This window comes from Nocardioides carbamazepini (genome assembly GCF_024614185.1).
In the GTDB taxonomy this organism is placed as follows: Bacteria; Actinomycetota; Actinomycetes; order Propionibacteriales; family Nocardioidaceae; genus Nocardioides; species Nocardioides carbamazepini.
Genome location: NZ_JAHTLF010000016.1, coordinates 1 through 55,899 on the forward strand (window position 1 = coordinate 1; position 55,899 = coordinate 55,899).

Here is a 55,899-nt window from a genome sequence, read left to right on the forward strand (position 1 = left end):
CCCCGCGCCCCCCCTCACCCCCGCCCCGTCACAAACTCAAGCGGAAAACCCCCCGCCCCGGCCAAACCGAACCCCCGCACCCCGCCCCCCCGGCGCATATTGAACTCACGCGGCTTTCAAGCGGCGCCGGGTCGAGGGCATTTCAGAGTCAGTTTGAGCCGGGTCGGCGTAGATCCAGATTCAATCTGCGCCGGGTCGGCGTAGATCCAGATTCAGATTGAGCCGGGTCAGGGGGTGAGGGCGGACAGGAGGCGCTGCCAGTCGGCGACGGGGAGCGCCTGGTCCTTCCAGCCGGCCTCCCGGTCGAGGACCTGGAGGCAGACGTGGTCGGCGCCGGCGGCGACGTGCTCGTGCAGCCGTACGGCGACCCGCTCGGGCTCCCCCCACGCGACCAGGCTGTCGACGAGGCGGTCCGAGCCGCCGTGGCTCGCGTCCTCCTCGGTGAAGCCGAGCCGCTCCCAGCTGGAGCGATAGTTGGGCTGAGCGAGGTACATCGCGAGGTGGCGTCGCGCCGCGGCCCGGGCGAGGTCGGCGTCCGCCTCGAGCACCACCATCTGCGTGGGGGCGAGGAACGCGGCCGGGCCGAGGGCGTCGCGGGCGACGGCCGTGTGCTCGGGCGTCGTCAGGTAGGGGTGCGCCCCGGCGGCGCGGGTGGCGGCGAGCTCGAGCATCCGCGGGCCGAGGGCCGCGAGGACCCGGCGGGCGGCGCCGGGGCCGCCGGCCGCGTCGAGCTCGTCGAGGTAGTCGCGCATCCGGCTCAGCGGCCGCTGGTAGCGACCGGGGTCGGCGTGGTCGACCAGCTGGGCGTGACTGACCCCGAGCCCGAGCAGGAACCGGTCGGGGTCCGGCAGCGCGCGGGCCGCGCCGGCGACCTCCTCGGCGGACATGGTCCAGATGCTCAGGATCCCGGTGGCGACGACCGCGCGGGACGTGGCGGCGAGCAGCTCCGCCACCCGTGGGAAGGGATCGGCGAGACCGCCGGTCATCCACAGCGCCGAGCACCCCGCCTCCTCCAGCGCGGCGGCCGCGTCCTGGGCGGCAGGGGCGTCGCGCAGCCGGAGCGCGCTCGACCAGGCGCCCCACCGCCCCCCGGGGAGGCTCACCGCTCGTCCTCCGCGGGCGGGGTCAGCACGGAGCCGTGCGCGAGGTCGGCGACCCAGGAGGCGAACCGCCATCCCTCGTCGGTGCGCACGAACCGGCCGACGTACGACCCGACGACGACGTGGCTGCCCCCGTCGCGGCGGTAGTAGGCGATGCCCTTGAAGGTGCCGTTCGCCCGGTCCCCGTCGACCTCGATCTCGCTGTTGGTGAAGGTGTGCAGGATCCACGGCATGGACGAGCGCAGCCGGACGAACTGCTCGCGGATCTCCGCCCGGCCGCGACAGGGCGGGCGGGCCGCGTTGATGCTGTAGACGCCGTCGGGCAGCCACAGGTCGGCGAGCGCGTCGACATCGGGGTGACTCGGTCCGGCCCAGCCGCCGTCGCACAGCGAGTGGTAGCGGCTGGCGAGCGCCTCGATCGCGCGCACGCTCTCCAGCTCCGTGAGCCGTCGCTCCAGCCGGCCCAGCCGGTCGGTGGGGTCCTCGGTCGTGGTGGGGGTCGTCATGCCGGTCCTCCGTCTGTCAGGCGAGCGCGGTCTCGCCCTCGGGAAGGAACTTCACGAGGGCGGTGCGGACCGCGCTGCAGACCAGCACGCCGTCCTGGTTGAGGCCGCGGTGCTCGAGCGTGACGATGCCCTGGCCGGGCCGGGACGCGGAGGGCCGGCGGTCCTTGATCTCGGTCTCGCAGTAGAGCGTGTCGCCGATGAAGACCGGTGCCGGGAAGGCGATCTGCTGGAAGCCGAGGTTGGCGATGGTCGTCTTCTGCGTCAGGTCCGGTACGCCGATGCTGCACACGATGCCGAGGGTGAGGAGGCTGTTGACCAGCCGCTGCCCGAACTCCGACTCGGCCGACTTCACGGCGTCGAGGTGCAGGCTCTGGGTGTTGATGGTGATGCTGCAGAAGAAGACGTTGTCGGCCTCGGTGATGGTGCGTCCCGGCTCGTGCTTGAACACGTCGCCCGGGATCATCTCCTCGTAGTAGCGGCCGCGGCGGGTGTGGACGGTCATGGTGGCTCCTGGCTCCCTGTTAGGGCTCGGTGGGGGTGAGCAGGCCGTCCCGGTGGTCGGGGTGCGCGACGGCCACGAGGGCCTCGACGCGCTCGGCCTCGGTGCGGCCGCGGAGCCAGGCGACGCCGTACTCCGTGACCACAGCGTCGGGGGTGTGCCGCGCGAGCGAGACGACGTCCGCGCCGAGGCGCGGCACGATCCGGCTGTGCCGCCCGTCCGGGGTCGTCGACGGGAGCGCGATGACGGACAGCCCACCGTCGGAGCCGAAGCCGGCCTCGACGAAGTCGGCGCTGCCGCCGATCCCGGAGACCTGGCGGCTGCGGACCAGCTCGGAGCCGACCTGGCCGGCGAGGTCGACCTCGATCGCCGAGTTCACGGCGACCAGGCGCGGGATCCGCGCGAGCGTGCGGGGAGCGTGGGCGACGCGACTGTCGCGCAGCACGATCGCGGGGTTGCCGTCGGCGAACTCCATCAGCGTGCGGGTGCCCATCAGCTCGGCGGCGGAGATGGCGGGGACCTCGCCGGTGTCGGTCCAGCGCAGCAGCCCGCGCTCGAAGAGGTCGACCATGGCGTCGTTGCCCATGCCGACGATGCGCACCGGGCCGACGCCGCTCTCGGCGAGGAAGGCGGTGATCGCCTCGGGTACGGCGCCGATGCCCAGCTGGAGCGTCGGCTCGGGCGGCAGCAGCTCGAGCACGTGCGCCGCCACCCGGTCGCTGATCTCGTCGCGAACGGCGGCGGGGAACTCGCAGGCAGGCGTGTCGGCGTCCACCAGCACGCTGATCTGGGAGACGTGCAGCATCGAGTCGCCCGTGGTGCGCGGCGTGTGCGGGTCGACCTCGGCGATGACCAGCGCGGCGCGGGCGACCGCGTGGCACACATAGCTGGCCGACGGCCCGAGACTGCACCAGCCGTTGCGGTCGGGGGGAGAGACCCGCACCAGCGCGACCGAGGTCTCCCACTGGTCCAGCAGTCCCGGTACGGCGGAGCCGCGTGCCGGCACGTAGTCCACCCGGCCCGGGGCGAGTGCCGCCCGCGCGGGGCCGTAGGGGTGCCAGGTGCGGTAGCGGAGCAGCCCCGCGGCGGCAGCGTCGAGGAACGGGTAGCCGCCGAGCTGCAGGCCGGAGTAGAGGGTCGGCCGGCCGAGCAGGTCGGCCGCGCCGGCGAGGTGGGTGAGCAGGGTCTCGGGCGTCCCGCACCCGGGGGAGGCCACGATCGCGGCTCCGGGCGGAATCCGGCGCACGGCCTCGCTCGGCGTGCTGCGGGTGGGCAGCGGCAACGCGGCCACCTCCTCGGGTCGTCCGACGGTCCAGGGCATCCGCGAACGTAGTCCCGGAAAGGGATTTAAGCAAGTGCTTGATTCACGTCTTGACAGGGCCGTTGTGACGTGGCTTACTTGCACTTCAAGCGAGCGCTTGATTCAGCGACGGGACCGGACTCGGCGTCGCTCGCCAGAAGGAGGGACCGTTCCGTGCAACTGCTGATGCAACAGCTGCTCAACGGCATCGCACTCGGGTCGATCTACGCGCTCTTCGCGGTCGGGTTCTCGCTGATCCTGGCCAAGATGGGCATCCTCAACGTCGCCCACGGCACGTTCGCGACCTGGGGTGCCCTCTCGTCGTACTGGCTGGTGTTCGAGCACGGGCTCAGCTTCTGGCTCGCCCTCGTCCTCGGCGTCGTCTTCGCCGGCGCACTCGGCGTGGCCGCCGACCTGATCGCGTTCGAGCCGCTGCGCAAGCGCAATGCCGGCACCTTCGCCCCGATCATCGCCAGCATCGGCATCTGGATCGTGCTGCTCACCCTCGCCGAGGCCTTCAGTGGCCCGACGGCGACGAGCTACCCGACCGAGTCGGTGCCCACCGAGCCGATCCGGGTCGCCGGGCTGCTGCTCCTCCCGGCGCAGGTGATCAGCGTGATCGCGCTCGTGGTGATCGTGACGGCCGTCCACCTCCTGCTCACGCGCAGCCGCTTCGGCGCGGCGGTCCGGGCGGTCTCGGTGGACCCGCGCTCCGCGACCATCGTCGGCGTCAACGCCCGCAGCACCCTGATCGCGGTGGCCTTCCTCGCGGCCGCGATCGCCGGTCTGGCCGGCATCCTGGCCGCGCTGTCCGACAACAACGTGTCGTTCGGCATCGGGGAGGCCCTGCTGCTCAAGGGCTTCGCCGCCGTCGTGGTCGGCGGGTACGGCGACATTCGGGGCGCCGCCCTGCTCGGCGTCGCCATCGGAGTGCTCGAGGTGATGAGCGCGCAGTACATCTCGTCCGGCTTCCGGGACGCGATCACCTTCGGCGTGCTGCTGGTGGTCCTCGTGCTCCGGCCGCAGGGCATCTTCGGCGAACGACAGCTCGTCCGAGCCTGAGCAAGGAGAGAGACTCGTGAGCACAACAGCCTGGATGATCACCCTGCAGTTCGCCGGGGTCAACGCGCTCTTCGCGCTGGCGATCTACGCGTCCCTGTGGACGGGGGTGCTGAGCCTCGCACCGGTCTTCTTCGGCGCGGTCAGCGCGTTCACCTTCGGGTACGTCGCCGGCACGCTCGGCCTGTCGCCGTTCCTCGGCCTGCTCCTCGGTGCCGTCCTCGGCGCCGGCCTCGGCGCCCTGACCGCCGGCCTGCTGATCCGGCTCGACAGCCACTACCTCGCGATGGCCACCATCGCCATGGTGCTGATCGGGCGGGTCCTGATCCTCAACCTGCCGGCGGAGTACACCGGCGGCGCGACCGGCACGCTCGTGCCGGGCGATCTCGGCACCTGGGCCTGGCTGATCGGGACGCTGGTCGTCGCCGCCTACGTGATGGCGCGGCTCGCCGGGTCACGCTTCGGCCTCGCCGCCGACGCGGTCCGGGAGGACCCCGCGGTGGCGGAGACGCTCGCGATCTCGCCGCGGCGCATCCAGTTCATCGGCATGATCATCTCCGGCGCCCTCGGCGGCGTCGCCGGCATCCTGCAGTCCAGCTTCCTGCAGTACATCGGGCCGGACACCTTCTACACCCACCTGGGCTTCGTCACCCTGGCCGCGGTCGTCCTGGGCGGCGCGTTCCACTGGCTCGGCCCGATCGTCGGCGCGATCGTCTTCACGATCCTGCCGGAGCTCCTGCGCGAGCCGATGGGTGAGTACGACCGCGTCGTCACCGGCGTGCTGCTCGTGCTGATCATCATCTACATGCCGCGCGGCCTCGTCGACGTACGCCGGCTCCGCCTGGTGCGCTCGCGCTGGTGGCGGCCGAAGGGCGGCGGTCCCGAGCCGGGCGGACCGGACCCGCGTGACCCGCAGCCCGTCGTCCGCGCGGAGGTGGTCTCGTGACCGAGCTGGCTGTCGACATCGTCGGCCTCACCAAGGCGTTCGGTGGCCTCAAGGCCGTCGACGACGTGACGATCCAGGTGCCCCCGCGCCGGATCCACGGCATCCTCGGCCCGAACGGCGCCGGCAAGACCACCGTGCTCAATATGGTGAGCGGCTTCATCCAGGCCGACACCGGCCGGATCGACGTGTTCGGCGACGACGTCACCCGGTTGAAGCCGTTCCAGATCGCCCGCCGGGGCGTCGCGCGGACCTACCAGAACATCCGCCTGTTCCCGGGCCTGACGGTCCTGGAGACCGTCGTGGCGGGTGCCTACATGCAGCGCAGCTCGACGATCGCCGGCGCCATCTTGATGAGCCCGACCGAGCGCCGGGAGCGCCGGGAGATGCGCGAGCGCGCGGCCGACCTCCTCGACAAGGTCGGCTGCCGGGCGCCGCACTCGGCACTCGCCGAGACCCTGTCGTACGGCGACCAGCGCCGCGTCGAGATCGCCCGGGCGCTGGCGACCAGCCCCAAGGTCCTGCTCCTGGACGAGCCGACCGCGGGCATGAACGACGTCGAGTCCGAGGAGGTCGGCCGCCTGCTGGTCGAGCTCCGGGAGCTCGGCCTGACGCTGATCCTCATCGAACACAACATGCGGCTCGTCGAGGAGTTCTGCGAGACCGTCTCGGTCATGAACTCCGGTGCACTCCTCGCCGAGGGCGCGCCGACGTGGTGCCTGGAGCAGGACGAGGTCAAGGAGGCCTACTTTGGAAAGCGATCCGATGCTGCGCGTATCGCGACTCTCCGCCGCGCACGGCGCGGTCCCGGCGGTTCGTGAGGTCGACATCGAGGTCGCCCAGGGAACCCTGGTCGCCCTCATCGGCTCGAACGGCGCCGGCAAGACGACGACCCTGAACACGATCGCCGGCCTGCACAAGCCGTCCGGCGGGACGGTCACGGTCGGCGGCCGGGACATCACCGGCTGGGCCTGCCACAAGGTGGTCCGCTCCGGTGTGGCGCTGGTGGCCGAGGGCCGCCGGGTGGCGCCCCCGCTGACCGTGCTCGAGAACCTGGAGCTGTCGTCGTACAGCGGGCGCAGCACCAAGGCCCAGCAGAAGGAGCAGCTGGAGGAGGTCTTCGACCTCTTCCCGCGGCTCGCCGACCGGCGCGAGCAGCTGGCGGCGTCGATGAGCGGCGGCGAGCAGCAGATGCTCGCCTTCGGGCGCGCGCTGATGACCCGCCCCGAGGTGCTGCTGCTCGACGAGCCGTCGATGGGCCTGGCCCCGTCGATCGTCGACATCCTGTTCCAGACCATCGAGACCCTGCACAACAGCGGCGCGACGATCCTGCTCGTCGAGCAGAACGCCGAGCTCGCCCTGGCCGTCAGCGAACGCGTCTACGTGATGCAGCGCGGCCAGATCGTCACCACCGGAACCGCGGAGGCCGTGCGCGGCCGCGCGGAGGTCATGTCCGCCCTCTTCGGCTGAGCCGTCGGAAACCAGAAGGAGTCCCACCCACCATGAGCGAGATCAGGCTGGACGGTCGTGTCGCCATCGTCACCGGCGCCGGACGGGGCCTCGGCCGCGAGCACGCCCTGCTGCTCGGCGCGCGCGGCGCCGCGGTGATCGTGAACGACCGCGGCGGAGCGCTCGACGGCGGCGGGGGCGAGGCATCGCCCGCCGAGCAGGTGGTCGAGGAGATCCGGGCCGCCGGCGGGATCGCCGTGCCGGACACCAACGACGTCAGCACCCTCGAGGGCGCCTCCCGGATCGTCGCCACGGCGACCGAGACCTACGGCCGGCTCGACATCCTGGTCAACAACGCCGGCATCCTGCGCGACCGCTCGATGGCGAAGCTGACGCCCGAGGAGGTCGCGCCGGTCCTCGAGGTCCACCTCGGCGGCACCATCTGGATGAGCAAGGCCGCCTGGCCGGTCATGGCCGAGCAGGGCTATGGGCGCATCATCAACACCACGTCGGCCGCCGGCATCTTCGGCAACTTCGGCCAGACGAACTACGCCGCCGCGAAGGCCGGGATCTGGGGGGTCACGAAGACCCTCGCGATCGAGGGCGCCCGCAGCGGCATCCAGGTCAACGCGATCGAGCCCGGGGCGCGGACCCGGATGACGGAGAACCTGCTCGGCGACCTGGCCGACCGGCTCGACCCCAGCCTGGTGGCGCCGCTGGTGCTGTGGCTGGCCGCCGCCGAGTGCGAGACGACCGGCGAGGTCTACAACGTCGGTGGTGGTCGGGTGGCCCGGGTCGTGATCGCCCAGACGCCGGGCTTCTTCTCCCGCGAGGTCACGCCCGAGGCGCTGCGCGACAGCTGGGACACCGTGAACGACCCCGAGCTCGCCGAGGTGATGACCTCCTTCCAGCAGGAGCTCGGCGTCCTCGTGGAGCTGCTGTCCGACGAGGACCGCGCCGGCGCCGGGGCCTGATCCCATGCCCGAGCCCCTGGCGGCCGACCGCGGGTCCCTCGCCCCGGCGCTGCGCCTGATGGCGGCGCTGGACGCGAACGACGCGGAGGGCGTACGACGCTGCTTCGCGCCGGACGGGACGTGGTGGGTCGACACCGGGCTCGACCGCGCCGCGGGCGTCCTCGACGTCGACCCGGGCGACGATCGCCCGTGGCCGCTGCACGGACTGATGCCGGCGCAGGCGAAGTGCGACCTGCTCCGCTCGGTGCCGGAACGCTTCCCGGGCGGCGTACGTCAGCACGTGCGCCGCTCCTTCGCCGGCGGCGAGGTCGCCGTGCTGGAGGTCGAGGGCGACGGCCTGTTCCTGGGTGAGCGGCCCTACCGGAACCGGTACGCATTCGTGCTGACCGTGCGCGACGGCGCGGTGACCTCCCTGCGGGAGTACCTCGACACCGCGCACAGTGCCGCGGTCTTCGACGGTCGCGGCCTGGATCGGCGGTCGCTGGCTCCCGAGCCGGCGGTCGACGTGATCGCCGACGTGCTCGCCGAAGGGTCGGCCGGCCCGGGGGAGCGCCTCGCCGCCGACTTCCTGGACGCCCTGGAGGCCGCCGACGGCGACCGGCTGCTCGCCCTCTGCACGCCGACGGCGACGTGGTGGGCCGACGGCGGCCGGACGCGCACCGCGGGGCCCGAGGCTCCCGCGGACCCGGACGCCGCGCTGGTGGTCGTGGGCCGGGTGCCGGTGACCGTCCGGGCGCCCCGGATCGGCGGCCTGCGCACCACCTTCCCCGACGGCCTGCGTCTGCGGGCGCATCGCGTGGTCACCGACGACGACTTCGACCGCACCGGCCTGGTCGCGGTCGAGGTGCAGGGCCACGGCGTGCACCGGCGTGGCGGCACCTACCAGAACCGCTATGTCTTCGTGCTGCGCGCGGAGGACGGCCGGCTGGCCGAGATCCGCGAGTACTGCGACACCCGGCACGCCTTCGACGTGTACGGGATCGACCGATGACATCTGTGAAGCAAACGCTTGATTCTAATCAAGCGCATGCTCTACTGTGCGACGAGAGTCGCTCACCGAACACCCCACGAAGGACGACGATGAAGCTCACGTTCCGCCCCGCCGAGCAGTGGTCGGTGATCGCCGATGCGTGAGTTGCGCGACCCTGAGCACGAGCTGATCGCCAAGGCGATCCGAGAGCGCATCGCCGGGTTCGACGACGACTACTGGTCGGCGTGCGACCGCGAGCACCGGTTCCCCTGGGAGTTCTTCGACGCACTGGCGAAGGACGGCTGGGTGGGCCTCGCCATCCCCGAGGAGTACGGCGGCGGCGGCCGCGGCGTCACGGAGGCGGCGATCCTGCTCCGCGAGGTCGCGGCCTCCGGGGCGGCCATGAACGGGTGCACCGCCCTGCACATGAACGTCTTCGGGCTCCAGCCGGTGATCAAGTACGGCAACGACCGCCTCAAGGAGACCTTCCTCCCCGCCGCGGCCGCCGGTGACCTGCACGTCGCCTTCGCCGTGACCGAGCCGGACGCCGGCACCGACACCTCCCGGATCAAGACCCGTGCGGTCCGCGTCGGCGACGGCTGGCGGATCAGCGGGCAGAAGATCTGGACGAGCAAGGCGCTCGAGTCCTCGATGGCGCTGATGCTCGCGCGCACCGCGCCCGCCCCCGACAATGAGGCCGGCCGCTTCGACGGACTCAGCCTCTTCCTGATCGACCTCGACCCCGACCACGTCGACATCCGGCCCATCGCCAAGGCCGGCCGCAACGCGGTCGCCACCTGCGAGACCTTCTACGACGACCTCCCGGTCGAGGGCTGGCGGCTCGTCGGCGAGGAGGGCAAGGGCTTCAAGCACATCCTGGCCGGCCTCAACCCCGAGCGGATCCTGATCGCCGCGGAGGCCACTGGCATCGGCCACGCCGCGCTGCGCCGGGCGACGGAGTACGCCAAGGTGCGCCGCGTCTTCGACCGCCCGATCGGCAGCAACCAGGCGCTCAGCCACCCGCTGGCCGACTCCTATGCGCGGCTCGAGGCCGCCTGGGAGCTGACCATGGTCGCCGCCGGCCGGTACGACGCCGGGCTCTCCTGTGGCGCCGAGGCCAACATCGCCAAGTACCTCGCCGCGGATGCCGGCTACGACGCCGCCGACCGCGCGGTGCAGACCCACGGGGGGCTCGGCTACGCCGAGGAGTACCACGTGGAGCGCTACTGGCGTGAGGCCCGGATCATGCGGCTGGCGCCGATCAGCCAGGAGATGTCCCTCAACTTCATCGCCCAGCAGGTGCTGGGCCTCCCGCGGAGCTACTGATGGCCGCCGCGCGCCGCCTCGAAGGCCGGATCGCCTACGTCCTGGGCGGCGGGAGCGACGGCCCGGCCCGACCGGGCGAGGCCCTGCCGATGGGCAACGGGCGCGCCATCGCGCTGCGCCTGGCCGCCGAGGGGGCCACGGTCGTCGTCGGCGACAAGGTGCTCGCCCGCGCCGAGGCGACCGTCGCGCATCTGGACGGTCCGGGGCTCGCGGTCGAGGTCGACGCCGCCGACCCCGCCTCCTGCCGGGCCGCGGTCACGGCCGCGATCGAGCACGGGGCCGGCCGCCTCGACGTCGTCGTGTGCAACGTGGGGCTGTCCGGCCGGGAGCCGCTGAAGGTCCAGAGCCTCGAGGACTGGGACCTCGCCTCGGACGTCAACGTCCGCTCGCACTGGCTGACGGCGCAGGCCGCGCTCGGCCCGATGCTGGCCCAGCGCTCGGGGGCGTTCGCGTTCGTCGGGTCCACCGCCGGCGTCTACAGCAGCCGTCGCTCCCTGTCCTACGAGGCCACCAAGGCCGCGCAGCTCGCCGTCATGCGCCACGTCGCCGTCCGGTACGCCGACCGCGGCATCCGCTCCAACGCGGTCGTGCTCGGCAACATCGACTCGGCGCTGGTGCGTCGCGAGTTCGGTGACGCGCCCGGCGCGGCCCGCGCGGCCGTCGTACCGATGGGGCGCGAGGGCCGCCCCGAGGAGGCCGCGGGCGCGGTCGCCTTCCTGGTGAGCGACGACGCCGGCTATGTGACCGGCCAGAGCCTTCTCGTGGACGGCGGCGTGAGCGCCGCCTGGCCCGTCCCCCCAGTCGTGTCGTGAGCAGGAGGAGCAGCAGATGAGCAAGGTCGTCGTCAGCGGTGTCGGGATGAGCCCGTTCGGGAAGTTCCTGGACAAGTCGATGAAGGACCTCGGCAAGGTCGCGGTCGACGCGGCCCTCGCCGACGCCGGGATCGAGGTCAAGGACGTCCAGGCGATGTTCTTCTCCAACGCCCTCGCCGGGCTGATCACGGGCCAGGAGTGCATCCGCGGAGAGGTCGTCGGCTACCCGCTGGGCCTGGCCGGCATCCCGATCCACAACATCGAGAACGCCTGCGCGTCCGGCGGCAACGCCCTCCACCTCGCCTGGATGGCGGTCGCCTCGGGGATGTACGACACGGTGCTCGCCCTCGGTGTCGAGAAGGCCAACCACGAGGACCGACAGCGCACCTTCAGCGCGTACGCCGCGGGCATGGACGTCGAGCAGGGCTTCGCGACCGGCGACGGCGCCGGCCAGGAGCGCAGCCCGTTCGTGGACCGGCAGGCGCGGCTCGCCGCCACGCTCTTCGAGGAGCGGGGCGTGACGATGGAGGGCCTGGCCCGGGTGACCTCGCGCTCGCTGGAGAGTGCCCGGCTCAACCCCTTCGCGCACCGCCGCTTCGGCGGCTCGCCCGAGGACGTCCTCAACGCCCGCGTCGTGGTCGAGCCGCTCACCGTGCTGATGAGCTCGCCGGTCAGCGACGGTGCGGCCGCGGTGGTCGTCACCAGCCGCCCCGAGGCGTTGGCCTCGAGCCGGTCGGTCGACATCCTCGCGTCCCGGATGGCCACCCGGCCGCCCGCCGACCAGCCGGACGCGCCCAACGCGGTCGAGGCGTCCGCCCACGCGGCCTACGAGCAGGCGGGGCTCGGCCCGGGCGACATGGACTTCGCCGAGGTGCACGACGCCTCGGTCGCCTACGAGCTGATGGCCTGGACCGACATCGGGCTCTGCGCGCCCGGCGACGAGCAGCGCTGGGCGATGGAGGGCGTCACCGAGGCGGGTGGCGCGATGCCGGTCAACCGCTCCGGCGGCCTGGTGGGACGCGGTCACGCGCTCGGCGCCAGCGGGCTCGCCCAGGTGCACGACGTCGTCCGCCAGCTGCGCGGCGAGGCGGGCGAGCTCCAGCTGGCGGACCCGCGCCGTGCCGTGGTCCAGATCGGCGGCGGGGTCGTCGACTGGCTGACCGCGGCCTCGAGCGTGCACGTCCTGGCGAAGGGCTGAGCCGTGACCGAGCTCGTCATCGATGCCCACATGCACGTCTGGGACGCCACCTGGCTCCCGGAGGGGCTGCGGCGCGCCTGGGCCCGGCAGGGGGCCGGACGCCGGCTCCCGGAGCGGCACCCCGAGGAGATCCTCGCCCACGTGGCCGTCGGCCAGAGCGACCCGGACGCGCGGCTGACGATCGCCGCGTTCGACCGGGCCGGCGTCGCGGCGGGCCTGGTCCCGGTCGTCGACTGGACGATCGTCGGCGCCCCGGCCGGCGAGCACCTCCCCATCGGCGCGCTCAACGCGCGCTACGAGGAGGTCTGCTCCCGCAACGAGGGCCGGCTCTACTTCGCCGCCGGCCTCGACCCCCGGCATCCCGACGCCCGCGTCCTCTTCGAGGAGGCGGCCGCCCATCCGCACTGCCGCGGCTTCAAGCTCTACCCCGCCGCCGGCTGGGACCTGCGCGATCCCGCCCACGCCTGGCTGTTCGAGGCCCTGGTCGAGCGGGAGCTCCCCGCCGTCATCCACTGCAGCCCGCTCGGGGGGGACCCCCTCCAGGTGGTGCGCTGCCGGCCGGCCGAGGTCGGCGCCCTCCTGGCGTCGTACCCGACGCTGCGGGTGTCCTTCGCCCACGCCGGCATCGAGGCCTGGTGGAGCGAGGCGCTCGACTGCGCGACCGGGTGGCAGCACGCCTACCTCGAGCTCTCGCTGTGGCAGCGCCTGGCCGCCGTCGACTACCTGGAGTTCCGGCGCCGGGTGCGCACGATGCGCGCCCAGATCGGCGCCCACCGCCTGATCTTCGGGTCCGACATCATCCGTGGCCCGAAGGAGGACCCGGACGGCGCCGAGCTGGAGCGCTGGGTCAGCATGGTGAGAGACCTCGCCTCGCCGTACGACGGCGAGCCCGCGGTCCTCACCGACGACGAGCTCGGGCTCTTCCTCGCCGGCAACGCCATCCGGCTGTTCGACCTCAAGGAGCTGACATGAACCACCCCACTCGATTCTCCGCTCCCCCGCTTCGCTTGGCGACGGTCCATCGACCGGGGACCCCGGAATGAGCGACACCCTCGGAGCCCTGTTCGCCAATGCCGGGCGGCGCTTCCACGACAACGTGGCGGTCACGGTCGGCGCGCAGAGCCGCACCTTCGGCGAGGTGATCGACCGCGGCTGGCGGCTCGCCCATGCCCTGCGTGACCGCGGTGTGGCACCCGGGTCGTTCGTGGCCGCGATGCTCGGCGCCAACCGCGTCGAGTCGCTGGAGGTCTACGTCGGCCTCGCCCTCGGCGGCTACACGGCCGTCCACGTCAACGACCGGCTGACCGCGCCCGAGGTCGACTACGTGGTGTCCGACTCGGGCGCCGTGGCGCTCGTCCACACCGACGGCGCCGCCGGCGTCGCCGCGCAGATGGCGACGACCTCCGGCCTGACGGCCTGGTTCGCGATCGGGGGCGACGCGCCGGCCGGCGCCGAGTCCTTCGACGCCGCCCTCGCGGGCGCCTCGAACGAGCCCGCGCCGTCCCCGGTGACGCCGGACGACATCGCGCTCGTCGGCTACACCAGCGGCACCACCGGCTTCCCGAAGGGCGTGCTGGTCAGCCACCGCGCGGTGGTCAGCTGCGTCAAGCTGGTGCCCTACGCCTACCGCTTCCCGCTCCAGGGGCACGCCGCGTTCCCGGGCGGCTGGTCCTTCGTGTCCGGGCTGTGGGGCGTGATCTTCCCGCACTTCTACACCGGCGCGACGGTCGCCTTCATCGCCGGTGCCACCCCCGACGAGTGGGGACGCCACATGGTGGAGAACAAGGCGACCTTCACACTCGGCCTGACCCCGCTCATCCCGGGCCTGATGGAGGCGCTGCGCCTCCACCCGGGCGCCCTCGACACCTTGCAGTCGGTCCTCCACTCCGGCGGCCCGCTGCCGCCCGAGCTCGCCTCCGACCTGGTCGCCCTGATCGACGACCGCCTCGTGGAGACCTACGGCATGACCGAGGTGGTGGGCCCGATCACGATCACCAATCGCGCCGACTGGCGTGGCCTCGGCGGTGCGGACAGCATCTTCGAGACCGTCGGCCGGCCGCTGCCGACGTCCTCGATGCGGGTCGTCGACGCCGACGGCAACCCGCTCCCGGCCGGCGAGGTCGGTGAGCTGGTGATCGAGGCGGACACGATGTTCTCCGGCTACCACAACCAGCCGGAGAAGACGGCGGCCGCGCTGCGCGACGGCGCCTACTTCACCGGCGACCTCGGCTATCGCGACGAGGCCGGCTACTACTACCTCACCGGCCGGGCGCAGGAGCTGATCATCAGCGGGGGCGCCAACGTGTACCCGGCCGAGGTGGAGCGCGTGCTGATGCTGATGGACGACGTCACCGAGGCGGCGGTCTTCGGGTTGCCGGACGAGCGCTGGGGCGAGGCGGTCTCGGCGGCCGTCGTCCTGCGCGCCGGATCGACCGTGACCGTCGACGAGGTCCGCGACTTCGCCCGGTCGCAGCTGGCCGGGTACAAGAAGCCGGTCCATCTCTTCCTCCTCGACGCCCTGCCCCGCAACGCGGGCATGAAGGTCATGAAGCACGTCCTCAAGGAGCAGCTGGCCGGCTCACCCGACCCGGCCGGCACGACCGACCTGAACGAGACGACCGACACGACAGGAGGCCAGCCGTGAAGCTGGGCATCAGTGAGCTGTTCCCCGGGTCCGGGCCGCGCGACGGGCGCTGGTCGATGGACGCCGCGCAGCTGATCGAGGAGATCGGCTACAACTCGGTGTGGCTGCCGGAGCACGTCGTCTTCTTCCCGAGCTACAGCTCGCAGTACCCCTACGAGTCCGGCGGCGCCCAGGAGGTGCACCGGATGCTGGGCGTCCATGACCCCCTCGTGCTCGCCGGCTCGATCGCCGCCGCGACGACGACGCTGCGGATCGGCACCTACGTCTTCGTAGTGCCGCAGCGCAACCCGATCATCACCGCCCGCCAGGTCGCGAGCATCGACCAGCTGAGCGGAGGCCGGTTCCAGTTCGGCGTCGGCGTGGGCTGGTCGGAGGAGGAGTACGCCGCGCTGGACGTGCCCTTCGAGCGCCGCGGCGAGCGGATGAACGAGTACCTCGCCGCCATGCGCGCGCTCTGGGACGAGACCGAGGAGACCTCGTTCTCCGGGGAGTTCGTCGAGTTCGAGCCGCTCTACTGCTTCCCCAAGCCCGCCCAGAAGCGGCTGCCGGTCATCGTCGGCGGCAACAGCCGCGCGACCCTCGAGCGGATCGTGAAGTACGGCGACGGCTGGGCCGGCTACAGCCGGACCCACGAGGACATCAAGGTCTTCACCGAGAAGCTCGCGGTCCTGATGGAGGCCGCCGGACGCGACATGTCCGAGCTCTCCCTCAAGGTGGGCCGGCGCAGCAAGGGCACCACGGAGAAGGACTGGGAGGACGACCGCGCCTATATCGACGAGGCCTTCCGGATCGGCATCGACGAGGTCGTGGTGTCCCCGCGGATCGCGGACGCGAACTATGAGAAGGACATGCGGCGCTACGCCGAGATCGTCGGGCTGTGAGCGGACGGTGCCGTCGGGCGGCTGTCGGGTCGCTGATGTCAGGCGGCCGCGCGTAGCCGACCGACCCCGCCGCCAGGTCTGCGGGTGGAACGTGTTGCTTTTGGGCAGAGACCGCAGGGATTCCGGCCCGGATGCTGCGGTTTGGGACCAAACCGCAGCATCAGCGGCGGGTCAGATCGACCAGTGCATGCCACCGTCGACGCTGAACATGTCGCCCGTGACATAGGACGCCGGCCCGGAGGCCAGGAACGCGACCAGCGCCGCTGCCTCCTCGGGGGTGCCGAAGCGCCCGGCGGGGATCCGGCTGCGGATCAGGGCGGCGCGCGACTCCTCGGTCGGGTAGCTGCGCCGGACCTGCTCGCTCTCGATCCGGCCGGGGGCGATGCAGTTGACGGTGACGCCGTCCGCCGCGACGGACCGGGCCAGGGCCTTGGACCAGAGGATGCAGGCCGCGACCGCTGCCTGTGCCGCCGACACCACGCTCGGCTCCAGCAGCCCGACGAAGTTGACCACCCGCCCGCTCGTGCTGGAGCGCAGCATCGGCAACACGGCCTCGGTGAGGCGGCGCTTGGAGTGGAAGTTGAGCTCGAACTGCCGGTGCCAGAGCTCCTCGGTGAGGACGTCGCCCGGCTGCTCGGCCGCGCCCGCGACATTGGCGAGGACGTCGAGCCAGCCGCGCTCCCGGGTGACCGTGTCGGCGATCCGAGCGGCGGCCCGCGGGTCGGTGAGGTCGGCCTCGATGACGAGCGGGGACACCGTCCGCCCCGCGACGTCGGCCACCTCGGCGGCGAGCTCGTCGAGGAGCGCGCGCCGACGGGCGACCAGGACGACATCGGCTCCCTCCGCGGCCAGCGCGAGGGCCGTGGCGCGGCCGATCCCGGCACTCGCCCCGGTCACCAGGGCGACGCGTCCGTCCAGCTGCAGATCCATCAGTTCCTCCTGCGGTCCTCTAGAAAATCAAGCAAGTGCTTGATACATTACTGGACGTCGACCGACGACGGAAGAGGTATGCGATGAACGGATCCCTGGCTCCTGGCGGCTGCGGTGGGGCCGTCGTCGACGACGGGACCTACGAGAGGCTGATCGACGCGACCCGGGCCTTCCTCGACGCGCTCTCCGTCGCGGTGCCCGACGCGCCGACGGCCGACGACCTGGCCGCCGAGCTCCACGGCTGGACCGAGCGGCTGGACGAGCGCGCCGGGGCGGAGAGCGACCGGCTCTTCGGCCGGCGTACCGGCATCACGTCCCACGGGCAGGCGATGACGCCCGCCTATCGGGTGACGGAGGGGGACGACGCGGGCCTGTGCGGCGTCACCCGGTTCGGACGCTTCTTCCTCGGCGGCAACGAGGCCGCGCACGGTGGCGCCGTCCCGCTCCTGTTCGACGAGCTGTTCGGCCGGGTGATCAACGGGGAGGGCCGTGCGCCCGCCCGCACGGCGTACCTCCATGTCGACTTCCGGGCGGTCGTCCGGCTCGACCGCGACCTGACCTTCCAGGTCTGGCGCGACCGGGTCGAGGGGCGCAAGCAGTACGTCCGCGGGGAGATCCGCGACGGCGGCGCCCTCTGTGCCGAGGCCGAGGCCCTCTTCGTCGAGCTGCGACCCGGTCAGCCCTGAGCGCCGGAGTCCACCGGTGATCGCTCCGCTCGCCGGTGGGCGGCGATTCGTGTAATGTGCAGCAAGCGCTTGATTCTATAAGGAGATCCGACCATGACCATCCAGACCAACCGGCAGCCGACGCCTGGTCTCGACTACCTGATCATCGGCGCCGGCGTCTGCGGGCTCTACCAGCTGCACCAGCTGCTCGAGCTCGGGGTGTCGGTGCGGGTCGTCGATGCGAACGCCGGTCTCGGCGGGACCTGGTACAACAACCGCTACCCGGGCTGCCGGTTCGACTCGGAGTCCTACACCTACCAGTACTCCTTCTCCCAGGAGCTCCTCGACGAGTGGGACTGGAAGGAGCGCTTCGCTCCGCAGCCCGAGACCCTGTCCTACCTCGAGCACGTCGCGGACCGGTTCGACCTGCACCCCCACATCAGCCTCAACACCCGCGTCGAGCGCGCCGAATGGGTCGAGGACGACCTGCACTGGCTGGTGACGATGGCCGACGGCGAGCAGGTGCGCGCCCGGTTCGTGCTGTGCGCGATGGGGCTGCTGTCCGTGCCCACCTACCCGCGGGTGGCCGGGCTCGGCACCTTCGGCGGCGTGGAGACCCACACCTTCGACTGGCCCGAGGGGCTCGACGTCACCGGCAAGCGGGTGGCCGTGATCGGCACCGGGTCCAGCGGCGTGCAGGTCATCACCGACATCGCGGACAAGGTCGAGCAGCTGACGGTGCTGCAGCGGGACGCCAACTGGTGCGCGCCGCTCGGCAACGAGCCGATCACGCCGGAGGAGATGGCGCGGCTGCGGGCGTCGTACGACGAGATCTTCGCGTGGTGCCGGGAGACGCCGGCCGGCTTCGTGCACCGCCCCGACCGGGTCCTCTCGACCGAGGTCACCCGCGAGGAGCGGCTGCGGCACTGGAACGACCTCTACGACAACGGCCACGGGGCGGCGCTCTACATGGGCAACTACCGCGACACGATGATGGAGGCCGGGCCCAACCGTGAGCTCTCCGAGTTCGTCGCCGACCGCATCCGCCGGCGGGTCCACGACCCCGAGGTCGCCGAGCTGCTCATCCCGAAGGACCACGGCTTCGGCAACAAGCGGGTCGCGGGCGAGTCCGGCTTCTACGAGGTCTTCAACCAGGACAACGTCGAGCTGGTCGACCTGATGGCCAACCCCATCCGCGAGGTGACCGAGAGCGGCATCCGCCTCGACCTCGCCGACGGCGGCGTGCGCGACCTCGAGGTGGACGTCATCGTCTACGCGACCGGCTTCGACGCGGTCACCGGCCCGTTCGACAAGATCGACTTCCGTGGCGTCGACGGCGTACGGCTCAAGGAGCAGTGGCAGGACGGCCCGGAGACCTGTGTCGGGGTCCAGGTCACGAACTTCCCCAACCTCTTCATGCTGGTCGGCCCCCAGTCCGGCTCGGCGACGGCCAACTTCCCCCGCGGCATCGAGGACGTCGTCAACTGGATGACCGAGACCGTGCGTCACATCGAGGCGAACGACGTCGTGCGGGTCGAGGGCCGGCGCGAGGCGGAGATCGCCTGGGTCGAGCACGTGCGGGAGATCAACAGCCTGCTCCTGCTCGCCCACTCGAAGTCCTGGTTCAACGGGCACAACATGAACCTCGACCGCGACGACAAGCCGCGCGTCATGGTCTACCTCGGAGGCGCTCCTCGCTACCGGAGGCGGCTCCAGAAGGAGATCGACGAGGGCTACCCGAGCTTCGAGCTGCGCACCGCGCAGGAGCTGGAGGGACGCCGGCCGGGCGTCGCCGTCTGATCCGGTCGGTCCACGGCCCGGCGCAGGAACCGGGCCGTGGACCCAGGTTCAGACCCCGTAGCCGCCGTCGACGTCCAGCTTCTGTCCCGAGACGAAGCCGGCGCGGTCGCTGGCGAGGAAGCCGACCGCCTCGGCGATGTCCGCGGCGGTGCCGAACCGGCGCAGCGGGATGTTGTCGCGGGCGACGTCGAGGGCGTGCTCGTCGAGCTCACCGGAGCCGATCAGCCGCTCGGCCATCCCGTCGGTCAGCATGCCCGGTCCCACGCAGTTGACCCGGACGCCGAACCGGCCCTCCTCGGCGGCCAGGCCACGGGCCAGCGCCTCGACGGCTCCCTTCGGCCCGGCGGAGAGGCCGTCGCGCACCGGATAGCGCCGCGTCGCGGCGGTGGTGACGACCGTGAGGGAGCCCTGGGTCCGCCGCAGCGTCGGGAGGACGGCGTGGGCGAGGTTGAAGAACGCCACGACGTCCTGGTCGACCTGCTCGGCGAACTGCCGGGGGGTGACCCGGGACAGGTGGACCATCGGCACGTGCGGACCGGCCGCGTGGACGACGGTGCGCACGTCTCCGTGCTCGGCCACCAGCGACTCCACGACCGCCTCGGTCGCGTCGGGGTCGGTCAGGTCGCACGCCGCGCCGGCCCGGACCCGGTCGCCGAGCTCGGCCACCAGGGCGGCGGGCGCGGTCCGCCGGTGCAGCAGCACGAGCGACGCGCCGTCCTCGGCCAGCCGGCGCGCGACCGCCTGCCCGATGCCGCCGCTCGCGCCGGTGATGAGGGTGAGGCCGTAGCCGTCGGGGTTCGTCATGATGTGACCTCCGGGGGAGTGAGGCGGGCGCCCCGCGCCCAGGCGTCCAGGTGGCGGCGGAGCAGGGGCGGCAGGTCGACCGAGCCGAGCTCGGGGGAGACCGTGACGATCCGGATCCGGGCACGGGCGACGACCTCGTCGTCGGTCGTCCGCACCATCCGGTGGAGCATCTCGAAGGAGCGTCGCCCCACCGTGCCGAGCCGCAGCTCGAGCCGGATCTCGTCGAACAGGCCGACGGCCGCGACGTAGTCGCAGGCGGTGTGCGCGGTGACCGTCCAGAAGCCGTGCCGCTGCTTCAGCTCGTCCTGGCGCAGGTCGTTGAGCCAGAACCACTCGCTCTGCATGCGCTCCATCCACGGGAACCACGCGGCGTAGTAGAGGATCCCGGCCGGGTCGGTGTCGGCGTACCCGAGTCGGAGGGTGGTCGCGTGCAGCGCCGGACCGGTCCCACCGTCCGCGACACGGGTGTCCCTCTCCACGAAACTCAACCTAGCATTTGCTTGGTCGAGTCGGCGGCGCCGACCGTCAGGCGTCGGCGCGCAGGTCGGTCTTGAGCACCTTGCCGCTGGCGTTGCGGGGCAGCTCGGTCACGAGGACCACCTCCCGCGGCACCTTGAAGTTGGCCAGCCGCTCGCGGACCCAGGCGACCAGCTCGTCGGCCGTGGCGGTCGTGCCGGGTCGCAGGACGACATGGGCGCGGCCGACCGCGCCCATCCTCTCGTCCGGTACGCCGACGACGGCGCTCTCCATCACCGCCGGGTGCGTGGCCAGCGTGTTCTCGACCTCGGCCGGGTAGACGTTGAACCCGCCGACGATGAACATGTCCTTGATCCGGTCGGTGATCTTGAGGCAGCCGTGCTCGTCGAGCCGGCCGACGTCGCCGGTGTGGAGCCAGCCGTCGGGATCGATCGCCGCGGCGGTGGCCTCGGGGTCCTCGAAGTAGCCGAGCATCACGTTGGCGCCGCGCAGCCAGATCTCGCCGTCGGTGCCGGTCGCGACGTCGGCGCCGGAGTCGTCGACGACGCGGATCTCGATCCCGGGGACTCCGGGCCCGGTGGTCTCGGCGATGTGGCGCGGGTCCTCGCCGGCCCGCGACCGGGTGGCGACCACGCACTCGGTGAGGCCGTAGGCCTGGGCGACCTCGTCGAAGCCGAGCACGTCCTGCATCTGCTCGAAGAGCGTCTCCGGCACGCTCGCCGCGCCGGCGATGGAGAAGCGCAGCGAGGACAGGTCGAACTCGGCGCGTCGCGGATGGTTGATCAGCGTGATGAAGATCGTCGGCGCTCCGGGGAGCACGGTGATCCCGGCTTCCTGGACCAGCTGCATGAGTGCCTCGGGGTCGAACGTCAGGACCGGGTAGATGGTGGTCCCGGCGGCCAGGGAGGCGATCGCCCCGGCCTTGTAGCCGAAGGAGTGGAAGAACGGGTTCACGATCGCGTAGCGGTCGGCCTCGCTGAGACTCGCGCCGCGCGCCCACACCTCGGCCGTGCCGATGGTCTGGCGGTGCGCGCTCATCACGCCCTTGGGCAGACCGGTCGTGCCGGACGTGAAGAGGATGTCGGCCACCGTGTCGGGGGTGACCTCGGCGGCCAGCCGCTCGACGTCGGCCGCGGGCACCTGCTCGCCCGCCGCGAGGAAGTCGGCCCAGGCCACCGTGCCGGGCAGGCCGGCGGAGTTCATGTCGACCACGGCCCGCAGGTGGGGAAGCCCGGGGGCGACCGGCCCCGGCTCGCCGTCGGCCGTGTCGGTGAGCATGACGGAGTAGTCCGTGCCGAGGAAGCCGTCGCACACGACCAGTGCGACCGCGCGCGAGCGCTGCAGCACGACGCGCGCCTCGTGGCCGCGGTAGCGCGTGTTGAGGGGGACGACGGACGCGCCGATCTGCTGGGCGCCGAGCAGTGCGACGAGGTACTCCGCCCGGTTGGGCGCCCAGATCGCGACCCGGTCGCCCGGTTCGACCCCGAGGGCCCGGTAGCCGCGCGCGGCCGCGACGACGAGGTCCCGCAGGCCGGCGTACGTGATGATGGTGGTGCCGTCGACGATCGCCGGGTGGTCCCGGTGGGCCGCCGCTGCGTGCTCCAGCAGGGCGGGCATCGTGGTGGGTGTCATCGGCGGCCTTCCGCTCGTCGCTCCATAAACCAAGTGCTTGTTAGGTATCGTAGGCGCAACCGTGGGAGAGGATCGAGGCATGGCCACCACCAAGGGGGGCGCCGCCACCGCCCGCAAGAAGGGCGCCGGAGCCGGCGCCGGCTCCGCCCGGCGCACCCAGCTGCTCGCGATCGCCGCCGAGATGTTCGCCTCCCGCGGCTACACGCAGACCACCGTGCGCGACATCGCCGACGAGGCGGGCATCCTGTCCGGCAGTCTCTACCACCACTTCGCGTCCAAGGACGAGATGCTGACCGAGATCCTGCAGGACTTCATGGGCAGCCTGCTCCGGCAGTTCCGGACCATCGCGGAGGAGGCCGGGACTCCCCGCGCCGCGCTCGACGGCCTGGTGCGCAGCTCCTTCGAGATCATCCACCGCACCCCGCACGCGGTCGCGCTCTACCAGAACGAGGCCAACTTCCTCGGCAGCACGCCCGAGTTCTCCTTCGTGACCAAGGCCAGTCGCCAGGTCGAGAAGGTCTGGCTCGACGTGCTCCGCGCCGGCATCGCCTCCGGCGACTTCCGACCCGAGCTCGAGCCGACCACGACGTACCGCTTCATCCGCGACGGCGTCTGGTCGACCGTGCGCTGGTACGACCCGAGCGGCCGCCTCCAGCACGGCACCCTCGCCGACCAGTACCTCGCGATCCTCGACGGCGGGCTACTCGCGTCCTGATCAGGCCGAGAGCGCGTCGCGTCCGAGCGTCGTCCTCGTCGCGTCTGCCTGCTCGCTCGGGGAGGTCCGTCAGGAGCCGGGCCGCCCGGCGCCGTCGAGGAGCAGGTGCAGCAGCGCCAGCAGGCGGGTCGTCAGGTCGAAGGGGGCGGCCCCTTCGCCGATCCAGGCGCGGAGGACGGCGAAGTAGCCCGTCGCGAGGGTGAGGCCCATCAGGTCGGGGTCGACGTCGTCGCGGAGATCCTCGTGGTGGCGCCGGATGACAGCGATGAACTCGTGGCTGAGCGGATGGTTGTCCAGCAGGTCGAGCTCGCGCAGCGCGGCGCCGATGATCGCGGTCGTCGCGACGCGGGAGGCATCGCTGATCGCGGCGAGCTCCCGGGCGATCGAGGTCAGCTCGTCGCGCAGGGAGCCGGACTCGTCGCGGGGCGTCCCGTGGAAGGCGCGGGCACGGCGGCGGGCCGACCACTCGTCGAGGAACGCGGTCTTGCGCTCGAAGTAGTTGAAGACCGAGGTGCGCGCCACGTCGGCGCGCACGGCGATGTCGTCCATCGTCGTGGCGTCGTAGCCCTGCTCGACGAACAGCTCGATCGCGGCGTCGAAGACGCGGTCGCGCCGCTGGCCGACGCGCCGGGCGCGGGCGGTGACGGGCTCGGGTGCCATCGACATGCCTTTCGTGACAGGTGCGGCTTCCCCTGCGTAGACTGCCAGAAGGTGAACTCGGGTACAAATTTGTATGCCGATGTGAGGAGGACGTCGTGAGCCTGGACCTGCTGTCACCGCCGTCCTCCGCCCAGTACCTGCGCTGGCTGCTCGCGGCGAAGGACCCGACGCAGGCCCTGCAGCTCGCCGCCGACCACGTCGCCGTCCTCCTCGACTGCCCCGTGTCGTGGGCCGGACTCGTCGAGGGCGACTACCTCGTGATGGGGGCGCACCACGGCGTCGCGTCGACCGAGATGGCGGCGGCCTGGCGGCTCAAGATCGGCGAGGGGATCGGCGGCAGGGTGGCGCTCGAGCGGCGGCCCCAGATGAGCCGCGACTACCGCCACGACTCCCGCCGGGTGCCGCTCCTCAAGCGGCTCATCGACAACGAGGGGATCCAGGCCACCCTGATCGTGCCCATTCTCGTGGCCGACTCCCTGCTCGGCGTCCTGTACGCCGCCCACCGGCATCCGTACCCGTGGACGGACGCCGAGGTCGAGGTCCTCGAGGAGATCGCCCACGACCTCGGGGTCCGACTCCACCAGCTCGACGTCGACGGCCGCCGAGGGCTGCTCGCCGCGGCGGCCGAGCAGCGCGCCGAGCGCGCGACCCGGGAGCAGCGGGCCTGTGCGGAGCTGGCCAACGGCTTCGCGATCCACACCGATCCGGTGGGCTCGCTGGACCTGCTGGCCCGGGAGCTCGGCGGCCGCGTCGAGCTGCGGCAGGGCGACGGGACGCTGGTCCGCGCGGCCGGCGACCTGCGCCAGGGCAACGCGCGGGTGATCCGGCGCACCGAGCTCCCCGACTGCGGCGGGCTCACGGTCGTGGTCATCGACACCCGCGACCCCGACGAGCAGCGCCAGGCGTTCGTCGACCTGTGCATCGGCCTGTTCCGGCTGCAGGTGCTGCGGGTGGGGGAGCGGGAGCGGACGGCCGAACGGCTGAACGGCGAGCTCTTCGACGGGCTGCTCAGCGGCCGGCTCGGCGACCCGGACGAGTTCCGCGCGCGCATCTCGATGATGGGCATCGACCTCGGCGCCGGCTCCCTGGTCCTCGTCGCGGGCAGCCGCGACCACGACCCCGTGGGCCGCGCGGAGCTCGACTCGCTGCTGCGACCGGTCTTCCCCGGGGCGATCACGCTCGAGCGTGCCGGGCGCGCGGTCGCCGTGCTGCCGCCGACCGGCCGACCGGCCGCGCGGGTGCGGGCGCAGCTCGCCGACGCCCTCGCCCGGTCCCGGCGCGGCTGGACGATCGGGCTCGGACGGACCTGCGCCGACCTCCTCGACTTCTCGACCTCGTACGACGAGGCGCGGGCCGCCTGCGAGCTGGCGGTCCGCGGCCAGGCGGCGGGATCGGTGGTCACCGCGCACGAGCTGGGCATCCTCGGCATGGCCAGCCTGCCGGCGGCCCACCTGCGCACCACGGTGCGCGACGTGCTGGGCCCGCTGCTCGACCTCGACGAGCGTCGCGGGACCGACTTCCTGCCGACCCTGCGTGCCTATCTCGCCCACGACCGGCACCTGCCGGACACCGCGGCCTCGCTGCACGTGCACTACAACACCGTGCGCAACCGGATCGCGCGGATCGAGGAGGTCCTCGGGGTGGACATGCGCGACGTCGACCACCGGTTCCGGCTCGAGACGGCGCTGCGGATGCACGCCCTCAGCGCCGCGCTCACCCGCGCCTGAGTCCCCCGGCCACGGCTGGCACGCCGTGACATCCGAGCCCCCCGATTCTGTCGGGCGGTGCTCTAGGTGACGGCCGTCACTGCCGTGAGGGTGATCCCACCCCGATGGAAGGAACGGTCACCTTGAGGCTCATCACATTCACCACCACGGACGCGGAGACCCACGTCGGCGCGCTGGCCGGCGACACCGCGATCAGCCTGACCCGGGCGTCGGAGGGCGACCCGCGGTTCGCGTCGATGCTCGACCTCGTCCGGGCCGGGGAGCAGGGCCTCGAGGAAGCGCGGGAGCTCTGCGACTCCCACCCGGCGTACGCCGTCCACGGCCTCGACGACGTGACGCTCCGGGCGCCGCTCCCGAACCCGCCGCGCCTGCGCGACTGCTCGCTGTTCATCGCCCACCTCCAGCCGGCCTTCCGCGGCATGGCGCGGTCGATCGCGGTCGACGCCGCGGACCCGGAGGCGGAGTACGAGCGCCTGGTGGCGACCGGGAAGTTCGACACCCCGGAGGTGTTCTCCCGGGAGGTCATCTACTACAACGCCGACCACACGGCGGTCAGTGGACCGGGCGAGCTGATCGTCGCCCCGGCCGAGACCCGCCAGCTCGACTACGAGCTCGAGTTCGCCGCGGTCCTGGGCCGCACGGCGCGCGACGTCGCCGAGGCGGACGCCGCGGACGTCGTCTTCGGCTACACGATCTTCAACGACTGGAGCTGCCGCGACCTGCAGAGCGTCGTGATGGAGTCGCAGCTCGGACCCTCTCGGGGCAAGGACTTCGACGGCTCCAACACCCTGGGGCCCTGCATCGTCACGCCGGACGAGCTCGGCTCGCCGTACGACCTCGAGATGACCGCCCGGGTCAACGGCGAGGTCTGGTCCCACGGCTCGACCTCGACCATGCACCACTCCTTCGAGAAGGCCATCGCGCACTTCTCCCGCAACCGCACCGTCCACGCGGGCGACGTGCTCGGCACCGGCACGGTGATGTCGGGCAGCCCGGTCGAGATCGGCAAGCGCCTCAAGGACGGCGACGAGGTCGAGCTCGAGGTCCAGGGCATCGGCATCCTCCGCAACCGCGTCCAGCTCCCCTACTGATCCCTCGCATCCGAAAGGAACTCCGACATGACCACGATCGTCGACCTCTCCCGCACCCTCGACCCCGCCTACCGCGACATGGTGCCGCCGGCCTACGAGCCGCTCGCCGCCGTGCTCGCCCCGAAGATCCACTACCTCGCACCGGGCGGCGAGGGCCTGCAGCGCACGATGGACATCTTCGGCTGCCCGGCCGAGCACCTCCCGAACGGCGAGGGCTGGGGTGAGGACTGGCTGACCGAGATGAACACCCACTGCGGCACCCACGTCGACGCGCCGCTCCACAGCGGCAGCCTGATCGAGGGCAAGCCCGCCCGCACGATCAGCGACATCGACCTGTCCGAGCTCTACCGGCCGGGCATGGTGCTCGACGTCCGCCCCTGGGCCGCGCCCGGCGAGGCGATCAGCATCGAGGCGCTGGAGCAGGCGATCTCCGCCACCGGTCGCGAGGTGCGACAGGGCGACGCCCTCCTGCTCCGCACGGGACAGGAGCGCTACACGCCGGCGGACCCGGAGTTCTTCAACTACCCGGGGATGAACGGCGACGGCACCCGCTACCTCACCGGCCTCGGGGCCACGATCCTCGGCACCGACGCGATGGCGTGGGACCGCCCGTTCCCGGTCATGAAGGCGGCCTACGAGGCGACCGGCGATCCCAAGGAGCTGTGGGACGGCCACTTCGCGATCGCCGACAAGGAGGCCTTCATCATCCAGCAGCTCGACAACCTGCAGGCGCTCCCGCTGACGGGCTTCCACGTCGGCTTCTTCCCGATCAAGCTCCCGAAGACCAGCGCGTCACCGTGCCGGGTCGTCGGCTTCCTCGACAACTGACTGGAGACCACGATGTTCCACGCCCCGAGGCCCGCCGTGCGCGGGCTCGCCCTCAGCGCCGCCGCGGTGCTGCTGCTCACCGCCTGCGGCGGCGTCGTGAAGGACGACAAGTCGGCCGACGACCGGGTCGCCGAGATCCCCGATGCCGAGCTGGTCGCGCCGATCGCCGGGATGGAGTGCGCCGAGGGCGCGGCGCCCACCGGCGACCCGATCGTCGTCGGCGGCTCGCTCAGCCTCACCGGGCCGCTCGCGCCGACCGGCACCCTCCACGACGCGGTCGCCGAGCTGGTGGTCGACTGGGTCAACGAGTGCGGTGGGATCGACGGCCGTCCCCTCGAGTGGAAGGTCATCGACGACCAGTCGACGCCGGCCACGGTGACGTCCAACTACGAGCGCCTCATCGGCGACAAGGTCGACTTCGTGATGGGCCCCTACGGCGGCGCCGCGACGCTCGCCGGCGCCGGCCCGGTCACCCGCGCCGGCTACGCGTACCCGACCGCCACCAACGGCGCGCCCGACAAGCTGATCGGCGAGAACCACTTCCCGGCCTGGCAGATGGGCGGTGTCGACGACCCGACGCACATGTTCGACGCGCAGGCCCAGACGCTGCTCGACGCCCTGGAGTCCAGCGGCAACCCGCCCGAGTCGGCGTTCTTCGCGACGGCGAAATTCCCGACCACGCTGAGCTACCGCGGCTCGGTCGTCACGGCGCTCGAGGGCGCGGGCACCACGATCGAGGGCGATGTCGAGTACGACCTCGGCACCACGGACTTCAGCTCGATCGCGATCCGGATCCAGAACGCCGACCCCGACCTGGTCTACCTGGGCGGCATCGGCGCCGACGTCACGAACCTCTACCAGGCGTTCGACGCCATCGGCTACGAGCCGCGCTCGATCTACGTCTCCCTGCCGGCGCCGGCAGCCGTCGCCGCTCTGGGCGACAAGGCCGACGGCATGATGATCTCCTCGATCTACGAGGACAACCCGCCGCTGGGGGACACCCCGATCGCCCGGTACTTCACCAAGACCTACAGCGAGGTCGCGCAGAGGGACGACCTGTTCCCCTTCGTCGAGACGCAGGCGGCCGCCAGCCTCGCGGCGTGGCAGATCCTGCTGACCGGGATCACCGAGGGTGGCGTCGACAACGCGGCCGTCATCGCGTGGCTGAACGCCAACGAGGTCGACACCGTCGTCGGGAAGCTCAGCTTCGACGGGTTCAACAACTACGGCATCGACATCAACCGGGTGGCCCAGGTGCAGGACGGCAAGCGCGTCCTGGTCTGGCCCGAGGACGTCGCCGGCGCCGAGCTCGACTACAACCCCTGATCCCTCCGTGCCGTCGTGGTGGGCCCCCAGCCGGGGCCCACCACCGGACCGACCACCGGACCGACCGGAGACCTCCATGTCCGTTTCCTCGCTCGCGCTCGCCCAGACCCTCCTCAACGGAGCACTGCTCGGCTGCCTGTTCGGCAGCATCGCGCTCGGTCTCAGCGTCAAGTGGGGCCACCTCGGGGTGGCCGACTTCTTCCACCTCTCGTTGACCCTGCTCGGGGCCTACCTGACCTACAGCCTGGTCACCGAGCTGCTCTGGGACCCGTTCCTGACCCTCGCGGTCACCGTGCCGGCGTTCTTCGCGGTGGGCGTGGGCGTGCAGTGGCTCTTCCATCTGATCGATGCCCAGCCGTTCACGACCCTGCTCATCACCTTCGCCCTCTTCATCGTCACCGAGAGCGTGGTGTCGATGATCTGGAGCCCGGACCTGCTCAACCTCCGGCCGCTCCTGTCCGACGGCTTCACGACGAGCATCCGGCTCCCGGAGCCGCTGCCGCAGCTGGCCGTCCAGCCGATCGACCTGGTCGCCCTCGTCTGCGCGGCGCTCATGGTGGGCCTGGCGGCGTACACACTGCGGAGCACCCGTGCCGGACGCGCGGTGCAGGCGATGCGGCAGGATGCCGCGATCGCCGAGACCCTGGGTGTGCGGGTGCTTCCACTGACGCTGGCCGTCTCGGGCCTGGCCGCGGCCACCGCGGCGGTCGCGGGGATGGTGGTCAGCCTGCGGATGCCGCTGACTCCGACGCTGCCGCTGCAGTGGATCGGCATCGTCGTGGTCGCCACCATGCTCGGAGGCCTCGGCCGCCCGCTGGGTGCCCTCGTCGCGGCGGTCGTGCTGATGATGATCCAGAACGCCTGGTCGCTGTGGTTCCCGCCCCAGTGGGCACCGGCCGTCACCTTCGGCGTGCTCTTCCTCTTCCTCGCCCTCCAGCCGCTCACCCGCATCGCGCGGGAGCGCTTCACCTCAGGGAGGACCGCATGAACGCCCTGCGCGACCACGCTCTGTGGCGGCAGTTCGTCGCCGTCGTCGGCTGTGCCGTCGTCGCCGTCGTCGTCGTCCCCGCGTTCGGCTCCGACTTCGCCATCGCCTTCGGGTTCCAGTTCGTGACCTGGATCGTGCTCGCCCTGAGCTGGGGCCTGTTCTCGGGCAACACCGGCTATGCGAGCTTCGGCCACGGCGTCTTCTTCGGCATCGGGACGTACGCCGCGGCGGCCGTCTTCCGGCACAGCGACGCGCCCTTCGTCGTGGTCCTCCTGGCAGCAGGCCTGGCCGCCGGGGCACTGGCGCTGGTGGTCGGCCTGGCGGTCTTCGCGTCGTCCCGGTTCTCGGGGGACCTGTTCGGCCTGATCACCCTCGCCATGGCCTTCGTCGTGGTCACGGTGGTGTCCAATGTCGCCTTCCTCGACGGTGGCACCGGCGTCTTCGTCCGCGAGCACACGGTGGGCTCGTGGGCCGGATCGTCGACCAGCCACCTGTTCGTGATCGCCACCGGGCTCGCCGTCCTCGCCGCGGGTGTCGCGATCGCCACGTCGAGCACCCGGTGGGGCTCCGCGCTGCGATCGATCCGCGACGACGAGCAGGTCGCCGAGTCGCTCGGCGTGCCGACCTACCGCTACAAGGTGCTCACGTTCGTGGCCAGCGCGGTGCTCGCCGGCCTGGCCGGCGCGCCGCAGGCGATCTACCTCGGCTACGTCGAGGTCGGCGCGGTGTTCAGCCTGAACATCCCGCTGCTCGTCATCATGATGACCATCCTCGGCGGCATCACCCGGTGGTGGGGACCGCTCATCGGCGCCGCCACGGTCGTGGTCCTGCGCGAGGTGCTGCTCGACGTCGGCTCGCCGGAGCTCTCGCAGATCATCCTGGGGGCCGCGCTCGTCGTGGTCATCGCGCTGCTGCCCCACGGCCTGTCCGGCGCGATCCCGCGGCGGCGTGGGGCCCGGCGCGTGCCGGCACTGGAAGGAGGGGCGCGATGAGCCTGCTGCGCTGCCATGGCATCACCAAGCGCTTCGGCGGGGTGAAGGCCCTCAGCGAGGTCGACATCGAGGTCACGGCCGGCGAGATCGTCGGCCTGGTGGGGCCCAACGGCTCCGGCAAGACCACCCTGCTGAGCACGATCGCCGGCTCCCTGCCGGTGACCGCAGGGACCATCGAGTTCGACGGGAGGGACATCACCCGCGCGAGTGCGCACCGCCGGGCGCATGCCGGCATCGCCCGCACCTTCCAGGTCCCTCGCCCCCTCGGCTCCTTCACGGTCGAGGAGAACGTCGCCACCGCGTCCATGTTCGGGCGTCACGCCACCGGACGGACCGCGGCCCTCGAGCGGGCCCGGGGCGTCCTCGACGCGGTCGGCCTGGCGGCGCACGCCGCCCAGGAGGTCGGCTCGCTCACCCTGCACGAACGGAAGTTCCTCGAGATCGCCCGCGCCGTCGCGCTGGACCCGTCCCTCATCCTGCTGGACGAGGTGCTCGGCGGGCTCAACCCCAGCGAGGCCGCGCTCGGCATGGACCTGATCGCGAGCCTGCGCGAGCGGGGCATGGCCGTGATCTACATCGAGCACAACGTGCGCGCCGTCGCGACCCTCGCCGATCGGATGTACGTGCTCAACCAGGGACAGAACCTGGCGAACGGCACGCCGGCCGAGGTGCTCAACGACCCTCGAGTGATCGAGGCCTACCTGGGAGGACCGGTCGATGCTTGAGGTACGGGACCTGGTCGTCAACTACGGCGAGGCGGCGGCCCTGCGGGGCGTCAGCCTCCACGTGGCAGCCGGAACGACGGCGTCGCTCATCGGCTCGAACGGCGCCGGCAAGAGCACCCTCGTCAAGGCACTGCTGGGGATGCAGCCGATCGCGTCCGGGCAGGTCCTGCTCGACGGCGAGGACATCACCCGTCGCCCTGCCGCCGACCGTCCTGCCCTCGGCATGGCGATCGTCCCGGAGGGCCGGCGGCTGTTCAAGGAGATGACGGTCCGCGACAACCTCCGGCTCGGACTGCACCATCCGGCGGCGCGCGGGCGCTCCGACAACGGCATCGACCTGGCGCTCGACCTGTTCCCGATCCTGCGCAAGCGCTCCCGCCAGCTGTGCGGCACGATGTCCGGCGGTGAGCAGCAGATGGTCGCCCTGGGGCGGGCCCTGGTCTCACGCCCCCGACTGCTCGTCCTCGACGAGCCGTCGCTCGGGCTGGCCCCGATCGTCGTCGCGCAGGTCTTCGACGTCATCGAGACCATCGCGGCACAGGACGTCACCGTGCTGCTGGCCGAGCAGAACATGCACCGGGCGCTCGGCCTGTCGGAGCACGGCTACGTCCTCGCCGACGGTCAGATCGTGCTGGAGGGGACGGGCGAGGAGCTGCTCCGCTCCGACCGGGTCCGCTCCGCGTACCTGGGGGAGCAGTGAGCGGTACGCCAGCCGCCGGCGCCCTCCTCGGCCGCGCGCCGTGGACCACGGCCGGCCAGCTCACCGGGGACCAGCGGGCGTTCGTCGCGCTGGTCCGGGACCGCTGGTCCGGGGCCGGCCTGGGCATCGACCCCGTCGATGCCCAGGGCCGGCTGAGCGGGCCCTTCGACCTGATGGCGGCGAGCCCCCGGGTCGGGGAGGCGGTCCTCGACCTCGCGGGCCGGTTCCGGGAGGGCGAGCTGACCGCTGTCGAGAGGGAGCTGGTCATCCTCGTCGTGGCCGCGCTCGACGGCTGCGCCTACATGCAGGACGGGCACGAGCCGCTCGCCCTGCGCGCGGGTGCGTCCCCCGACCTGGTCACCGCGATCCGCGGTGGCCGGCCGCGCACGTCGGGGGACCACCTCGTCGTGCGCTCCGTCGCCGGTGACCTCTGCGAGCACGGCGACCTGGCGCCGCACGCGTTCGAGGATGCCCTCACCCAGCTCGGCTGGCCGCGGCTGCAGGAGGTCGTGTGGCTGGTCGGTCTCTACCGCGCCCTCGCCATGGCCATGCGGGTCGCGCAGGTCGGGCCCGCCCCGACGCTCTCGGAAGGATGACGCGGATGCCCACCGATCCCGTGCTGCGGGACTACCTCGTTCCCGCCCTCACCCGGCACGGCGACCGCCCCGCGGTCGTCACGGGCGGGCGCACCTGGACCTATCGCGAGCTCGACGACCACGCGCATCGGCTGGCGGGGACGATGCGGGCGTGGGGCGTCGGCCCCGGCTCCCCGGTGGCCCTCGCGCTGCCCAACGCCGTCGAGTACGTCGTCGCGGACCTCGCGCTGGCGCTGCTGGGCGCCGCGAAGGTCCCGATGAACATGATGCTGTCCGACGAGGAGCAGGCCTACGTCCTCGCCGACTGCGGCGCGGTGCTGTGTGTCGTCGACCATCGCCGGGCGGACGCGCTCCGGGCGAGCGCCGGCAGCGGGGACGCGTCGCGGCTGCTGGTCGTGGGCGGCGACGCGGATGCCTGGGCGGACGCGCTCGACCATCCGCCGCTCACCGACCTTCCCGACGTACCCGCGCCGGGGCGCGCGCTCCTCATGTACACCGGCGGCACCACCGGGCGCCCCAAGGGCGTGGTCCACACCCAGCGCGGGATCGCGATGAACCTGCTCTCCCACCTCGTCGAGATGGAGCTGGCCGCCGACGACGTGCTGATGCTCACCTCGCCGCTGCCGCACAGCGCGGGCTTCCTGCTGCAGGCGGCGCTCGCCAAGGGGGCGACGGTCCTGCTGGAGGAGGGCTTCGAGGTCGGTGCGGTCGTCGACCGGATCGAGCGGGACCGGGTCACCTACCTCTTCCTGGTCCCGACGATGATCTACCGGCTGCTCGACGAGGTGGTCGAGCGCGGCGATGTCGACACGTCCTCCCTGCGCACGATCCTGTACGGCGCCGCGCCGATCACCCCCGACCGGCTGGAGCAGGGTCTGCGGCTGTTCGGTCCGGTGTTCATGCAGCTCTACGCCCAGTCGGAGGCTCCCAACTTCCTGACCCGGCTGCGCCGCGACGACCACCGGCTCGATCCGGCGGGTGCGTCGCGGCTCACCAGCTGCGGCCAGGCGGTCGTCATGGCCGAGGTGCGCGTCGTGCGCGAGGACGGCACGTCGTGCCGGCCCGGTGAGGTCGGCGAGGTGATCGCCCGCTCGCCGTACACGATGGAGGGCTATCTGGCCCGTCCCGACGAGACGGCCGAGGCGTTGCGGGACGGCTGGCTCCACACGGGCGACCTCGGCCACCTGACCGAGGACGGCTACCTCCACCTGGTGGACCGCAAGAAGGACATGATCATCACGGGCGGCCTCAACGTGTACTCCAGCGAGGTCGAACAGGTGCTGGCGCGGGTCCCCGGCGTACGCGAGGTCGCGGTGGCCGGTGTGCCGCACCCCGACTGGGGCGAGGCCGTGGTCGCGTTCGTGGTCCCCGCGGACCCCCGGGAACCGGCCGGCCCCGACGATCCCGGGGCCACCGGCGTCACCGAGGAGGCGATCAGGGCCGCCGCCCGGCAGGGCCTGACGGCCTACAAGCGGCCGAAGGCGGTCGTGCTGGTGGAGACGCTCCCGACGACCGCCGTCGGGAAGATCGACAAGAAGCAGCTGCGAGGAGGCTGGCAGGGATGGTGAGCAGGGACGAGGCACTGGTGCTCGGCTGGAGCCACACGGCGTTCGGCAAGCACCCGGAGGCGACGCTGGAGTCGCTCGTCGTCGAGGCCGGCCGGGCGGCACTGCTCGACGCCGGGGTCGCGCCGGGCCAGGTGGACCTGGTCGTGCTCGGGCAGTTCAACTCCGGCCTGCAGCCGCTCGGGTTCCCGTCGTCGCTGGCGCTCCAGATCGACGATGCGCTCTTCGGCGTGCCCGCGCTGCGGGTCGAGAACGCGTGCGCGTCGGGCTCTGCGGCCGTGCACGTCGGCCTCGGCCACCTGCTGTCGGGACGGGCCGAGCACGTGCTGGTCGTCGGTGCGGAGAAGATGACCGGTCTGCCGCCGGAGACCGTGGGCGCGGCTCTGCTCGGTGCCGACTACGACGCGGCCGGCTCCACGTCGACGACGGGCTTCGCCGGTCTCTTCGCCGACGTGGCCCGCGCCTACGAGGAGCGGTACGGCCCGGTGGGAGAGACGCTCGCCGCGATCGCCGCCAAGAGCCACCGGCTCGCCGCGGCGAACCCCTTCGCGCACCTGCGCAAGGACCTGGGCGTGGAGTTCTGCTCGACGACCTCCGACCGCAACCCGATGGTCGCCGAGCCGCTGCGGCGCACCGACTGCTCTCCCGTCTCGGACGGTGCCGCGGCGCTGGTGCTCGGCCGGCGCCCCACGTCCTCCCGGCACGACGCCGTCCGTGTGGCCGGCTGGTCCTTCGCGAACGACCATCTGCCGGTGGCGCGGCGGGATCCGCTCGCGTTCGCGGCCACCGAGCTCGCCTGGCGACGCGCGCTCGGGGACGCCGGGATGAGCCGGTCGGACCTCGACCTCGTCGAGCTGCACGACTGCTTCACGATCGCCGAGCTCCAGCTCTACGAGGTGCTCGGCCTGGCGCCGCGCGGCGAGGGGCGCCGCGTTCTCGACGACGGCACCGTGCTCCCCGGGGGCGCGCTCCCGGTGAACCCCTCGGGCGGCCTCAAGTCCAAGGGTCACCCGGTCGGGGCGACGGGGGTGTCCCAGCACGTGTCGGTCGCGATGCAGCTGACCGGCACCTTCCCGGGCGTCCAGGTCGAGGGCGCTCGGGTCGGGGCCGTGCACAACATGGGTGGCCTCGCGGTGGCCAACCACGTGACGGTGCTCGCCGCCCGGTAGCGCTCAGACCAGCTGGTCGAGGGCGATCTCGAAGGCCGTCGCCGCTACCGAGGTCGGGTACGACGAGCGCGCGTGGCACCGCTCGAGCGCGCCGCGGATGGTCCGGGAGACGTCGCCGAAGACGGCCTCGTCGGAGACCTCGGGGATGCCCTCCATGAGGAGGGTGAAGGTCCGGGCCATGCCGCAGTTGGCGATGAAGTCCGGGATCACGGAGACGTGCTGGTCGGCGAACTCGTAGGTGGGCCCGTAGAAGATCTCCGGGTCGGCGAAGGGCACGTTGGCGCCGGCGGAGATCAGCTCGAGGCCGCCGGAGACCAGTCGCTTGACGTGCTCGGCGGAGACCAGGCGCGAGGCGGCGCAGGGCAGGAAGATCTCCGCCCCCAGGTCCCAGATCTCGTCGTCGAGCGAGTCGTTCGGGACGAGGTCGTCCGCGCGCAGGGCGTTGCCCTCCTTGGCCAGGAAGAGTGCGCGGACCTCGTCGGTGCTGAAGCCGTCGGGGTTCATCAGGCCGCCGTCGCGGTCGATGATGCCGACGACGCGGGCACCGGCCCGGGCGAGGTAGTAGGCGGCGGCGGAGCCGACGTTGCCCCAGCCCTGGACGATCACGCGCTTGCCGGCGAGCTGCTGGCCGCGGTCGGCGCCGTACGTCGCGTAGTAGTGGACGACCGACTCGGCGACGCCCCAGCCGGTGACCAGGTCGGCGACGGTGTACTTCCGGTCCCGCTCGGGCGTGTAGCGCGGGTCCTCGACGACCTTGGAGACGCCGAGCCGCAGCATGCCGACCCGCTGCACCAGCTCGCGCTCGTCGGCGGCGAAGTGGCCGTTGACGATGCCCTCCTGCGGGTGCCACAGGCCGTAGCGCTCGGTGAGCGGGATGACGTCGTGCAGCTCGTCGACGTTGAGGTCGCCGCCGGTGCCGTAGTAGGTCTTCAGCAGCGGCGTCACGGCCTTGAACCAGCGGGCCAGGACGCCCTCGCGACGCGGGTCGCCGGGGTCGAAGTCGATGCCCGACTTGGCGCCGCCGATGGCCGGTCCGGAGACGGTGAACTTCACCTCCATGGTCTTGGCCAGCGCCTCGACCTCGCTGCGGTCCAGGCCCGCGCGCATCCGAGTGCCGCCGCCCGCGGCGCCGCCGCGCAGCGAGTTGATGACCGCCCAGCCCTTCGCCTCGGTCTCGGCGTCGTGCCACTCGAAGACGATCTCGGGCGCCTTGGCCTCGAAGCGGCCGAGCAGCTCGAGCATGCCGGTCCCGGCCGTCGTGGGCGCGGTGTCGGTCGCCATCAGAAGTTCCCCCGTCGTTCCTGCTCGCGCTCGATCGCCTCGAACAGCGCCTTGAAGTTGCCCTTGCCGAAGCCCAGCGAGCCGTGCCTCTCGATGAGCTCGAAGAAGACCGTCGGCCGGTCGCCCAGGGGCTTGGTGAAGATCTGCAGCAGGTAGCCGTCCTCGTCGCGGTCGACCAGGATGCCGCGCTTCTGCAGCTCCTCCACCGGGACCCGGACCTCGCCGATGCGGGCGCGCAGCTCGGGGTCCTCGTAGTAGGAGTCGGGTGTGGCGAGGAACTCGATGCCCTCGGCGCGCAGGCGGTCCACGGTGTCGAGGATGTCGTTGGTCGCCAGCGCCAGGTGCTGGGCGCCGGGACCGTCGTAGAACTCGAGGTACTCGTCGATCTGCGACTTCTTCTTCGCGACCGCCGGCTCGTTGAGTGGGAACTTCACCCGGTGGTTGCCGTTGGCGACGACCTTGGACATGAGCGCGGAGTAGTCGGTGGCGATGTCGTCGCCGATGAACTCGGCCATGTTCGTGAAGCCCATGACCTTGCGATAGAACTCGACCCAGTCGTCCATCCGGCCGAGCTCGACGTTGCCGACGATGTGGTCGAGCGCCTGGAACAGCCGCACCCTGGGGGCTGCGCCCCCAGACCCCCGATCGGGGCGGACGTACGACGAGGTGCGCGCGACATAGCCGGGGAGGTACGGGCCGTCGTACCGGCTGCGGTCGACGAGCGTGTGCCGGGTGTCGCCGTACGTCGCGATGGCGGCGATCCGGACCGTGCCGTGCTCGTCGCTCAGGTCGTGCGGCTCCTCGACGACCGTGGCGCCCACGGAGCGGGCATGCGCGATGCACTTGTCGACGTCGGGCACCTCGAGCGCGATGTCGACGATGCCGTCGCCGTGCTTGCGGTGGTGGTCGTGCAGCGGGCTGCGTGGGTCGACGCCGCCCTTGAGCACGAACCGGACCGCGCCGCTCTTGAGCACGAACGCCACGTGGTCGCGGTTGCCCGTCTCGGGGCCGGAGTAGGCGACCAGCTCCATCCCGAACGCCGAGACGAAGAAGTGGGCGGACTGGGTGGCGTTGCCGACCACCCACACGGCGGCGTCCCAGCCGGTCACCGGGAACGGGTCCTCGCGGTCGTCGTACTCGACGAGGCCGACGAGCTGCTTGAGCGTGTCGAGGTCGAGCTCGGCGAGCCGCTCCTCACTGGTCAGGGTCTCCTGGAGGGACATGCGAGGAGCACACCAGGCCGGGCCTGGGACACACAACCTGTCCATCAGAAGGTAGGCAGAGTGGTCGCTACTGCCGGTCCTGGCCGACCTGAGGTATGCAGATTGACTAGAATGGGCGCATGCTCGCCCTGGACCGGATCGACCTCGCCCTGCTCGCCGCGCTCAGCGAGCACCCGCGTGCCGGCGACCTCGAGCTCTCCCGCCAGACCAAGGTCGCCCGCGCCACGGTCCAGAGCCGGTTGCGCCGGATGGCCGAGGCGGGCGTCATCGCCGACTGGGACCCGACGCTCGACGTCGCCGCGGCCGGCTTCGAGGTGCAGGCCTATGTCACCCTCGAGATCTCCCAGGGCGCGCTCGACGAGGTCTCCCGCGACCTCGAGGCGATCCCCCAGGTGCTCGAGGCCTACGTGACGACCGGCTCGTACGACGTCCTGTGCCGGGTCGCGACCCGCTCGCACCCTGAGCTCCAGGCGACCCTGGTGCGGATCGACCAGTCCTCGTCGGTCGTCCGCTCCACCAGCGTCATGGTGCTGTCGGTGCTGATCCCGCCGCGGGTGCTGCCGCTGCTGGCGAGCGCCGAGCCGATGCCGAGTCGCCGCGCACCCGCCTACCGCGACTGACGTCGCTGGGCTGGCACCAGCAGGAGCCGCCGGAACTGTAACTACCTGTCCTTGCTGCTACCTGACCCGTAGACCGGTACGGCAGAGGCAAGGACAGGTAGTTACAGCGCGCGACACCGCTCGACCCAGGCAGGGCGGCGAGGCGCCGTATGCGACACGCTCGGCCCCTAAAAAGCTGGAAGCCGCCGCAGGCGTCTCGGGTCACCTGCGGCGGCGAGAGCAGCATGGCAGATGACGCCACGCTTTGTCATCAGGTTGAAGGAAAAACTTCCTCGCCGCGTCGGGCGCCGGCCGATCGGCCCTCAGGACGTGAACAGGAGGGCGGACTTGAAGTCGGTGTTCATGTAGTTGACCAGCGACGTCAGCCTCTTCTCGGCCACTCCGGCCTTCGCCGTACCGATGGTGACGGCGACGATGTTGCCGTAGACACCGGAGTTCCACTTGCCCGCCGCGAAGGAGGGGAGGGTGCTGTCGGCGGGCAGGTCGAAGTCCTTGTCCTTCATCGTGCCCTGCGCGGCCTTGGCGTGTCGCTCGGTGTCGAACACCAGGAACAGGTGGGTGAGCCGGACCTTGCCGCCGAGGGCGTCGAAGACCCACTGGACGGCGTACTGACAGCGTTGGCGGGTCAGCACGTTGCCCTCCTCGACCGGAGCGCAGCTCGGCTGGTCGACCGAGCGGACCAGTGTCGCGTGATGCTCGACGTCGCCGAGCTTGAAGTCCCAGTCGCCCGGGAAGTCGGCGGCCTTCACGTCGTTGTGGATGTCGTCATCGGTGTCGTCGGAGGGTGTGTACGGCGCGGACGGCACCGAGGTCGGGACCTCGGTGGGGGTCGCGGAGGTGTTCGGGGAGGTGGGTTCGGAGGTGGGCTCGGTGGTCTCGGAGGTGGCCTCGGAGGAGGCGTCTCCGGTGGTCCGGTCGTCCGCGGTCCGGTCGCCGTCGTCGCCACCGCCGGCGACCAGGAAGGCGCCGACCCCGATGGCGGCGAGCAGCACGACCGCCAGCGCGACCAGCCCGACGACGAGACCGACATTGCGCCGCCGCGGCGGGCGGCCGGACGGCGGACCGTAGGGCGGGTACGCGGGCGGGCCCCAGCCCGAGGGCGGTCCCGACGGCGGTCCCTGCGGCGGTCCCTGCGGCGGTCCCGAGGGTGGTGGTCCCGCGGGCGGCGGGGGCGGGAGGCTCATGGCCGCCTCCTACCCCCGCCCCGGCACCTCAACCGGGGCCGCACCCGCTCCACCTCGTCCGCCGCCGCTACCTCACTGCCGGGACCACGCACGAGGCGGCGATGCGCGGGATCTACCTCAGCCGGGCGACGTACTTCCGCCGGTTGCGCCGGGCCGATGAGCTGCTCGCCGCGGGCCACTGACATTCGATCGATCCAATCCGGAGCGGTGCCGACACCGCGCTGGGGGCCGGATGCGCGCCGATGTGCGTCATCGCAAAACGGGTGTCATGGTGACTGTCACGCGGACGACGGTGTCCCCGGATCAGACGATTCGAACCCCGGAAAAACCCGGGTGGGCTGTGGGGTAGCGTGCCCACACCTTGACAAGGACCGAAAGGCTGGCGAAGCACATGGTTGATGTGGAGCGGACGCTCGACGAGGCGGGTCTCACCAACCCCCACGTTCGTGAGTACGTCGCACACTGGGCCAACATCACAGGGGCAGAGCGCATCGAGGTCGTGTCCGCGGCCGACGACGCGCGACTCGTCCAGGAGTCGCTGGACGCGGGTGAGCTGCTGCCTGCCGGCGAGGGTCTCTACTACTCGCGCTCCTACTTCAAGGACACCGCGCGCGCCGAGGAGCGCACCATCGTCGCGACCAGCGACGAGAACGACAAGGGCGTCTACAACAACTGGAAGCCCGCCGCGGAGATGAAGCCGAAGCTCGTCGAGCTGATGACCGGCGCCTCCGCGGGCAAGACGATGTACGTCATCCCCTACCTCATGTCGCCGAAGGGCTCCCCGCTCGAGCGGTTCGCCGCGGGCGTCGAGCTGACGGACAACCGCAACGTCGTCCTCCAGATGATCCGCATGTCCCGGGTCGGCGTGGAGTACGTCAACGACCTCGGCGACTCCTTCGTCAAGGCCGTGCACGTCACCGGCGACCTGGAGAACCTCGGCCAGGGCACCCCCGACGACAAGCGCTACTTCGTGACCGTCGCCGACGAGCGCACGATCCTGCACTTCGGCTCGTCGTACGGCGGCAACGCGCTGCTCGGCAAGATCGCCCACGGCCTGCGCCAGGGTGCCTACGACGGCTGGAAGAACGGCTTCCTCGTGGAGCAGTTCATGCTGCTCGGCATCACCGACAAGCAGACCGGCAAGAAGTACAACATCTGCGGTGGCTTCCCGTCGGCCTCGGGCAAGACGAACCTCGCGATGACGCTGGCCCCCGACGCCCTGGGTGACCGCTACTACGTCGAGTTCTACGGCGACGACATCGCGTGGATCTGGGTCGGCGACGACGGCAAGCTCTACGGCATGAACCCGGAGAACGGCGTCTTCGGTGTCGCCAAGGACACCAACGAGAAGACCAATCCGACCGCGATCGACTCGATCGTCCCGGGCACCGGTGCCATCTTCACCAACGTCGCCTACAACCCGAAGACCCAGCAGGTCTGGTGGGAGGGCAAGGGCGACAAGCCGACCGACCTCGACGGCTGGGAGGACTGGAAGGGCGACATCATCGCCGACCGGGCCCCCGAGGACGCCGACGCTCCGTGGGCGCACCCCAACAGCCGGTTCACCACGACGCTGGCCAACGTCCCGAACGTCGCCAAGGACTTCGAGGACCCGCAGGGCGTCGAGATCCACGGCATCATCTTCGGTGGCCGCACCCGCGACCGCGAGCCGCTGATCCGTGCGATCAAGGACGTCGCCGAGGGCGTGTACGACGGCCTCACCCTGGGCGCCGAGGCGACCGCCGCCGCTGACGGTCTCGAGGGCGTGCTCCGCTACGACCCGATGTCGATGCGCCCGTTCATGTCGTACTCCGAGGCCGACTACGCCGCGCACTGGCTCGAGGTCATCGGCCGGGCGACGACGAAGCCGATCTTCGCGCACGTCAACTGGTTCCAGCGCGGCGAGGACGGCCGCTTCCTGTGGCCCGGCTACCGCGAGAACCTGCGCCCGCTGAACTGGCTGATGGAGTTCCTCAACGGCGAGGTCGAGGGCGTCCAGACGGCTGTCGGCGTCCTGCCGAAGCGCGAGGAGCTCAACCTCGAAGGCCTCGACGAGCAGGCGCTCGCCGACCTCGACACGCTCCTCACCATCGACGTGCCGCGCTGGCAGCAGGAGATGGGCTTCCGCGAGAAGCACCTCGCGCAGTTCGACGGGCTCCCGGAGGAGATCTGGGAGGCGCATCGCCGCGTCGCCCAGGCACTCGACAACGCCTGAGCCGAGCCTCTTCGCTCATCACGAACCCCCGGTTCCTCGGAACCGGGGGTTCGTGCGTTCCCCGGTGGGGGCAGCGCAGAACTAGAACAGGTTCTAAGGTGATCCCGGCGTGCCACCCTGCCGCGTCCCGTCACCAGGAGGAACCATGACCGACCAGCCCGCTCCTCGCGCCCAGCGCTTCACCGGCCGCCGGGTCGTCGTCACCGGTGCCGCCGGCGGCCTGGGTCAGGTCGTCGCCGAGCTGTTCCGCGCCGAGGGCGCCACCGTGGTCGCCACCGACGTCGTCGCGGCCGCCGGCGTCGTGGCCTGCGACCTGGCGGACGACGCGGCCCGGGACGCCTTCGTCGCCGGCGCGCTCGCCGAGCTCGGCGGCCTCGACGTGCTGTGCAATGTCGCGGGCATCCAGAAGTTCGCCGAGCTCGGCGCCATCACCGCGGCCGGGCTGCGCACGCACTTCGACGTCAACGCCCTGGCGCCGATCATGCTTGCCCAGGCCTGCGCCGACGCGCTCGTCGAGAGCAAGGGCAATGTCGTCTCCGTCGCGTCGATCTCGGCCGTGATGGGGCAGCCCTACAACGCGCCGTACTGCTCCTCGAAGGCCGCGCTCCTGCTGGGCATGCGCGCCCTCGCCGTCGAGTTCGCCACGAAGGGCGTGCGGGTCAACTGCGTGTCACCGGGCGGCATCGCGACCCCGATGGTCGACGCCGCGGCGGCCGGCCTGCCCGCCGACACGAACTGGGACCTGATCGCGCGCAGCACCTCGGTCATCCCCGGCTTCATGCCGCCGGCCGATGTGGCGGAGGCGCTTCTCTATCTCGCCTCCGACGCTGCGGCGTCGGTCACCGGCGCCAACCTCGTGGTCGACCGCGGCGTCGTCTGGTGAGCGCTCCACGGGCGATCGTCACCGGAGCCGGGCGGGACTCGATCGGCCGGGCCGTCGCCGACGCGCTGGTCGCCGACGGGTGGGACGTCGTGGTCACCACCCGCGGCTCGTCGGTCGACGAGCACGCCTGGCACCCCCTCGACCTCGCGGACCGGGCCTCGGTCGCGGCCTTCGCCGGGTGGTACGCCGACCGCGCGGACCGTGTCGACCTCCTCGTCAACAGCGCCGGCATCCACCTCGACCTCGGCTCGCGCTGGACCGAGCCGCAGCTGGCCGACGGGTACGAGATCCACTGGCGCACCAACTACCTCGGCACCGTCGACCTCACGACCGCGCTGCTCCCGGCCCTGCTCACCGCCGCCGACGCGACCGGCGACGCCCGCGTGCTGCACGTCGTCTCGCAGCTGCACGAGCGCGGCACTGTCGACGCGATGCTCGGCCGACCGGTCACCTACGACTCCTGGGTGGCGTACGGCACCTCCAAGCTGGCGCTCGTCCACCACGCCGCCTCCCTCGCCGAGGAGCACGGCGCGCGCGGGCTCCGCGCCATCCCCGTCCACCCCGGCGCGGTCTCCACGAACATCGCGAACCGCGGCCTGGAGACCCGCCCGGTCCTACGTCGGCTGCGCAACCTGGCCCGCCCGCTGGAGCGGCGGATGCTGATGACGCCCGAGGCCTCGGCGGCACATCTGGTCCGCCTCGCCGCTGATCCGGAGGCTGTCTCCGGCTACTACCGCAAGAGCCGTCCCGCGGAGCCGTCCGCGGCGGCGCTCGACGAGCTGGCCCGGGCCGCGCTCGACGCACGCACCCAGGAGTGGCTCAGCGCTCGCTGAGGCCGCGGGCCAGCAGCTCGGCCAGGTGCAGCGGCTGTGCGTCGGGGGCGAGCTCGTCGAGCTGGGTGCGGCAGGAGAAGCCGTCGGCGAGCACGACCCGGGCAGTGTCGCCGGCGGACGCACGCACGGCGGGGAGCAGGTTCTGCTCCGCGACGGCGACCGACACCTCGTAGTGGCCCTGCTCGACGCCGAAGTTGCCGGCCATGCCGCAGCAGCCGGCCAGCGCGTCGACCTTCGCGCCGGCCTTCTCCAGCAGCGTGCGATCGGCGTTCCAGCCCATCACCGCGTGGTGGTGGCAGTGCGGCTGCGCGACGATCCGGGTGCCGGCGAGGTCGGGCGGCGTCCATCCCGGAGTCCGGGACAGCAGCTCGGCCAGGGTGGTCGTCGCCTCTGCCACGGCGGCGGCGTCCGGCCCGGGCACCAGCTCGCGCAGCTCGTGGCGCAGGACGGCCGTGCAGGACGGCTCCAGCCCGATGATCGGTACGCCGGCGCGCGCGTCCTCCGCGAGCGCGTCGACCATGCCGCGGAGCCGGCGGGCGGCGCCGTCGAGCTGCCCGGTGCTGATCCACGGCAGGCCGCAGCACTCCTGCTGCCGGGTGATCCGCGGGTCGTAGCCGGCCGACCGCAGCACCTGGACGGCCGCGTCGGCGACCTGGGGGGCGAAGTGGTTGGTGAAGGAGTCGACGAAGAGCACCACCGGCGTACCGGTTCCGGTGGCTCCGCCGAAGGCGCGGCGGAAGGTGCGCCGGGCGAACGCCGGCATCCGCCGCCGCGTGTCCACGCCCGCCGCCTTCAGCGCCGCCTTCCGGAGCGGGCCGACGTCCATCGACCTGTTGGCGAAGCGCGGCATCGCCGAGCCGACCTTGGCCCAGCGCGGCAGCCAACCCACCGAGTAGTGCGAACGCGGCCGGATCCTGCGCTTGTAGGTCTGGTGCAGCACCTCGGCCTTGTAGGACGCCATGTCGGTGCCGGTCGGGCAGTCGGAGGCGCAGCCCTTGCAGGCCAGGCAGAGGTCGAGCGCGTCGTGCACAGCGGGGGAGCCCCAGGACACGTCGCTGTCGCCGTTGACGATCTCCTGCAGCAGCCGCGCCCGGCCTCGCGTCGAGTGGATCTCCTCCTTCGTCGCCTGGTACGACGGGCACATCACGCCGCCCGACCCGCTGTTGTCGGCCCGGCACTTGCCGACGCCGGTGCAGCGGTGCACGGCCTGGCCGAAGTCGCCGCCGTCGTCGGCGTAGGCGAAGGCCAGCCCGCCCGAGCGCTGGGTCAGCCGTGAGGTGGCGGAGTAGCGCAGGTCGTCGGCGCTCGACGCCGCGTCGACCAGGATGCCGGGGTTGAGCACGCCGGTCGGGTCGAAGAGGTCCTTGATCGAGGCCATCAGGCCGAGCGCGCGGGGGGAGTACATCCGCGGCAGGAGGTCGCTGCGGGCCCGGCCGTCGCCGTGCTCGCCCGACAGCGAGCCACCGAGCGAGGTGACCAGGTCGGCCGCCTCCTCGAGGAAGGCGCGGAACCGGTCGGCCCCGTCGGGGCGGTCGAACGGGAAGTCCATCCGCACGTGCAGGCAGCCCTCGCCGAAGTGGCCGAACGGCATCGCGGTCAGCTCGTGCGCGGCGAGCAGGCCCTCGAAGGCGGTGAGGTACTCGCCCAGCCGCTCCGGCGGGACGGCCGAGTCCTCCCAGCCGGCCCAGGCCGGCTTCCCGGACGGTGCCCGTCCCGCGAGCCCGGCGCCGTCGGCACGGATCTTCCAGAGCCGGTCGGCCGTGCGCGGATCGTCGACGACGAGTGCCGAGACGCCGAGCCCGGCTACGGCGAGCAGCTCGGCGCGGCGCCGTACGTCGTCGGGGTCGTCGCCCGAGAGCTCGACGAACATCCAGGCGTCGCCGGGCGGCAGCGCCGGCACGGCCTCCGGTCCACGCCGCTCGCGGATCACGTCGACGATGCGCCGGTCCAGCCCCTCGCAGGCGGACGGCTCGAAGGCGAGGACCTCCGTCGTCGCGAAGCCCGCGGTCGGGAAGTCGGGGAAGCCGAGCACGACCATGATCGCGGCCTTCGGCGCCCGGACCAGCCGCACGGTGGCCTCGGTGAGCACCGCCAGCGTGCCCTCGGAGCCGACCAGCGTGCGGGTCAGGTCGAAGCCGCGCTCGGGGGCGAGGTGGTCGAGCGCGAGGCCCGAGACGTGCCGGCCGAAGGTGCCGAACTCGGTGCGCACCGTGCCGAGGTCGCCTGCGACCAGGTCGCGCAGCCGGTCGAGCACGTCGGAGCCCTCGGTCGTCGCGACCGGCCTGCCGTCCGCGTCGTACCCGGTGGCGAGGGCGGTGCCGTCGGCGAGCAGCCCGCGGAGGCCGCGGACGTTGTGGGAGGTCCGTCCGTAGGCCAGCGACCGCGCGCCGCACGCGTCGTTGCCGATCATCCCGCCGATGGTGCAGCGGGTGCTGGTCGACGGGTCCGGCCCGAACTTCAGCCCGTACGGCGCCGCCGCCTGCTGCAGCACCGCCTGGATCACGCCCGGCTGGACGACGGCGGTCTCGGCCTCGGCGTCGACCGAGACGACCTGGTTCAGGTGCCGGCTGAAGTCGATGATCACGCCGGGCCCGATCGCGTTGCCCGCGACCGACGTCCCCGCTCCGCGAGCGGTGACCGGCAGCCCCTCCGCACGTGCCGCGGCCAGCACCGCGGCGACCTCGTCGGCCGAGCGGGGGAACGCGACCGCCACCGGCGGGACGCGGTAGAGCGAGGCGTCGGAGGAGTAGGCGCCGAGGACCGCGGCGTCGTCGCTGACGTCGCCCGCTCCGTGGCGCTGGAGCTGCTGAGCGATGCCGGACACGGAGCGAAATCTATCGGCTCGGTCGATCGGTGCTCGCCCGAGGCACCACCGAGCCGTTGGCGGCCCGGTCGGGGTGGGTCCTGGTCGATGGCGAGCGTCCACGACCTGGAGGTCGTGGACGCCCGGCCCGGCCCGTCGCGGATAGGCTCGACCGGTGTCCACGGGTGTCGGGTCCCTCCTGAGGTCGGAGGATCTGCAGGAGCTCGTCGACGTGCTGGCTGAGCGCCTGCAGCGATCAGTCGCTCTCGACGACCCGGCCCTGAGCCTGATCGTCGCGAGCCGGCACTTCGGTGACGAGGACGCGGTGCGGGTGCAGTCGGTGCTCGGACGCGGTGTCGATCCGGAGCTGCGGGCCTGGGTGCTCTCCCTGGGCATCGCGGAGTTCGACGGTCCCCGCCGCATCGCGACACCCGCCGACATCGGCGCGAAGGACCGGGTCTGTGCGCCGGTGCGGTGTGCCGGCCTGCTCCTCGGGTTCCTGTGGCTCATCGATGACGGGCGAGTGACGGACGACGATCTCCGCGACACCGCGCTCGTCGCCGACAAGGCCGGCATGATCCTGTACCGACGCGACCTGTTCATGCAGCGTCGGCAGGCGCGCTGCAACGCGCTCGTGCGCGATCTGATCTCGGCGGATGAGCCGACGCGGGTCGCTGCCCAGCTCGAGGCGATCGACGAGGAGCTGCTGACGCCGACCGCAGCGGTGAGCGTGAGTGTCGTTCGGCCCGTGGATGTGCCCGGAGAGATCGGCGGGTCCGCGGCCGCCCTCACCCAGGTGGCCGAGCACGCCACGAGCATGGGCACCGATCCCGCGATCCTGTGCCTGCCGCGGCCGCGTGACCTCGTCGTGCTCGTCGCTCACACCCGGGACGGCTCCGCCGATGCCGCCCTGTCCGTGGTGCGCGCTCTCGTCGGCAGCGTCACCGAGCGGGTGGGTGTCGGGGTGATCGTGGGTGTCGGCGCCCGGCAGGTCGACGTCGTCGACGCGCACCGCTCCTACCAGCAGGCGCTGATCGCCGTTCGAGCCGCGCGCTTCCTGCCCGGTCTGGACGATGTGGTGACGTGGGACTCGCTCGGGGTCTACGGGCTCCTCGCGAAGCTCGATCCCCAGGACCCGGCTCTGGGACCCCACCTCGCTCCGTTGGCGGGCATGGCCTCCAGCAGGAACGGCGCCGCCCTGCTGTCCACGGCCGAGACCTTCCTGGACCTCGCCGGCAACGTCCAGCGCGCGGCGCAGACACTGCACATCCACCGAGCCACGTTGTACCAGCGACTTGCCCGGATCGAGGAGCTGACCGGCCTCGACTTCGACGACGGCCGCGACCGGCTCACCCTCCATCTGGGCCTGAAGCTGATGCGACTCGCGGGAAGCCTGCCCCGTTCGGGCTAGCCCGCGGCTGGCGCTCGCGACCGTGGCTCGGTCTTCATCTGCCGATAGACGAGCCCGGAGCGGTTGGCATTTGCGCATAGCAGCGCGCGCGACGTTCTCTCCATACTGAGTCACCGATCAGGCGGCGGAGGTAGGACTCAATGAAGCGTTGGTACGACGACCACTCGATGGCCCGGCGTCGGTCGGTTCCCGGAGCGGGCGAGTAGTCACGCCATGAATCCGGAATCCCGGCCTCTGCTGGCTCTCGACGGCGTCTGCGTCGCCTATCGGCACCACGAAGTCGTCCACGACGTCTCGCTGGATGTGGCGAGCGGCGAGGTCGTCGCCCTGATCGGACCGAGTGGGGCGGGCAAGAGCAGCCTGCTGCGCGCGATCAACTTCCTGGAGCCGCCCAGCAAGGGGCGGGTCGTGCTCGAAGGCGCCGAGGTCGGCGGCTCCCGTCGCAGTCTGGACGCGTTGCGCCGGGACGTGGGCATGGTCTTCCAGTCGTTCAACCTGTTCCCGCACCTGACCGCCCTGCAGAACGTCATGCTCGCGCCGGTCCACACCCTCGGAGTGTCCAAGGAGCAGGCGCGGGAGCGCGCGATGCGACAGCTGACGCATGTCGGTCTCGCCGAGCATGCCCACGTGAAGCCCGGGAAGTGCTCGGGCGGGCAGCAGCAGCGCATCGCGATCGCGCGTGCCCTGGCGATGGAGCCGAAGGTGATGTTGTTCGACGAGCCGACCTCGGCCCTCGACCCGGAGCTCGGAGCCGAGGTCCTGGCCACGATGCGGTCCCTCGCCGCGGAGGGAATGACGATGGTCGTCGTCACGCACGAGATGCACTTCGCCGAGGACGTCGCCGATCGCGTGGTCTTCATGGCGGACGGGCGCATCGTCGAGCAGAACGCCGCAGGCAAGCTGATGCGCGACCCTCAGCATCCGCGCACCCAGCGCTTCCTCAACGCGGTCCGGAACCGGTAGCCGTGAGCACGATCCTCAGCGAGCTCGCCGCCGGCATCCCCCAGACGATCGGGATCACACTCGCGTCGTTCGTCGTGGCCGCCGTCCTCGGTCTTCCCCTGGCCGTCCTGCGTCGATCCGAGGTCTGGCTGGTGCGTCTGCCCGCCGTGGTCGTCGTCGAGGTCCTCCGTGCGGTCCCGCCGATCGTCTGGCTGTTCCTCATCTACTACTCCCTGGGCAGCACTGACCAGGTCCGGCTGACCACCTTCCAGGCGGCGGTGATCGGCTTGGGACTCATCTACGCCGCGCACCTGTCGGAGGCCTATCGGGCGGGGCTGAACGCGGTTCCGGTCGGGCAGTGGGAGGCGACCCGGGCGCTGGCCCTGCCACGTCGGCAGATGTATGCACGAGTGATTCTCCCGCAGGCACTCGTCGTGGTCGTGCCGCCGATGGCGACCTTCGCGATCGCGCTGCTCAAGGACAGCGCCATCGCGTCGGTGATCGGCGCCACCGACATCACCTTCCAGGCCGTGCAGCTCACGCAGCAGGACCTCAACGGACTGGGGAACTTCACCGTCGCGGGCCTGCTGTACATCGCCCTCGGAGTCCCCTTCGCCCTCGTGGCCAGGGGCGCCGACCGGGTGCTGTCGCGGCGCCTGGTGGGGAGCTGACCATGTCGATGCTGAGCGAGTGGCAGGACTACCTGCCGGACTTCCTCGACGGGTTGGGAGTCACCCTGGAGCTGACCGCCGTGAGTCTGCTCGTGGGCCTGCCCCTCGGGTTGGCCCTGGCCCTGGCGATGGCCGCGCCACGGCGTGCGGTCCGGTGGCCGGCGATCCTGCTGGTGGAGGTCGGACGGGGCGCGCCGGCGCTCGTCGTCCTGTACTTCGTCTACTACGGACTGCCGCAGCTGAGTCTCACGTGGAGCAGCTTCGTGTGCGCGGCGATCGCCCTCGGGTTCACGACCGCTGCCTACACGGCGGACATCTTCCGCGCCGGGATCAACTCGATACCTGTCGGACACCGCGAGGCATGTCAGGCCCTGGGGCTCAGCCACAGCAAGGAGCTGCGTCTGGTCGTGCTGCCCCAGGCGATACGCGTCGTGATCCCACCGCTGGTCGGCTTCTGCATCCTGCTGTACCAGGGGACCTCGCTCGCCTTCGCGGTGTCGGTGCCCGAGCTGCTCAGCCGCGCCTACAGCCAGGCGTCGATCACCTACCAGTTCACCGCGACGCTGACCCTTGCCGGGCTCGTGTACGGCGCCATCTCGCTCGCCGCCGTCGCGTTGATGCGTGCTCGCTGGCCGCGGCGCGCCCCGACCGTCGCCGGAGCCGCGCTCCCACCGGAGCGGCCGGACCGGACCAACCCCTCGTGGGAAACCACCTCTGAACGGAGAGAACGATGAAGATGCGTCGCCCCCTTGCTGTCCTCGCCTGCGGCCTGCTGGTCGCCGTGGCCGGCGGCTGCGGCACCTCCGACGAGCCCGGGACGTCCCCGCCGGCGGGGTGCAAGCCCGCTCACCCGGAGGTGCCGACCCTCTCGAAGGGCCAGCTGAACGTCCTCGTGTATGTCACGCCGCCCTACACGGTCAAGGAGGGCGCCACCTACGGTGGCGTCGAAGGCGCGATCGTGAAAGAGATCGCCGAGCTCGAGTGCCTCGAGCTGAAGGAGGAGGCCGTCTCCGCCGCGGCCGGCCTCGCCAGCATCGAGGCCGGCCGGGCCGATCTCGTCATCGGTGGGATCTACTACACCGAGGAACGAGCGCAGACTCTGGGCCTGAGTGCTCCGATGTACCGCGACGGCATGGCGTTGTTGGCGAAGGACAGTCTTGACGGGACCCTCGCCGACCTGCGCGGAAAGACCGTGGGAGTGATCCAGGGCTACCTGTGGAACGAGGGCTTCCAGAAGGAGCTCGGAGCCGACAACGTCAAGCTCTACCAGGACTCCGCGAGCCTGCTCACGGACGTCAAGAACGGCCGCGTCGACGCGGCCGTCCTCACGAGCGCCGAGGCCGGCTACCGGGCGGAGCAGGACTCCGACCTCAAGACGACGGCGTTCCAGGCGACGCCGGAGATCGCCGCCTCGACGACGCAGAACCACGTGGTCATCGCCCTGCCGAAGGACGAGACCGACCTCATCGCCGTGATCGATGACGACATCAAGACGCTGATCGACAACGGCGCCGTCGCGGCAGCGCTGAAGGACAACGGCATGGATCCGGCCCTGGCCGGTCCCGGCTCCTAGCCGGCCGCCGTCTGGGTGGTCGAGGACGACCGCGACACCCGAGCCCGACCCCTCAACGTCTCGGCATCTCGAGCCGATCCCAACTCGAACCATCGGGGACTCTTCCATGGAACACACTGCGTACGACGCCGCCATCATCGGTGCAGGGGTCGTCGGCTGCTCGATCGCCCACGCTCTCGCTCGCAACGGATACCGCGTCTGTGTCCTCGACCGGGCGGGCGCCGTGGGCAGCGGGTCCACCAGCGCCTCCTCGGCCAACATCCGGTTCAACTACTCCACGTGGGAAGGCGTCGCCATCGCGTGGGAGTCGTACACGATGTGGGAGGACTGGGAGAACCATCTCGGTGAGGTGGACGAGGCCGGAATGGCTCGGTTCATCAAGACGGGAGGCGTGGTCCTCGACTCGCCCGACCAGGACACCGGACGAGTTCTCGCCTTGTTCGACCGGGCGGGGATCCCCTACGAGCGGTGGGACGCGGCCACACTCCGATCGCGGCTGCCGATGCTCGATCCCGCCCACCACTATCCACCCAAGCAGGTCGAGGACCCGGCGTTCTGGTCGGACCCCCAGGGCGAGGTCGGGGGGTACTGGATGCCCGACAACGGCTTCGTCGACGACCCTGCCCTTGCCGCCCACAACCTGATGAGCGCCGCGCGCCGTCACGGAGCCGAGCTTCGGCTCCGCACCTCCGTGACCGGCATCCGGCGCGTCGACGGAGCCGTGGCGGGCGTGGAGATCGAGGGCGGCGCGACGGTTCCGGTCCGGATGGTGGTCAACGCTGCCGGCCCCCACTCCTCGGTCGTCAACGCGCTCGCCGGCGTGGCCGACGACTTCAACGTGGGCACACGGCCGATGCGGCAGGAGGTCCATCAGGTGGCCGCGCCCGCGGGACCCGGGGCCCGCCTGATGCCCCTCGTCGGTGACCTCGATCTGGGCACCTACTTCCGCGGTACCCCGAGCGGCGATCTCCTCATCGGCGGCACGGAGCCCGCCTGCGATCCGATGGAGTGGCTCGACGACCCCGACGACTACCACCACGGTCCGACCAAGAAGGTGTTCGATGCCCAGGTGTTCCGCGCCGCCAGGCGGGTTCCGTCGCTCGCGGTGCCGAACGTCCCCCGAGGCATCGCCGGCGTCTACGACGTCGCCGATGACTGGATTCCGATCTACGACAAGACCTCACTCCGCGGCTACTACGTCGCGATCGGCACGAGTGGCAACCAGTTCAAGAACGCCCCGATCCTGGGGGACGTGCTGGCGGCGATCATCGAGTCGTGCGAAGCGGGACGCGATCACGACGCGCATCCGGTTCAGATGAAGCTGCCGAACACCGGTCACACGATCGACCTGTCGCACTACAGCAGGAAACGCCCGGTGAACCGGGACAGCACCTTCAGCGTCATGGGGTGATCGGGAGGCCTTCGGGGCCGCCGTACCCACGGCCTGGGGACCGGACCACCGTGGGCGACCTTGCGCACCATCCAACCCACCCGGACGTCACACCGCGCGCGGCGACGCGCCCCGCGTCGACGGCTCGGCGCTGTCGCCCGCGCCGACCCCGCCGACGCCTGAGCGAGACGGCTTCCGGGTACACGAGAGGAGCACGAATGACTGACGAGCACTGGCCGACCGCCGAGGGTCGCCTCTCCGGACGCGTCGACCTGGACGGTCGAGAGATGATCATGCTCTCGTCCAACGACTACCTCGGGCTGGCAGGCGACGAACGGGTGCTCGCCGGCGCGCGCCGGGCCCTGGACGCCTATGGGACCGGCATCGGACTGAATCCCAGCATCGCGCTCACGCGGGTCCACCGCGAGCTCGCGGACGAGCTGGCCGCCTACCTCGGGTGCGAGTCGGTGCTGCTGTTCAACTCGTGCGCCGCCGCGAACTGCGCCACCCTCCAGACCCTCGCGGACACGTCGGAGACGACGATCGTCAGCGACGAGTACAACCATGCGAGCATCGTCGACGGTTGCCGGCTGGCCCGCGGCCGGACCAGGGTGTACCGGCATGACGACCTCGGCTCCCTGGAGGAGCTGAGCGCGGACCTGACGAGTGCCGACCGCACGCTCGTCGTCACCGACGGGGTCTTCAGCATGGAGGGCTCGGTCGCGCGCCTCGACGAGCTGCAGCCTCTCGCCACTCGCCTCGGCGCCGAACTCGTCGTGGACGACTCCCACGGCATCGGCGTCATCGGCCCCACCGGACGTGGCTCGGTCGAGCATCACGGGACTGCCGTCTCCACCGTCCGCACCGGCACGTTCGCCAAGGCGCTCGGTGCGGGACTGGGCGGCTTCCTCGCGGGGCCGGCCGAGGTCGTGGACGAGGTGAGGAGCCGCGGCCGGTTCTTCATCTTCACCAGTCCGATGCCGCCGTCCTCTGCCGGAGCCGCCGTCGCCGCGATCAGGCTGATCGGCGACGACCGGAGCCGCCTCGAGCTGCTCCGCAGCAACGTCGCGCGGTTCCGTCGAGGTATGGAGGAGACCGGCTGGGAGCTTCTCGAGAGCCCCGGTCCCATCGTTCCCGTCATGCTCCGTGACGACGAGCGCGCCGCGCGCGTTGCTGCCGCCCTCCGCGGCCGCGGGATCTTCGCCGCCCCGTTCAGCTACCCGGTCGTCCCGCGCGGGACGGCTCGGATCCGGGTCCAGATCTCGGCGGCGCACACCGACAGCCACATCGATGCAGCGATCGACGCCTTCGCCGAGGCTGCCCGACTCGAACCCGACCACAGGAGCTGACCCGACCGATGTTCGCCTTGCGAAAGACCGCGCCGACACCAGGATTCACGCCGACGTACGACGTCCCCGTCCCCGAGCCCGGTGCTCGCGAGGTGCTGGTCGCGGTCACGCGCGCCGGTGTCTGCGGCACGGACAAGGGAATCTACGAGTGGGCGCCGTGGACCGCCGGCCACGTCTCGCTGGGGACGACGGTCGGCCACGAGTTCGTCGGTCGGGTCGCCGCCGTCGGGGACGCCGTCACCCGGGTGCGCGCGGGGCAGCGGGTCAGTGGAGAGGGCCACTTCGCCTGTGGGTCCTGCAAGGCCTGCCGAACCGGCTACAGCCATGTGTGTCAGAGCGTGCGGATCCTCGGCGCCGGTGTCGACGGCTGCTTCGCGGACTACGTCCTGCTTCCCGAGTCGAATGTGTGGCCGGTCCACGACTCCATCCCCGACGACATCGCTGCGATCCTCGACCCGATCGGCAACGCGATGCACACGGTCATGACCGCGGGCGTCGCCGGCCGCAGTGTCCTGGTGACCGGCGCCGGGGTGATCGGCGCGATCTCCATCGCCATCGCCCGCGCCGCGGGGGCGGGGACCATCATCGCCACCGACATCAGCCCGCGACGCCTCGATCTCGCCCTCGAGATGGGTGCCGATCACGCCCTGCAGGGTGCGGATCCGGCGTGGCCCGAACAGGCACGTCATCTGATCGACGGTGGCCCCGACGTGCTGCTGGAGATGAGCGGCAACCCCACAGCGATCCGCCAGGGACTGACATCCCTCCGGTGCGGAGGAACCGCCGCGCTTCTCGGCGTACCCACCCAGCCCGTCGAGCTCGACCTGCTCAACGACGTGGTCTTCAAGGGCCTCACCATCCACGGGGTGTTCGGCCGTCGCATGTTCGAGACCTGGTACCAGGTCGAGAACATCCTGCTCGGCGGGCGGTTGCGCCTCGACCCCGTCATCAGCCACCGGATCCCCATCCAGGACTATGACCGGGCGTTCAGCCTCATGTCGTCCGACGAGGCGATGAAGATCGTGCTCGTGGTCGACCCCGAGCCGGCCTGAGCCTCGCGTCGAGTGGGTGGTCCTGGGCAGGCACGGTCGCGGCGCGCGAGGCCGGTGGACGATGATCGACCCCAGCACCCGTTGGAAACCGGATCCGAAGCACTGAGGAGACCCCATGCGACTCGGCATGATCATCGACTACTCCGGCGGCTTCGCCGAGACCGTGGAGCTGCTCCAGGAGTACGAGCGCAACGGCCTCGACCTGATCGCGATGCCCGAGGCGTACTCCTTCGACGCGGTCAGCCAGCTCGGCTACATCGCCGCGAAGACCGAGCGGCTCGAGCTGATGTCGGCGATCTTCCAGATCTACACGCGCACCCCGTCGCTGACCGCGATGACCGCCGCCGGCCTGGACTTCGTGTCCGACGGCCGGTTCACGCTCGGGCTCGGCGCCAGCGGCCCGCAGGTCATCGAGGGCTTCCACGGCGTGCGGTACGACGCCCCGCTGGGCCGCACCCGCGAGGTGATCGAGATCTGCCGCCAGGTGTGGAAGCGACAGCCGGTGGAGTTCGAGGGGAAGTACTACGACGTCCCGCTCACCAAGGAGAAGGGCGGCTCCGGGCTCGGCAAGCCGCTCAAGCTCATCAACCATCCTGTGCGCAACGAGATCCCGATCTCGGTGGCGGCCCTCGGTCCGAAGAACGTCGCCCTCGTCGCCGAGCTGGCCGACGGCTGGCAGCCGCTGTTCTTCCACCCCGGCAAGGTCGACCTCGCCTGGGGGGAGCCGCTGAAGGAGGGGTTCGCGAAGCGTGACGCCGCACTCGGCGAGCTCGACATCCAGCTCCAGATCGCCTTCCACCTCGGTGAGCCGTCGCCCGAGGCGGTGCGGGCGATCCGCAACCAGCTGGCCCTGTACGTCGGCGGGATGGGCGCGCGCGACAAGAACTTCTACAACCAGCTGGCCTGCCGCTACGGCTACGACGCCGAGGCCAAGGAGATCCAGGACCTCTACCTGTCGGGGCAGAAGGCGGAGGCCGCGGCCGTCGTACCGCAGGAGCTGGTGGACGCGGTCACCCTCCTCGGCGACGAGGACGCGATCCGTCGCCAGGTGGCCGAGTTCCACGCCGCCGGCGTCCGCACCTTCCTGCTGAACCCGCTCGCCGCCACCGACGAGGAGAAGGTCGCGCAGGTGCGCCGGCTCTCCGAGATCGTCAAGGAGGTCGCGCCGTGAGCACGCCCGTCGCCGAGGAGCGCCGGTTCACCGTCACCCGCGAGGGCGCGGTCACCACCGTGGGCATCGCCGGAGCAGGTGGCAAGGCGGTCATGGACGAGGCCTTCTTCGCCGAGCTGGCCGCGACGTTCGCCGAGCTCGACGCCGACGACTCCGTCCGCGCGGTCGTCCTGACGGGTGCCGGGAAGCACTTCTCCTACGGCCTCGACCTGGCGGCCGCGGCGCAGACCTTCGCCCCGTTGCGCGC

General features: G+C 71.6%; 53 protein-coding genes (1 of these 53 only partly in view). 40 read left to right on the forward strand and 13 right to left on the reverse strand.

The window, feature by feature from the left end:
- Positions 1 to 227: 227 nt before the first annotated feature.
- The 4 genes from KVF89_RS12760 to KVF89_RS12775 are packed head-to-tail and all read right to left on the reverse strand — an operon-like array spanning position 228 to position 3,426.
- Positions 228 to 1,103, reverse strand: a complete 876-nt coding sequence (locus KVF89_RS12760; protein ID WP_257425956.1) for a TIGR03620 family F420-dependent LLM class oxidoreductase — start codon at positions 1,101 to 1,103, stop codon at positions 228 to 230.
- Entirely contained in the window at positions 1,100 to 1,606 is a 507-nt protein-coding gene (locus tag KVF89_RS12765; RefSeq protein WP_257425957.1) for a nuclear transport factor 2 family protein, read from the reverse strand. Before KVF89_RS12765 ends, KVF89_RS12760 begins: the two co-directional genes overlap by 4 nt.
- A 16-nt stretch (positions 1,607 to 1,622) precedes the next feature.
- The gene (locus KVF89_RS12770) at positions 1,623 to 2,108 is read right to left on the reverse strand and encodes a MaoC family dehydratase (protein WP_257425958.1); all 486 of its coding nucleotides are present in this window, start codon (positions 2,106 to 2,108) and stop codon (positions 1,623 to 1,625) included.
- A 19-nt stretch (positions 2,109 to 2,127) separates the two neighbouring features.
- On the reverse strand, positions 2,128 to 3,426 hold the full coding sequence (locus KVF89_RS12775) for an acetyl-CoA hydrolase/transferase family protein (protein WP_257425959.1): 1,299 nt from the start codon (positions 3,424 to 3,426) through the stop codon (positions 2,128 to 2,130).
- Between the two features lie 153 nt (positions 3,427 to 3,579).
- Between KVF89_RS12775 and KVF89_RS12780 the strand changes: the two genes are divergently transcribed.
- From KVF89_RS12780 to KVF89_RS12835, 12 genes are all read left to right on the forward strand, one after another.
- On the forward strand, positions 3,580 to 4,467 hold the full coding sequence (locus KVF89_RS12780; RefSeq protein WP_257425960.1) for a branched-chain amino acid ABC transporter permease: 888 nt from the start codon (positions 3,580 to 3,582) through the stop codon (positions 4,465 to 4,467).
- Positions 4,468 to 4,483: 16 nt separating this feature from the next.
- Complete coding sequence (locus KVF89_RS12785) at positions 4,484 to 5,410, forward strand: branched-chain amino acid ABC transporter permease (protein WP_257425961.1); 927 nt, start codon at positions 4,484 to 4,486, stop codon at positions 5,408 to 5,410.
- Positions 5,407 to 6,228, forward strand: a complete 822-nt coding sequence (locus KVF89_RS12790) for an ABC transporter ATP-binding protein (RefSeq protein ID WP_257425962.1) — start codon at positions 5,407 to 5,409, stop codon at positions 6,226 to 6,228. The genes KVF89_RS12785 and KVF89_RS12790 overlap by 4 nt, the downstream gene beginning before the upstream one ends.
- Positions 6,173 to 6,877, forward strand: a complete 705-nt coding sequence (locus KVF89_RS12795; RefSeq protein WP_257425963.1) for an ABC transporter ATP-binding protein — start codon at positions 6,173 to 6,175, stop codon at positions 6,875 to 6,877. The genes KVF89_RS12790 and KVF89_RS12795 overlap by 56 nt, the downstream gene beginning before the upstream one ends.
- A 32-nt stretch (positions 6,878 to 6,909) precedes the next feature.
- Positions 6,910 to 7,830, forward strand: coding sequence for an SDR family NAD(P)-dependent oxidoreductase (locus KVF89_RS12800; RefSeq protein WP_257425964.1), 921 nt, complete (start codon positions 6,910 to 6,912; stop codon positions 7,828 to 7,830).
- 4 nt (positions 7,831 to 7,834) lie between these two features.
- Entirely contained in the window at positions 7,835 to 8,821 is a 987-nt protein-coding gene (locus tag KVF89_RS12805; RefSeq protein ID WP_257425965.1) for a nuclear transport factor 2 family protein, read from the forward strand.
- A gap of 135 nt (positions 8,822 to 8,956) precedes the next feature.
- Positions 8,957 to 10,126, forward strand: coding sequence for an acyl-CoA dehydrogenase family protein (locus tag KVF89_RS12810; RefSeq protein WP_257425966.1), 1,170 nt, complete (start codon positions 8,957 to 8,959; stop codon positions 10,124 to 10,126).
- Positions 10,126 to 10,938 carry an SDR family NAD(P)-dependent oxidoreductase gene (locus KVF89_RS12815; protein ID WP_257425967.1) on the forward strand — a complete coding sequence of 271 codons (813 nt, stop codon included), beginning with the start codon at positions 10,126 to 10,128 and terminating at the stop codon, positions 10,936 to 10,938. Before KVF89_RS12810 ends, KVF89_RS12815 begins: the two co-directional genes overlap by 1 nt.
- A 16-nt stretch (positions 10,939 to 10,954) precedes the next feature.
- Positions 10,955 to 12,136 carry a thiolase family protein gene (locus tag KVF89_RS12820; RefSeq protein WP_257425968.1) on the forward strand — a complete coding sequence of 394 codons (1,182 nt, stop codon included), beginning with the start codon at positions 10,955 to 10,957 and terminating at the stop codon, positions 12,134 to 12,136.
- 3 nt (positions 12,137 to 12,139) lie between these two features.
- Complete coding sequence (locus tag KVF89_RS12825; RefSeq protein WP_257425969.1) at positions 12,140 to 13,108, forward strand: amidohydrolase family protein; 969 nt, start codon at positions 12,140 to 12,142, stop codon at positions 13,106 to 13,108.
- Positions 13,109 to 13,175: 67 nt separating this feature from the next.
- Positions 13,176 to 14,780: a class I adenylate-forming enzyme family protein gene (locus KVF89_RS12830; protein WP_257425970.1), complete on the forward strand. Its 1,605-nt coding sequence runs from the start codon at positions 13,176 to 13,178 to the stop codon at positions 14,778 to 14,780.
- Positions 14,777 to 15,661, forward strand: a complete 885-nt coding sequence (locus tag KVF89_RS12835; protein WP_257425971.1) for an LLM class F420-dependent oxidoreductase — start codon at positions 14,777 to 14,779, stop codon at positions 15,659 to 15,661. Before KVF89_RS12830 ends, KVF89_RS12835 begins: the two co-directional genes overlap by 4 nt.
- Positions 15,662 to 15,832: 171 nt before the next feature.
- Here KVF89_RS12835 and KVF89_RS12840 read toward each other — a convergent pair whose 3' ends face one another.
- The gene (locus tag KVF89_RS12840) at positions 15,833 to 16,591 is read right to left on the reverse strand and encodes an SDR family oxidoreductase (RefSeq protein ID WP_257425972.1); all 759 of its coding nucleotides are present in this window, start codon (positions 16,589 to 16,591) and stop codon (positions 15,833 to 15,835) included.
- A gap of 83 nt (positions 16,592 to 16,674) precedes the next feature.
- Between KVF89_RS12840 and KVF89_RS12845 the strand changes: the two genes are divergently transcribed.
- Together KVF89_RS12845 and KVF89_RS12850 are read left to right on the forward strand one after the other, a co-directional pair.
- Entirely contained in the window at positions 16,675 to 17,277 is a 603-nt protein-coding gene (locus KVF89_RS12845) for a PaaI family thioesterase (RefSeq protein ID WP_257425973.1), read from the forward strand.
- A 93-nt stretch (positions 17,278 to 17,370) separates the two neighbouring features.
- A complete protein-coding gene (locus tag KVF89_RS12850; RefSeq protein ID WP_257425974.1) occupies positions 17,371 to 19,056 on the forward strand; it encodes a flavin-containing monooxygenase in 1,686 nt (561 codons plus the stop codon).
- A 48-nt stretch (positions 19,057 to 19,104) separates the two neighbouring features.
- On the opposite strand, the gene KVF89_RS12855 is transcribed toward KVF89_RS12850, so the two are convergent.
- The 3 genes from KVF89_RS12855 to KVF89_RS12865 are packed head-to-tail and all read right to left on the reverse strand — an operon-like array spanning position 19,105 to position 21,969.
- Positions 19,105 to 19,860 (reverse strand): SDR family NAD(P)-dependent oxidoreductase, encoded by a 756-nt coding sequence (locus tag KVF89_RS12855; RefSeq protein ID WP_257425975.1) that lies wholly within the window; start codon positions 19,858 to 19,860, stop codon positions 19,105 to 19,107.
- Positions 19,857 to 20,339 carry an acyl-CoA thioesterase gene (locus tag KVF89_RS12860; RefSeq protein WP_257425976.1) on the reverse strand — a complete coding sequence of 161 codons (483 nt, stop codon included), beginning with the start codon at positions 20,337 to 20,339 and terminating at the stop codon, positions 19,857 to 19,859. Before KVF89_RS12860 ends, KVF89_RS12855 begins: the two co-directional genes overlap by 4 nt.
- A 46-nt stretch (positions 20,340 to 20,385) precedes the next feature.
- The gene (locus KVF89_RS12865) at positions 20,386 to 21,969 is read right to left on the reverse strand and encodes a FadD3 family acyl-CoA ligase (RefSeq protein WP_257425977.1); all 1,584 of its coding nucleotides are present in this window, start codon (positions 21,967 to 21,969) and stop codon (positions 20,386 to 20,388) included.
- Between the two features lie 79 nt (positions 21,970 to 22,048).
- Here KVF89_RS12865 and KVF89_RS12870 point away from each other — a divergent pair, with 79 nt between their 5' ends.
- The gene (locus KVF89_RS12870) at positions 22,049 to 22,684 is read left to right on the forward strand and encodes a TetR/AcrR family transcriptional regulator (protein WP_257425978.1); all 636 of its coding nucleotides are present in this window, start codon (positions 22,049 to 22,051) and stop codon (positions 22,682 to 22,684) included.
- Between the two features lie 69 nt (positions 22,685 to 22,753).
- On the opposite strand, the gene KVF89_RS12875 is transcribed toward KVF89_RS12870, so the two are convergent.
- On the reverse strand, positions 22,754 to 23,344 hold the full coding sequence (locus KVF89_RS12875) for a TetR/AcrR family transcriptional regulator (RefSeq protein WP_257425979.1): 591 nt from the start codon (positions 23,342 to 23,344) through the stop codon (positions 22,754 to 22,756).
- Between the two features lie 95 nt (positions 23,345 to 23,439).
- On the opposite strand from KVF89_RS12875, the gene KVF89_RS12880 reads away from it, so the two are divergent.
- From KVF89_RS12880 to KVF89_RS12930, 11 genes are all read left to right on the forward strand, one after another.
- The gene (locus tag KVF89_RS12880) at positions 23,440 to 25,071 is read left to right on the forward strand and encodes a helix-turn-helix domain-containing protein (protein WP_257425980.1); all 1,632 of its coding nucleotides are present in this window, start codon (positions 23,440 to 23,442) and stop codon (positions 25,069 to 25,071) included.
- Positions 25,072 to 25,193: 122 nt separating this feature from the next.
- Positions 25,194 to 26,162: a fumarylacetoacetate hydrolase family protein gene (locus KVF89_RS12885; RefSeq protein WP_257425981.1), complete on the forward strand. Its 969-nt coding sequence runs from the start codon at positions 25,194 to 25,196 to the stop codon at positions 26,160 to 26,162.
- A gap of 27 nt (positions 26,163 to 26,189) precedes the next feature.
- On the forward strand, positions 26,190 to 26,990 hold the full coding sequence (locus KVF89_RS12890; protein WP_257425982.1) for a cyclase family protein: 801 nt from the start codon (positions 26,190 to 26,192) through the stop codon (positions 26,988 to 26,990).
- Between the two features lie 12 nt (positions 26,991 to 27,002).
- Positions 27,003 to 28,316 carry an ABC transporter substrate-binding protein gene (locus KVF89_RS12895; RefSeq protein ID WP_257425983.1) on the forward strand — a complete coding sequence of 438 codons (1,314 nt, stop codon included), beginning with the start codon at positions 27,003 to 27,005 and terminating at the stop codon, positions 28,314 to 28,316.
- Positions 28,317 to 28,392: 76 nt separating this feature from the next.
- Entirely contained in the window at positions 28,393 to 29,304 is a 912-nt protein-coding gene (locus tag KVF89_RS12900) for a branched-chain amino acid ABC transporter permease (protein ID WP_257425984.1), read from the forward strand.
- Complete coding sequence (locus tag KVF89_RS12905) at positions 29,301 to 30,296, forward strand: branched-chain amino acid ABC transporter permease (RefSeq protein WP_257425985.1); 996 nt, start codon at positions 29,301 to 29,303, stop codon at positions 30,294 to 30,296. The genes KVF89_RS12900 and KVF89_RS12905 overlap by 4 nt, the downstream gene beginning before the upstream one ends.
- Complete coding sequence (locus tag KVF89_RS12910) at positions 30,293 to 31,021, forward strand: ABC transporter ATP-binding protein (RefSeq protein ID WP_257425986.1); 729 nt, start codon at positions 30,293 to 30,295, stop codon at positions 31,019 to 31,021. Before KVF89_RS12905 ends, KVF89_RS12910 begins: the two co-directional genes overlap by 4 nt.
- Positions 31,014 to 31,721 carry an ABC transporter ATP-binding protein gene (locus KVF89_RS12915; protein ID WP_257425987.1) on the forward strand — a complete coding sequence of 236 codons (708 nt, stop codon included), beginning with the start codon at positions 31,014 to 31,016 and terminating at the stop codon, positions 31,719 to 31,721. The genes KVF89_RS12910 and KVF89_RS12915 overlap by 8 nt, the downstream gene beginning before the upstream one ends.
- The gene (locus KVF89_RS12920) at positions 31,718 to 32,317 is read left to right on the forward strand and encodes a carboxymuconolactone decarboxylase family protein (RefSeq protein WP_257425988.1); all 600 of its coding nucleotides are present in this window, start codon (positions 31,718 to 31,720) and stop codon (positions 32,315 to 32,317) included. The genes KVF89_RS12915 and KVF89_RS12920 overlap by 4 nt, the downstream gene beginning before the upstream one ends.
- Positions 32,318 to 32,322: 5 nt before the next feature.
- A complete protein-coding gene (locus KVF89_RS12925; protein WP_257425989.1) occupies positions 32,323 to 33,885 on the forward strand; it encodes a class I adenylate-forming enzyme family protein in 1,563 nt (520 codons plus the stop codon).
- The gene (locus KVF89_RS12930; RefSeq protein ID WP_257425990.1) at positions 33,879 to 35,051 is read left to right on the forward strand and encodes a thiolase domain-containing protein; all 1,173 of its coding nucleotides are present in this window, start codon (positions 33,879 to 33,881) and stop codon (positions 35,049 to 35,051) included. Before KVF89_RS12925 ends, KVF89_RS12930 begins: the two co-directional genes overlap by 7 nt.
- 3 nt (positions 35,052 to 35,054) lie before the next feature.
- Here the strand turns inward: KVF89_RS12930 and KVF89_RS12935 are convergent, their stop codons facing one another.
- Together KVF89_RS12935 and hppD are read right to left on the reverse strand one after the other, a co-directional pair.
- Entirely contained in the window at positions 35,055 to 36,332 is a 1,278-nt protein-coding gene (locus tag KVF89_RS12935; protein WP_257425991.1) for a Glu/Leu/Phe/Val dehydrogenase dimerization domain-containing protein, read from the reverse strand.
- Complete coding sequence (hppD, locus tag KVF89_RS12940) at positions 36,332 to 37,555, reverse strand: 4-hydroxyphenylpyruvate dioxygenase (RefSeq protein ID WP_257425992.1); 1,224 nt, start codon at positions 37,553 to 37,555, stop codon at positions 36,332 to 36,334. Before hppD ends, KVF89_RS12935 begins: the two co-directional genes overlap by 1 nt.
- Positions 37,556 to 37,674: 119 nt before the next feature.
- On the opposite strand from hppD, the gene KVF89_RS12945 reads away from it, so the two are divergent.
- On the forward strand, positions 37,675 to 38,175 hold the full coding sequence (locus KVF89_RS12945; protein WP_257425993.1) for an Lrp/AsnC family transcriptional regulator: 501 nt from the start codon (positions 37,675 to 37,677) through the stop codon (positions 38,173 to 38,175).
- Between the two features lie 302 nt (positions 38,176 to 38,477).
- Here the strand turns inward: KVF89_RS12945 and KVF89_RS12950 are convergent, their stop codons facing one another.
- Positions 38,478 to 39,359: a hypothetical protein gene (locus tag KVF89_RS12950; RefSeq protein WP_257425994.1), complete on the reverse strand. Its 882-nt coding sequence runs from the start codon at positions 39,357 to 39,359 to the stop codon at positions 38,478 to 38,480.
- 391 nt (positions 39,360 to 39,750) lie between these two features.
- On the opposite strand from KVF89_RS12950, the gene KVF89_RS12955 reads away from it, so the two are divergent.
- The 3 genes from KVF89_RS12955 to KVF89_RS12965 all read left to right on the forward strand — a co-directional run bounded on the left by KVF89_RS12955 (position 39,751) and on the right by KVF89_RS12965 (position 43,290).
- Positions 39,751 to 41,574, forward strand: a complete 1,824-nt coding sequence (locus KVF89_RS12955; RefSeq protein WP_257425995.1) for a phosphoenolpyruvate carboxykinase (GTP) — start codon at positions 39,751 to 39,753, stop codon at positions 41,572 to 41,574.
- Positions 41,575 to 41,719: 145 nt separating this feature from the next.
- On the forward strand, positions 41,720 to 42,457 hold the full coding sequence (locus KVF89_RS12960) for an SDR family NAD(P)-dependent oxidoreductase (protein ID WP_257425996.1): 738 nt from the start codon (positions 41,720 to 41,722) through the stop codon (positions 42,455 to 42,457).
- Entirely contained in the window at positions 42,454 to 43,290 is an 837-nt protein-coding gene (locus KVF89_RS12965) for an SDR family NAD(P)-dependent oxidoreductase (protein ID WP_257425997.1), read from the forward strand. The genes KVF89_RS12960 and KVF89_RS12965 overlap by 4 nt, the downstream gene beginning before the upstream one ends.
- On the opposite strand, the gene KVF89_RS12970 is transcribed toward KVF89_RS12965, so the two are convergent.
- On the reverse strand, positions 43,277 to 46,114 hold the full coding sequence (locus KVF89_RS12970; protein WP_257425998.1) for an FAD-binding and (Fe-S)-binding domain-containing protein: 2,838 nt from the start codon (positions 46,112 to 46,114) through the stop codon (positions 43,277 to 43,279). The two genes, KVF89_RS12965 and KVF89_RS12970, sit on opposite strands and share 14 nt — an antisense overlap.
- Before the next feature lie 154 nt (positions 46,115 to 46,268).
- On the opposite strand from KVF89_RS12970, the gene KVF89_RS12975 reads away from it, so the two are divergent.
- The 10 genes from KVF89_RS12975 to KVF89_RS13020 all read left to right on the forward strand — a co-directional run.
- Entirely contained in the window at positions 46,269 to 47,504 is a 1,236-nt protein-coding gene (locus KVF89_RS12975; protein WP_257425999.1) for a PucR family transcriptional regulator, read from the forward strand.
- A gap of 213 nt (positions 47,505 to 47,717) precedes the next feature.
- On the forward strand, positions 47,718 to 48,467 hold the full coding sequence (locus tag KVF89_RS12980; RefSeq protein WP_257426000.1) for an amino acid ABC transporter ATP-binding protein: 750 nt from the start codon (positions 47,718 to 47,720) through the stop codon (positions 48,465 to 48,467).
- 2 nt (positions 48,468 to 48,469) lie between these two features.
- The gene (locus KVF89_RS12985; protein ID WP_257426001.1) at positions 48,470 to 49,117 is read left to right on the forward strand and encodes an amino acid ABC transporter permease; all 648 of its coding nucleotides are present in this window, start codon (positions 48,470 to 48,472) and stop codon (positions 49,115 to 49,117) included.
- Positions 49,118 to 49,119: 2 nt separating this feature from the next.
- Entirely contained in the window at positions 49,120 to 49,851 is a 732-nt protein-coding gene (locus KVF89_RS12990; RefSeq protein ID WP_257426002.1) for an amino acid ABC transporter permease, read from the forward strand.
- Positions 49,848 to 50,690 (forward strand): substrate-binding periplasmic protein, encoded by an 843-nt coding sequence (locus KVF89_RS12995; protein WP_257426003.1) that lies wholly within the window; start codon positions 49,848 to 49,850, stop codon positions 50,688 to 50,690. The genes KVF89_RS12990 and KVF89_RS12995 overlap by 4 nt, the downstream gene beginning before the upstream one ends.
- A gap of 106 nt (positions 50,691 to 50,796) precedes the next feature.
- A complete protein-coding gene (locus KVF89_RS13000; RefSeq protein WP_257426004.1) occupies positions 50,797 to 52,101 on the forward strand; it encodes an NAD(P)/FAD-dependent oxidoreductase in 1,305 nt (434 codons plus the stop codon).
- A gap of 197 nt (positions 52,102 to 52,298) precedes the next feature.
- Entirely contained in the window at positions 52,299 to 53,429 is a 1,131-nt protein-coding gene (locus KVF89_RS13005; RefSeq protein WP_257426005.1) for an aminotransferase class I/II-fold pyridoxal phosphate-dependent enzyme, read from the forward strand.
- Positions 53,430 to 53,437: 8 nt separating this feature from the next.
- Positions 53,438 to 54,481, forward strand: coding sequence for an L-threonine 3-dehydrogenase (gene tdh, locus KVF89_RS13010; RefSeq protein WP_257426006.1), 1,044 nt, complete (start codon positions 53,438 to 53,440; stop codon positions 54,479 to 54,481).
- 115 nt (positions 54,482 to 54,596) lie between these two features.
- Entirely contained in the window at positions 54,597 to 55,652 is a 1,056-nt protein-coding gene (locus KVF89_RS13015) for an LLM class F420-dependent oxidoreductase (RefSeq protein ID WP_257426007.1), read from the forward strand.
- On the forward strand, positions 55,649 to 55,899 hold the 5' portion of the coding sequence (locus KVF89_RS13020; protein ID WP_257426008.1) for a crotonase/enoyl-CoA hydratase family protein. It continues 580 nt past the right edge of the window; the window shows 251 of its 831 coding nt (coding positions 1-251); it begins with the start codon at positions 55,649 to 55,651; the stop codon falls past the right edge of the window. Before KVF89_RS13015 ends, KVF89_RS13020 begins: the two co-directional genes overlap by 4 nt.

Bases quoted from the DNA above. Each gene is read 5' to 3' on its own strand.
- KVF89_RS12980 (WP_257426000.1), top strand. From the start codon at position 47,718: ATGAATCCGGAATCCCGGCCTCTGCTGGCTCTCGACGGCGTCTGCGTC.
- KVF89_RS13015 (WP_257426007.1), top strand. From the start codon at position 54,597: ATGCGACTCGGCATGATCATCGACTACTCCGGCGGCTTCGCCGAGACC.
- KVF89_RS13000 (WP_257426004.1), top strand. From the start codon at position 50,797: ATGGAACACACTGCGTACGACGCCGCCATCATCGGTGCAGGGGTCGTC.
- tdh (WP_257426006.1), top strand. From the start codon at position 53,438: ATGTTCGCCTTGCGAAAGACCGCGCCGACACCAGGATTCACGCCGACG.
- KVF89_RS12915 (WP_257425987.1), top strand. From the start codon at position 31,014: ATGCTTGAGGTACGGGACCTGGTCGTCAACTACGGCGAGGCGGCGGCC.
- KVF89_RS12925 (WP_257425989.1), top strand. From the start codon at position 32,323: ATGCCCACCGATCCCGTGCTGCGGGACTACCTCGTTCCCGCCCTCACC.
- KVF89_RS12775 (WP_257425959.1), bottom strand. From the start codon at position 3,426: ATGCCCTGGACCGTCGGACGACCCGAGGAGGTGGCCGCGTTGCCGCTG.
- KVF89_RS12955 (WP_257425995.1), top strand. From the start codon at position 39,751: ATGGTTGATGTGGAGCGGACGCTCGACGAGGCGGGTCTCACCAACCCC.
- KVF89_RS12945 (WP_257425993.1), top strand. From the start codon at position 37,675: ATGCTCGCCCTGGACCGGATCGACCTCGCCCTGCTCGCCGCGCTCAGC.
- hppD (WP_257425992.1), bottom strand. From the start codon at position 37,555: ATGTCCCTCCAGGAGACCCTGACCAGTGAGGAGCGGCTCGCCGAGCTC.
- KVF89_RS12930 (WP_257425990.1), top strand. From the start codon at position 33,879: ATGGTGAGCAGGGACGAGGCACTGGTGCTCGGCTGGAGCCACACGGCG.
- KVF89_RS12765 (WP_257425957.1), bottom strand. From the start codon at position 1,606: ATGACGACCCCCACCACGACCGAGGACCCCACCGACCGGCTGGGCCGG.
- KVF89_RS12950 (WP_257425994.1), bottom strand. From the start codon at position 39,359: ATGAGCCTCCCGCCCCCGCCGCCCGCGGGACCACCACCCTCGGGACCG.
- KVF89_RS12995 (WP_257426003.1), top strand. From the start codon at position 49,848: ATGAAGATGCGTCGCCCCCTTGCTGTCCTCGCCTGCGGCCTGCTGGTC.
- KVF89_RS12895 (WP_257425983.1), top strand. From the start codon at position 27,003: ATGTTCCACGCCCCGAGGCCCGCCGTGCGCGGGCTCGCCCTCAGCGCC.
- KVF89_RS12830 (WP_257425970.1), top strand. From the start codon at position 13,176: ATGAGCGACACCCTCGGAGCCCTGTTCGCCAATGCCGGGCGGCGCTTC.
- KVF89_RS12815 (WP_257425967.1), top strand. From the start codon at position 10,126: ATGGCCGCCGCGCGCCGCCTCGAAGGCCGGATCGCCTACGTCCTGGGC.
- KVF89_RS12870 (WP_257425978.1), top strand. From the start codon at position 22,049: ATGGCCACCACCAAGGGGGGCGCCGCCACCGCCCGCAAGAAGGGCGCC.
- KVF89_RS12890 (WP_257425982.1), top strand. From the start codon at position 26,190: ATGACCACGATCGTCGACCTCTCCCGCACCCTCGACCCCGCCTACCGC.
- KVF89_RS12805 (WP_257425965.1), top strand. From the start codon at position 7,835: ATGCCCGAGCCCCTGGCGGCCGACCGCGGGTCCCTCGCCCCGGCGCTG.
- KVF89_RS12900 (WP_257425984.1), top strand. From the start codon at position 28,393: ATGTCCGTTTCCTCGCTCGCGCTCGCCCAGACCCTCCTCAACGGAGCA.
- KVF89_RS12990 (WP_257426002.1), top strand. From the start codon at position 49,120: ATGTCGATGCTGAGCGAGTGGCAGGACTACCTGCCGGACTTCCTCGAC.
- KVF89_RS12875 (WP_257425979.1), bottom strand. From the start codon at position 23,344: ATGGCACCCGAGCCCGTCACCGCCCGCGCCCGGCGCGTCGGCCAGCGG.
- KVF89_RS12855 (WP_257425975.1), bottom strand. From the start codon at position 19,860: ATGACGAACCCCGACGGCTACGGCCTCACCCTCATCACCGGCGCGAGC.
- KVF89_RS12935 (WP_257425991.1), bottom strand. From the start codon at position 36,332: ATGGCGACCGACACCGCGCCCACGACGGCCGGGACCGGCATGCTCGAG.
- KVF89_RS12850 (WP_257425974.1), top strand. From the start codon at position 17,371: ATGACCATCCAGACCAACCGGCAGCCGACGCCTGGTCTCGACTACCTG.
- KVF89_RS12810 (WP_257425966.1), top strand. From the start codon at position 8,957: ATGCGTGAGTTGCGCGACCCTGAGCACGAGCTGATCGCCAAGGCGATC.
- KVF89_RS12845 (WP_257425973.1), top strand. From the start codon at position 16,675: ATGAACGGATCCCTGGCTCCTGGCGGCTGCGGTGGGGCCGTCGTCGAC.
- KVF89_RS12840 (WP_257425972.1), bottom strand. From the start codon at position 16,591: ATGGATCTGCAGCTGGACGGACGCGTCGCCCTGGTGACCGGGGCGAGT.
- KVF89_RS12905 (WP_257425985.1), top strand. From the start codon at position 29,301: ATGAACGCCCTGCGCGACCACGCTCTGTGGCGGCAGTTCGTCGCCGTC.
- KVF89_RS12960 (WP_257425996.1), top strand. From the start codon at position 41,720: ATGACCGACCAGCCCGCTCCTCGCGCCCAGCGCTTCACCGGCCGCCGG.
- KVF89_RS12865 (WP_257425977.1), bottom strand. From the start codon at position 21,969: ATGACACCCACCACGATGCCCGCCCTGCTGGAGCACGCAGCGGCGGCC.
- KVF89_RS13005 (WP_257426005.1), top strand. From the start codon at position 52,299: ATGACTGACGAGCACTGGCCGACCGCCGAGGGTCGCCTCTCCGGACGC.
- KVF89_RS12910 (WP_257425986.1), top strand. From the start codon at position 30,293: ATGAGCCTGCTGCGCTGCCATGGCATCACCAAGCGCTTCGGCGGGGTG.
- KVF89_RS12820 (WP_257425968.1), top strand. From the start codon at position 10,955: ATGAGCAAGGTCGTCGTCAGCGGTGTCGGGATGAGCCCGTTCGGGAAG.
- KVF89_RS12770 (WP_257425958.1), bottom strand. From the start codon at position 2,108: ATGACCGTCCACACCCGCCGCGGCCGCTACTACGAGGAGATGATCCCG.
- KVF89_RS12800 (WP_257425964.1), top strand. From the start codon at position 6,910: ATGAGCGAGATCAGGCTGGACGGTCGTGTCGCCATCGTCACCGGCGCC.
- KVF89_RS12795 (WP_257425963.1), top strand. From the start codon at position 6,173: ATGCTGCGCGTATCGCGACTCTCCGCCGCGCACGGCGCGGTCCCGGCG.